This is a genomic window from Mesorhizobium sp. WSM4836 (assembly GCF_055811815.1).
In genome coordinates, this window is record NZ_JBVVQF010000004.1 from 277,213 (window position 1) to 334,883 (window position 57,671).

Genomic DNA, 57,671 nt, shown 5'->3' on the forward strand with positions numbered 1-57,671 from the left:
CTTGGACTGCTTGCGTGCTCAGCGGTGTTCTGGGGCGCGTTCGCGCTGCGGCTCATGCGCGCGGCCGAACCGCTGATCTCGCTCGAAGTGCTCGGCAATCCGATCGTTCTCGCCGGCACGCTCTCGATGTTCCTGCTGCAGGCCGCCAATGTCGGCTTGTCCGTCTATCTGCCGGTCTACCTGCAATCGGTCGTCGGCCTGTCGGTCAGCGAATCGGGCACCGCGTTGCTTGGGCTGATGCTCGGCACGGTGGCCGGTGCGACATTCAGCGGGCGAATGATCCCGCGCTTTTTTCACTATAAGCGTATTGCCATGATCGGCACAATTTTCTCGATCCTGTGCCTCGCCGTGCTCAGTCTTGTCGCCGGGAATGCCTCGTTATCGTTTGTTGAGGTGTTGACGACCTGCGTAGGCCTGGGCACAGGCACGACCTTTCCGGTTGCCACCGTCTCGGTCCAGAACGCAGTCGATCGCATGCACCTTGGCGTGGCGACCGGCGTTCTAACCTTCCTGCGCTCACTGGGCAGTGCGCTTGGCGTCGCCATGCTCGGTCCCGTCGCCCTTGGCTACGGACTGCCGCTGGCCAGCGAAGGCACACAGCCGGCCGGCCATATCGCCTCGGCCATGCCGTTCGTGATGATCTTCCTCGTCGCTGCCGCCACCTTGCTGCTGTCGTTCATCACGCTCTGGCTGATGCCGGAAAAACCGCTTCGCGGCCATGCCGACGCTGTCGCCCCAGCCTTGGCGGAGTAGACCGGCCCGACGAAATACCGCGAGGTTCAGTCGACCACGCCGAGCTTCTTCTGCAGACTGGTCGACGAGGTCGTATACTGGAACACGATGCGCTCGCCGGGGCTGACGATGTGCTTGGCTGCCTGCGCCATTAGAGCGACCTCATGGAAGCCCGACAGGATCAGCTTCAGCTTGCCGGGGTACCAGTTGATGTCGCCGACGGCAAAGATACCCGGCACCGACGTCTGGAATTTTTCGGTGTCGACCGGGATCAGGTTCTCGTGGAGATTGAGGCCCCATTCGGCGATTGGGCCGAGCTTCATTGTCAGGCCGAAGAACGGCAGCATCCGCGTACACGGCACTTCGATATTGCCTTCCGGTCCCTTGATGGTGGCGGAGGCGAGCTGGCCGTCGCTGCCGGCCAGTCCGGTTACCTGTCCGACCTGGAAATCCAGCTGCTTCATCTCGTGCATGGCATACATCTTGTTGACGCTGTCGGGCGCTGCCCGGAATTCGGGCCGCCGGTGCACCAGTGTCACGCTCTTGGCCACCGGCTGCAGGTTCAGCGTCCAGTCGAGCGCCGAATCGCCGCCGCCGACGATAACGAGCTCATGGCCGCGAAAGTCCTCCATCCGGCGCACCGAGTAGAACACGCTCTTGCCTTCATAGGGTTCGATTCCCGGAATCGGGGGCCGCTTCGGCTGGAAAGAGCCGCCGCCGGCGGCGATCACCACAATTTTGGCTTCGAACACCTCGTTTTCGTCGGTAGTGACGCGGAAGCTGCCGTCCGCCAGCCTTTCCAGGCTCGAAACCATGCGGTTATAGGTGAATTCGGGCTTGAACGGCGCTATCTGCTCAAGCAGCTTGTCGACCAGACCTTGCGCCGAAATCGAGGGCCAGCCCGGAATGTCGTAGATCGGTTTTTCCGGGTAGAGTTCGGCGCACTGCCCGCCGGGCCGGTCGAGTATATCGATCAGATGGCACTTCATGTCGAAGAGGCCGAGCTCGAATACGGCAAACAGGCCGACAGGCCCTGCCCCGACAATGAGTACGTCCGTCTTGGTGATAGCGGTCATGAAGCATGCGCCTTTATGGGAAAACGGCGCGACACTGCATGACCATTGGCCCGCTGCCAAGCGGCAGCGGCAAAAATCGGCGTCAGCCCTGGCGAGCCGGCACCCGCACGACCAGCCCATCGAGCGCGTCGCGCACCTTGATCTGGCATGACAGCCGCGAGTTCGGCTGGACCTCGTAGGCGAAATCCAGCATGTCCTCTTCCATGGCTTCCGGCTCGCCGACCTCAGCCGTCCAGGCTTCATCGACATAAACATGGCAGGTCGCGCAGGCGCAGGCGCCACCGCATTCCGCTTCTATTCCCGGCACCGCATTGCGGATCGCATTTTCCATGACGGTCGAGCCGTTTTCGGCATCCACGTCAAAATGCGTGCCGTCATGGGCGATGAAGGTCAGCTTGGTCATTTGTCACCTGAAGGGAGTCTGAGCCGACATAATCACTCTGCCGACAAGTCAACTGCGGCGCGAAAGCGCCGCTGTGTGGCGTTTTGGGAATAAGTTCTATTGGCTGATGGCGGCGACGAAGTCCCGTACTTCTTCGATTAGCGAGCCAAGCCGCTTCAGCCTGCTGGCGTCTTCGGGCCGGCATTCGATCGCACTGGCGCAATCGGCGATGGCGAAGGCGCCGACCCCGCGCGCCGAGCCTTTGAGCCCGTGTGCCAATAGCAGCCGCTGCCTGACATCCGCATCGACGATCTTGTCGCGCACCGATAGCGCCTGCTGCACGAATAATGCCAGCACCTCCTGCTCGAGGCTCCGATCGCCCATCGTCTGGCGCGCAAGATGCGCCAGGTCGATCGGCCGCGCCCCGGCTGTCCCCGACACGTCGCCGCCAAGCATCGAGAAGGCAATGCCGTTTTCGCCACGTATCACTTTGAGACTCCGTTCTTCGACCGCCCCAAAAACTAGGCCTATCCGGTGGACAACGGGTTAATGATTGGCCTGGAAAAATGTCGCGATGACGGCGCCGAAATCACGGCCGTGTTAACCTTATATTTAAAGTTTTACGTATCGGGCGGAATGCATGTTTTCTTTACCCGGCTGTGTCATTACGATACGACAGGTCCATTTTCAGCCTCCTGCGCGGGACACGCTAGGCAGAATCAATAAGCAGAACCATAAGTCCCGCGGCAGCTTGTACAGGGTAGCGAAGGCATGGCGAAGAAACCAACGACGACAAGAACGCTCGACAGCGACGTAGCCAGGGAACTCGAAAAGGCACTTGATATCGATCTGAGCGGAGATGCCGGAGGTGACTTCGACATGGCGGCATCCATGGAAGACCTGGAAGCGCAAATATCGCAAGCCGCCGACGAACTGGCGCGCGAAGGTCGCAGCCAGAACGAAGCACCTGCCTCCGACCAGGCCCAGAACGCGCCACCCGCCGCCAATCAAAGCCAGAACGCAAATCCCGCGCCAAAAGCCAAGCCGGCTGAGTTGCGTCCTGTCGCAACGCGCAATGGCTCGCAGCCGGCAGCTTTCTCGCCGGCCAACGACGATCGCCAAAAGGACTATAAGACCCTCCTGCACACCCTCAACCGGCGCGCATCGAACACGATCTATTGGGTCGTGGCTTTCGTTTCGCTGGCCTGGATCGCCGGCGCCGGCGGCCTTGCCAATCTTTTGTTCGGCCCAGGCATCTGGAATATCCGCACCTTCGATCAATTCTTCGCCCGTCCCGAGCTGATCGGCCTGGCGGTCGCGGCAATCGTGCCCGTCATCCTTTTCTGGGCATTCGCCGTGATGATTCGCCGCGCTCAGGAGATGCGCCTTGCCGCGCAGTCGATGACCGAGGTGGCCTTCCGTCTGGCCGAGCCGGAAAATCTTGCCCAGGATCGCGTCATGATGATCGGCCAGGCGGTTCGGCGCGAGGTGGCGGCCATGGGCGAAGGTATCGAACGCACGCTGGCGCGTGCCGTCGAGCTCGAAACGCTGGTTCACAGCGAGGTGAACCAGATCGAGCGCTCCTATTCCGAGAACGAGTCCCGCATCCGCTCGTTGGTCGACGGGCTGGGCAGCGAGCGCGAAGCGGTCGTCACCCATGCCGAGCGCGTGCGCGCCTCGATCACCGGCGCCCACGAGACGCTGAAGGACGAGATCAACGCCGCCAGCGATATCATTCGCGACAGCATTCTCAACGCCTCGACCAAGCTGTCGATGACGATCAACGAATCCGGCGACACGCTGATCGACAGGATCAACGGGAGCTCGATGTCGATCTTCGATTCGGTGGAAGGCCGGCTCGAATCGATCACCGACCGGCTGTCGACGTCGGGCGAGGCCTTTGCCAGCCTGCTCGACACCCGCATCGCCAAGTTGACGGACACCACCGATGGCCTGACGCGGTCGCTGACCGACCTGCTCGACGATCGCACGACCGGCATGGTGTCGCTGCTCGGCGGCGCCGCGCGCACGCTCAATTCCGAATTCGAAGCCAGCCTCAACGGGATCGAGCGGACGCTTGCCGAACGTGGCCAGGCGCTTATCAGCGAGTTCCAGACCCGCGCTGAGGCGCTCGACACCGGTACGCAGAAGCTCAACGCCGCGCTGGAAGCTCGCGCACGCCAGATCAACGAGACGCTGGTCGAGCGCGCGCGCGAAATCGCCCACACTTTCCAGGATAGCAAGGAGACGCTGTCGGCGATGATCGATCAGGGCAAGACCCAGATCGGCACCGACATGGCCGACATCATTTCATCGACCTCGACCATGCTTGAAGCCCGCGCCGGCGATTTCGCCGGGCGCATGGAAGCGGCGCGCCATGTCGTATCACGTTCGTTCGATACGGACATCCAGCGGCTTGCCGATGCTCGCGCCGGGATCGAGGAAGCCGTCGAAAACCACAGCCGCAAGCTTTCCGAAAGCCGCGACCGAATGGCGGCCGCAATGCAGGCCGATCTGGCGAAGTTCGCCGAAGGTCGCGCCGAAATCGACGCAGCGGTGGCCAACCAGGTGCAGAAGCTTGCCGAGGGCCGCGGCTTGATCTCGCGCGCTCTTGAAGAGGATCTGCGCAAGGTCAACGAATCGCGCGCAGCGATCGACGCTTCGCTGGGCAGCCATCTCGAAAGCCTTGAAGAGGGTCGCAACAGGCTTGCCCAGGCCTTGAACGAAGACTCTGGAAAACTCGTGCAAGCCCGCACGATAATTGATGAAATGGTTGCCGGACACGTCGGCAAGCTCGCTGAAGGCCGCAGCATTCTTTCGCGCGCGCTCGAGGCCGACCTCGGCAAGCTGGCAGAGAGTCGCGCTAGCATCGACGGCCTCGTTGCCGGTCAAGTCGAAAAGATCGCCGAGGGCCGCGCAATACTCGCCAGTGCGCTGGAAGCCGATATCGCCGGCATCAATGGCCTCATCGAGGCCCATTCGGCGAAATTGGCGCAAGACCGCAGCGGGCTTTCCCAGTCGCTCGATAACGACCTGTCCGACATCAGGAGCCTGATCGCCGATCATTCTGGCCGGCTCGCCGAGGATCGCAGCCTGCTTTCGAAGACGCTTGGAGACGATCTTGCCAAGCTGGCCGAAAGCCGGTCGAGCATCGATGGGCTGGTTGCCGGCCAGGTCGAAAAGCTGGCCGAAGGCCGCGACATCCTCAAGCGCGCGCTTGAATCGGACCTGAACGCGATCAAGGGCGTCATCGCCAGCCAGTCCGAAAAGCTGGCGGAAGACCGTGGCCAGTTGTCACGGGCACTGGAGAGCGACCTGGAGGCTGTGCGGGGCGTTGTCTCCGATCACATGAACAAGCTCGCCGAAGACCGTTCGACCCTTTCGAAGGCGCTCGAAGACGATCTCGCCAAGGTGGCCGAAAGCCGCTCGAGCATCGATGTGATGGTTGCCGGCCAGGTCGAGAAGCTGGCAGAAGGCCGCGACATCCTCAAGCGTGCACTCGAAGCCGATCTGAGCACCGTCAAGGGTGTCATCGCCAGCCAGTCCGAGAAGCTGGCGGAGGATCGCGGTCAGCTGTCGCGGGCACTGGAGACCGATCTCGAGACCGTGCGGGGCGTCGTCTCCGAACATATGAACAAACTCGCCGAGGACCGTTCGGCCCTGTCGAAGGCGCTCGAGGACGACCTCGCCAGGTTGGCAGAAAGCCGGTCGAGCATCGACGGGCTGGTCGCCGGCCAGGTCGAGAAGCTGGCCGAGGGTCGCGGTATCCTCAAGCGCGCGCTGGAGGACGATCTTGCCAAGCTGGCCGAAAGCCGCTCGAGCATCGACGGATTGGTTTCCGGCCAGGTCGAGAAACTGGCCGAAGGCCGTGACATTCTCAAGCGCGCTTTGGAGGCCGATCTCAACACCATCAAGGATGTTATTGCGGCCCAGTCCGAGAAACTGGCGGAAGATCGCTCAAGCTTGACCAAGGCGCTCGAAGACGACCTTGCCAAGCTCGCCGAAAGCCGCTCGAGCATCGACGGGCTGGTTTCCGGCCAGGTGGAGAAACTGGCCGAAGGCCGCGACATCCTCAAGCGTGCCTTGGAGACCGATCTCAGCACGATCAGGGGCGCTATCGCCGATCAGTCGCAGCTATTGACCGACAATCGCGCACAGTTTTCGCGTGCATTGGAAGCCGATCTCGGCAACGTCAACAGCCTGGTCGCAACCCACGCAGAGAAGCTCGTCCAGGACCGCTCGACCCTGTCCAAGGCGCTCGAGGACGATCTCGCCAAGTTGGCCGAAAGCCGCTCGAGCATCGATGGGCTGGTTGCCGGCCAGGTCGAGAAACTGGCGGAAGGCCGCGATATCCTCAGGCGCGCGTTGGAAGCCGATCTGGAGAGGCTTGCAACGAGCCGCAGCGAGGTCGACGAGATCGTCGCCGGTCATGTCGGCAAGCTGAGCGAGGGCCGCGACCTGCTGACCCGCGCATTGCAGGATGATCTCTCCAGGCTCGCCGAAACGCGCAAGGATGTCGACCGTTCGCTGTCCGGCCATATCGAGCAGATCGCCGCCAGGAGCACCGACATCTCCGATGCTATCGCTGCCGACGTAGAAAAGATCGAGCAGGCGTTCAGCCGGCAGACAGGCGTCATCGAGGAGCGCGCCAGCACCATGGAGCGGGCGCTGTCGACGGGTGTCGACAACGTTCGCAGTGTGCTCGAAAGAAGCGCGGTCTTCGTCGCCGGGGCGCTGCGCGAAAAGGTCATGGAAGTCACCAGTGCGCTGCATGAGCAGGCGGGCGCAGCATTCAGCGATGCCGACCGCAAGATCGCCGAGCGCGCCGAGCAGACCTCGGCTGCCCTGCTCGCCAGGGCGGAGGACATCGCCCGCACCTTTGAAGAGGCGGATCAGCGCCTTGCCGCGCGCGCCGAGGATACGTCGAGCGCGCTGATTGCCCGGGTCGACGACACTTCGAACACCTTGCTCGCGCGTGCCCAGGAGACGGCCGATCAGCTGGCAGCCAGAGCAAGTGAGATTGCCGGCACCTTCGATGCGGCGGACCACAGGCTGGTCTCTCGCGCCATCGAAACGGCCCAGTCGCTGGCGGCACGTGCCGGCGACATCCTGCGCAATTTCGAAACGGCCGACGAGCGGCTGGGCGTGCGCATCGGCGAGTCCGCCGAAGCGCTCGCGGCACGCGCGTCGGATCTGGGTCGCATTTTCGATGCCGCCGACCAGCAACTTATTTCGCGCATTGCCGAAGGCTTCGAAGCACTTTCGGCCCGTGCGTCCGAGATCGGCCGCATCTTCGAGGAGGCGGATCATCGTCTGGTGTCCCGCATTGCCGACAGCAGCACCGCCATCGGCGAACATGCCGACACCATTGTCGGTGCCTTCACCAGCACCGAGCAGCGGGTTGCCGAGCGCGCCAGGCAGACTGGCCAGGAACTCGCCGTCCATGCCCGTGAAATCGAGCAAGTGCTTGCCGGTGCCGACGAACGCCTGGCATCGAGTGCCGCCGCCACCGCGGCCCGCGTCGAGGAGCAGGTCGCGAGCGTCGAGAACCGCCTCGCCTACTCCGCCGAGACAATGGGCCAAAGGCTCAACGAGCAGGTCTCGAACGCCGAGGCGCAGTTGGTCTCGCGTGCCAACATGATCGCCGAAACCTTCACTGCGGTCGGCCAGCATATCGGCCAGAGCACTAACGACGCTGCAAAGACCATCGGTGCCAATACTCGCGATCTCAACACGATGCTTGCGGCACGTTCGGCCGAAATATCGAAAATCCTGGACGAGACGGCACGGCCTCTGGTCGAGCGCTTTGCCCAGGGCGGCTCCGAGCTGCAAAAGAGCATGGAAGAGGTTACCGAACGTGCGACTGAGAAGCTGCGCAATCAAAACGCCGCCCTCGTCGACGCCCTCGCCAGCCGCACGGCCGAAACCCTGTCGGCGGTCGAAGGCGCGCGCTCGACGCTTGCCGACAGCGTTGCCGACCTCATCGGCCGCATGACCACGTCCAGCTCGCAGCTCGGTCAGTTGATCGAGCAGGCGGCGACCAATCTCGGCCAGGTCGACGAACGCCTGACCGGGAGCACGCAAAGCTTCGCGGCGACCACGGAAAAGACCGCGCAGACCTTCGCCAGCTCGGCGCGCCTGGTTGATTCGAACACGACGCGGCTCACCGAGCTGTCGTCCTCGACCTTGCGTGAGGTTGCCTCCATCGCCACCAAGTTCGACGAGCACAGCCGGTTGCTTTCCAGTGCCTCGGACCTGTTGAGCTCGGCCCAGAGCAATCTCGAGCACACGCTCGAAAGGCAATCGTCGCTGGAGGACCTTGCGGTCGGTCTTGTCAAGAAATCGGAAGATCTCGAAAGGGTCATGCGCTCGTTCGAGAATCTGGTCGGCCAGACGCTGCAGAACGCCGAAGGCAAGACGCTGGAATCCGCCGACAAGATCCGAACCGCGATTTCCGAAGTGGTCGATTCGGCCACCAAGCGCTTTGCCGATGCGACCGAGGAGATGCGGCGCACTGCCGGCTCGATCAAGAGCGAGCTCGACCTCACCCGGGCCGAGCTCAAGAAAGGCGTCATCGAGATGCCAGAAGAAGCAAAAGAATCGACCACGGCTATCCGCCGTGCGGTTTCCGAGCAGATCAACGCGCTGAAGGAACTTTCTGAAATCGTTGCGAAATCTGGCCGCACCGGCGACAGTTCGGAACAGCGCAACCTGCGTCCGGCGCCGCAAGCGCCCGCCCCGCGCGCCACCGAACCGCCTCGTCGCCCGGCTCCGGCTCCGGAACAGCGTCGTGCGCCGCAGGCGCCTTCGGGCGAGACGGCGCTGCGCGGCACGCTCGACCTCGAACGTCCCACAGACCAAGCGCCGCGCCAGCGCGACCCCAACGGCCGCACGCCGCAAGGCGGCTGGGTGCGTGACCTCCTGACTGGTGCATCGCGCGAAGACGACGCCAAGCCGGCGGCGCCCTCCGAAGCGCCGCGCCCGGCTCCCGCTGCGCGTTCGCCGCTTCATGTCGTGGAATCGCTGAACTCGCTCTCCGTCGATATCGCCCGCGCTATCGATCACGATGCCTCGATCGAGCTGTGGAACCGCTACCGGCGCGGCGAGCGCGACGTCTTCACGCGTCGACTTTACACGCTGAAAGGCCAGCAGACGTTCGACGAAATCCGCCGCAAATATCAATCGGAGGCGGAGTTCCGCGCTGCTGTCGATCGTTACTGCGACGATTTCGAAAAGCTGCTCAAGGACGTGTCGCGCAACGACCGCGACAACATCATGGCACAGACCTACCTGACGTCGGATACCGGCAAGGTTTATACCATGCTGGCCCACGCCAGCGGCCGCCTGCACTAAGCGAGCGATAGAGAACAAACGAAAAGGCGGGATTTTCCCGCCTTTTTATCTCGTACCGAATTCCATTGGCGCTGCAGAGCGCCGCGCCGGCAGTTCCGGCTGCGTCAGATCACAGTGTCGGTCCAGCGGACGATTTGCCCGGCCGCATCGCCGAACGCGGCATCGAGCGCGCCGACATAGGCCTGGTTGCCATTGCCCGAAACGGGTGCGATGGCGCTAAACGTCTTCGAAGCGCGCACTTCACCATTGCGGTCGTTCAACAGGCGCACAAACAGCTCGACCTCGGCATGTTCGCCGCCATCGACACGCACCTCGAACGAGCGGATCTCGACGATCACCTGATAGTCGATCGCCAGGCCCTCGCCCGGCTTGCCCACGCCGGTGAAGCTGCCCGAGCGCTGGAACGTCTCTGCCAGCCGCGCCTGTACGATCATCGGCAGCCGGTCGGCCCATTGCGCGCCCTTCAGATACTGGATCGATCGCGGCGATGGCTTGATGACGATGTTCTGGCTGTCCAGCGCCTTGAGCGCCGATGGCTGGGCGATGAGTATCTGGCGACGGCTGTGGGCACGCGCTTCCAGCGACGGCGCCGAAAGCTCGAACGTATCCAGCGGCGCCGGTCTGCCGCCCGGCAAAGCCGCGCAGCTTGCAAGCGAAAGCGCCAGCAACACCGCCCCAACCTTAGACCCACCCGATGTGATGCTGCCTGAACTGATCGACTTCAAACGCGATCCCCCCCGGATCGTGAAAACAACGCGCATCTGCAAGCTATGTTCTTGCGGTGGTCGGGGATCGAAGTCAACGGCGCACCCTGCCGTCGAACTGCCGGACCTCGCCCTCTCCGCCGGACAGGATCCGCTGCGGGTTGCGGCTGAGATCGGTCACCGCCTCTTCGATACGGTTGATCGAACGGCGGCTGTCCTGGACCAGCGCTTCGACGTTTTGCAGCCCCTGCCCCGAGAATCGCGCCAGATTGTCGGTGATGGTACCGAGACGGGCGTTCAGCGTGTCAGCGACCTGCTTGAACGATTTCAGCGTCGCTCTGGCGTCGGCCATGATGCCGTCGGCCTGGCCGGAGCCGAGCAGTTTGTCGACCTTGGCAAGGATGCCGTCGACTCGCACCGAGGCATCGTTGAGACGTCCTGCGAGTTGGTGCGCGTCTTTGATGGTTTCATCGATGTCGTCGGCTCGGTTGGCGAACTTGTTGGTCACCTTGGCGATGTCGGCGGCAGCCTCGTTTGCGTTTTCGCTGGCCTTCTGGATATTGGCCAACGCTGTGCGAACCTCAGCCGGATCGATGCCGTCGAGAACGCCGTCGACCTTGGCCAGCGTGCCTTGCGTCTTCTGGGCGAAGTCGTTGATCGAGCCGACCGCAGTGTCGACGTTCTTGATGACCGTGTCGAACTGCTTGGTGGTTTCCTTGAGGTTCGAAGTGACCGTATCGACGTTGGCGACGATGCTCTTGATCTGGTCCTTGTCGACCGCGTTGAGCAGCCCTTCCGCCGCTTTCAGGGTGCTGTCGAGCTTGCCTGAAACACCTTTCAGTTCGTCCGCCAGCGAGCTGACGCTGGCCAGGAACTTGTCGACGCCGTCCGAATTCCTGGCTAGCGCATCGGAGAAGGTCTGGACATTGTTGACGGTCTGCGTCAGCGGCCCGCGAACGTCCTTGGTGAAGCCTTCGAGCTCCGAAAGGACCTTGTCGGCGCGGGTGAAGATGTCCTGCGCCGTCTGCAGCAGATTGGTCACCGCCGATGGGTTGGCAACGATCTCGGCGACACGGCCTTCCTTTTCCGCCTCGTCGAGGAGTTTTGGCTCCTTAGGGTCGGCACCCTTGAGCTCGATACTGGCCTGGCCGGCGAGGCTGACGATGCCGATATCGGCCTGCGTCGACTTGGTGATCGGCGTATTCCTGCCGATCTCAGCGTCGGCGATAGCCGCGGTCGGATTGTCAAGGTCGATATAGACACGCTTGACCTCACCAACCCTGACGCCGTTGAACAGCACGAAGCTGCCGCGGCCAAGACCGGAAGCCGAGCCTGGAATGCGCACACGCAGCATCGCCGTCTCACCCCTGTCACCGATCGCGGCCGTCCAATAGACAAACGCGAAGGCCGCCAGGATCGCGGCCAGCGTGAAAATGCCGACAATTACGTAGTTGGCTCTGGTTTCCATTGCCCCACTTATGGCTATGCGCGCGTCGCAAGATCAAGTTGCCGGGCGCGTTTTCCGCGGAAATAGGATTTTACCCAGGGTTCCTCGCTCCTGAGCATGTCGTCAATCGTGCCCTCGACCAGCACTTTCTTGTTGCCGAGCACCGCCACGCGGTCGCACGCGGTAAACAGCGTGTCGAGATCATGCGTGACCATATACACGGTCAAATCCATCGTATCGCGCAGCTTGACGACCAATTCGTCGAACTCGGCAGCGCTGATTGGATCGAGCCCGGACGTCGGTTCGTCGAGGAAGACGATATCCGGATCGAGCGCCAGGGCGCGCGCCAAGGCGGCACGCTTGATCATCCCGCCGGAAAGCTCGGAAGGGAATTTCTGCGCCGCATCCGGCGGCAGCCCGACCAGCTCGACCTTGAGCATGGCAAGTTCGTCCATCAGCTTCTTCGGCAAATCGAGATATTCGCGCATCGGCACCTGGACGTTTTCGAGGACCGTCAGCGCCGAAAAAAGGGCGCCATGCTGGAACAGCACGCCAAGCCGCATGTCGATGCGAAGGCGCTCCCTTTCGGTTGCCTTCTCGACGTCGACGCCGAACAGTTTGATTGTTCCCGATTGCTTTCGCGTCAAGCCAAGGATGGTGCGTAAGAGCACAGATTTGCCCGCACCGGAGGCACCGACGAAGCCGAGAATCTCCCCGCGCCAGATATCGAGCGACAATTTGTCGAGAACGACTTGGTCAGCGAACGATACCGTGACGTCGTGCGCCGACAGCACGATCTCGTCTTCTTTGGCCTTCGCCGCCACCTTGGTCGTGTTTGTGCCCGTCAGCGCCATCTCAGAACTCGATCGCTGCATAGAACATGGCAAAAAGCCCGTCGAGAATGATGACCACAAAGATCGACTTCACCACTGAGGCGGTCACATGCTGGCCAAGCGATTCGGCGCTGCCGCCAACCTTCATGCCCTCGACCGAGGCAATTATGCCGATGATCATCGCCATGAACGGCGCCTTGATCAGGCCGGCAAAGATGGTGCTGAGGTCGATTGCGACACGCAGCCGGTCGATGAACGCTGCCGGTGCAATATCGGAGTAGAGCCATGCAGCCAAAATGCCGCCGCCCAGCGCGGCAAAGTTGGCGATGATCGTCAGGCAAGGCAGCGCGACGACCAGCGCGACCAGCCGCGGAAACACCAGCACGCCGATTGGATTAAGACCGATCACCTTCAGCGCATCGACCTCCTCGCGCATCTTCATCGAGCCGATCTCGGCGGTAATCGCACTACCGGAGCGGCCGGCGATCATGATCGCCGTCATCAGCACACCGAGCTCGCGCAGGATCAGCACCCCGACCAAGTCGACGACGAAGATGTCGGCGCCGAAATAACTGAGCTGGTAGGCGCCTTGCTGGGCGACAATCGCACCGACGATGGCCGACATCAGCACCACGACCGGTATGGCGCCGACGCCCATGCGATCGATCTGATTGAAGATCGCCGCCATGTTGACGGCATGGCCGCGGCCAAGCTTCATCTGCGAGCCGCGTATGGTGGCGCCGAGGATGTTCATTGCGGCCAGGAAATCGTCGCGCATCTCATAGACGCGCCGGCCAACCGCCTCGAGCCCCCGAATGATGAAGTTGGGGGGCTTTGCCGGACCAGATTCGGGCTCGCGTCGAACCGCATCACCGACGGCGCCAAGCAGGATCGAGGCGATCTCGCTTTGCCCCTGCATCGTGATCTCGACGCCCTTCTTTTCGAAGCTGCTGACCAGGCGGTCGATGAGCCAGGCCCCGGCAGTGTCCATCTTCTCGATTTTTGAAAGGTCGAGCGCCAGTGTCTTGAAGCCGCTGCGCTTCTCCATCTTGCGCATCTCGGCATCGACTAGCGCCACGGTGCGTGTCGTCCAGCTTCCCGAGAAAGCGCAGCCGAGAACGCCGCCCTCTTCGCCGATCGCGATGCGCGGCTGGTGGTCGGGCTCCTTGGCAAGGCCGCTTGCGTCGCGTCTGCGGATGGTCAACATGGCGTCCTGTTTAGCCTGACGGGGCCGACCTGTCGATTTGCCGACATCCTCCTTGTTGCACAGCCGGAGCAGAAAAATATGGCGCGTGTCATTTCGGTCGAGGCCGAGCGCTTTCCCATCGCCGGGACATTCACCATTTCGCGCGGCTCGAAGACCGAAGCTGAGGTGATTTCCTGCGCCATCACCGAAAACGGCCATACCGGCCGCGGTGAATGCGTCCCCTACAAACGCTATGGCGAGACCGTGGAGGGTGTGCGCGACGCCATCGAGGCGATGCGCGGTCAGATCGCCGGCTGCATCAGCCGCACCGCCCTGCTCGACGCCATGCCGGCAGGCGCGGCGCGTAACGCCATTGACTGTGCGCTCTGGGACCTGGAAGCGAAGATCAGCGGAACACCGGTCGCGCATACGATACGAGCCGTTCCGTTACGGACGCTCGAGACGGCGTACACATTGTCGCTCGCCGAGCCGGAGGCGATGGCGGCGCAGGCCCGTGCCAACGCCCAGCGCCCGCTGCTCAAGGTCAAGATCGGCGGCGATAACGACATCGCCCGCATCCGTGCAGTGACGACGGCGGCACCTGACAGCCGAATCATTCTTGATGCCAACGAGGGCTGGACGAACGACAACATCGTAGAAAACCTCGCCTTTGCCGCTGCGCAGGGCATCGCTCTTGTCGAACAGCCGCTGCCGGCGGGATACGACGGTATTCTTCGCTACATCGTGCATCCGGTGCCGATCTGCGCCGACGAAAGCGTGCACGAGGCGAAAGACCTAGACGCACTTGTCGGCCTCTACGACGCCATCAACATCAAGCTCGACAAATCGGGTGGCCTGACCGCAGCACTTGTGCTTCGCGACCGTGCCCGCGAACTGGGTCTTGGCGTTATGGTCGGCTGCATGGTCGGCACATCGCTTGCGATGGCGCCGGCCGTGCTGTTGGCGCAGCGTGCCGATTTCATCGATCTCGACGGTCCGTTGCTGCTGGCCCGCGACCGCGTTCCAGGTCTCGTCTACCGAGGTTCGCTGGTGTCACCGCCCGAGCCGGCGCTGTGGGGCTGAACGCGCCGCAAACCCGATCAGCACCAGGCCCGTCAGGGCGATCGGGATCATGGCAAAGAAGCCGTTCGCGCCGAAGCGGTCGTAAAGAGGACCTGAAATCAGCGTCGCCACCGCCATGAAGAAGCGGTTGGAAAAATAGGCTATGCCTTGCGCCGCCCCGGTGCGTTCTTCCGCGACCGTCTCACCGATCATCTTTTGCAGGCCGATCAGCACCAGCGCCACCGAGACGGCATGCAGTGTCTGGATCGCGAAAAACCCGCCAACGCCAAGCCCGAGCGGCCAGATCAGGGGGAAGGCAATCCAGCGCATGATCGCGCCTATCCCGGCGATCAGCATGATCGAGACGACCGACCATGAGGCGAAAGCCCGGGTGAAGACGACGAACATGCATATTTCGGCGACGACCCCCCACCCCCACAGCAGCCCGACAACCGAATCGCTGATGCCGATCGACTTCCAATAGATCGACACGAAACCGTAGAGAAATGCGTGGCTGGCGGTGATGACGCCGACGCCCGTCGAAAAATAGAGGAAGTATGGGTTGAGGAGCTTCGGTCCCGATTGCTGGATATCGGCGGCCGAAAGCGGCGAGGGGCGACGCGGACGGCCGAGGCGCGGCGCAATCAGCCCGGCGGTTAGCGCGGCGCATAACGACACGAAGATGATCACCGGGACAGCCTGAGCACCGCTTGCCGACAGGATGAAACCGCCGGCGAGATTGGCACAGAGATAGGAGATCGAGCCCCATTTGCGCATGGCGGCGTAGTTCGAGCCGAAGCGGCGAACACCTGAAAGGGCTAGCGAATCGGCAATCGGCGAATGCGGGGTCCAGACGACCGTCAGCACCAGGGATACGGCAAGTACCGTTGCGTAGGTCGGCGGCAGAAAGTAACCGGCGGACAGGATCAGCGATGCGGCGACCAGCGCAACATAGACATTGGCGCGGTCGCTCGCTTTGTCTGCCAGCGCGGTAAGAAAAGGCGTCGTCGCCACGCGCAGGAACATCGGTGCGGCGAGGATCACGGCTATCTGCTCGGCGTGGAATCCCTTGGCCTGCAGCCACAGCGGAAAATACGGCACATGCGTCCCGAGCGGAACGAAGAGGGTGAAGAAGATCAAGCTCATGCGCAGTTCGAAATGGCGTGGCCTGACGAGCTGTTCGGGCGAAAGCGGCGGCAGCGAAGACATTTACAGGCGATCCGTCGGCACGGCACCCGGCCGGAGCGGCCAGCAGCGCACGTCGATCCCATAACATGCCAAAAAAAGCGACGAAACCGCTTGGACTGATCGATTAAAGCACGATGAGGTCAGGCAGCCTGGACTGCCCTGCCCTTGATGTCGACCGGCACCAGCACTTCGCCGCCGACCGGGGCCTCCGGCAGAACGTGCGCCCAGTGCAGTATCTCCATCCGGCCGTCGAAATGCTCGACCACCGCCGTGCAACTCTCAACCCAGTCGCCGGTATTGATGTATTGCACGTCTTCGTAGGTTTCGATCGCGGCATGGTGGATGTGCCCGCAGATCACGCCGTCGACATGCGAGCGGCGCGCTTCCTCGGTCAGCATGGTCTGGAACGAGCCGATGAAATTCACCGCCTTTTTGACGTTCACCTTGGCCCAGGACGAAAACGACCAATAAGGCAGGCCAAGCAGTTGGCGAAGCCGCGTGACCACGCGGTTGACGAGCATAGCCGCGTCGTAGGCGTAGTCGCCAAGATAGGCGAGCCAGCGCGCATTGTGGACGACGGTGTCGAACTGGTCGCCATGGATGACCAGCAAGCGCCTGCCATCGGCGGTCTCGTGGATGGTACGATCGGCGACGACAATGCCGCCGAAATGCACACCCTGGAACTGGCGCGCGAACTCGTCATGGTTGCCGGCGATATAAGTGATGCTGGCGCCCTTGCGCGCCTTGCGCAGCAATTTCTGGACCACATCATTGTGGCTCTGCGGCCAATGCCAGCTCCGTCTCAACCGCCAGCCGTCGACGATGTCGCCGACGAGGTAGATGATATCGGCGTCGTGATGGCGCAGGAAATCGATCAGGAACTCGGCCTTGGCCGCCTTCGATCCGAGATGGACGTCGGAGATGAACATGCTGCGGAAAGTGCGGGGCTCTGCGCCGGACATCGTTTGTCACCGTTGCTTTCGCCTGAGGCTATGCCCCGATTCATGCAACAACCGTATGACGGTTGCGATTGGTCCAGCCATACGGCTAGGTTGCCGCGGCAATCAGAGGAGAAATCACCATGGATCTCGGCATTCGCGGCAAGAAGGCCATCGTCTGCGCTTCGAGCAAAGGCTTGGGACGCGGCTGCGCCATGGCACTGGCGGAGGCAGGCTGCGATCTGGTCGTCAACGGCCGCAACGCCGACGTGCTGGCCAAAACCGCCGCTGAACTGCGCGAGAAATTCGGCGTCAGGGTGACCGAGATCGTCGGCGACGTATCCAAGCCCGACGTCCAGAAGGCACTGCTTTCCGCCTGCGCCGATCCCGACATCCTCGTCAACAACAATGGCGGTCCGCCGTTCCGCGATTTCCGCGCGCTCGACCGGGCAAAGATCCTCGAAGGCGTCACCCAGAACATGGTGACCCCTGTCGAGCTGGTTCAGGCCGTGATCGACGGCATGGCGGCGCGCGGCTTCGGCCGTATCGTCAACATCACCTCGCTATCGGTCTATGTACCTATCCCCGGCCTAGACCTGTCGTCCGGCGCCCGCGCCGGCCTCACCTCGTTCCTGGCAGGCGTCGCGCGAACGGTCGTCGACCGCAATGTAACGATCAACAACATGCTGCCGGGAAAACTCGATACCGACCGGCTGCGCGGCCCGCACGAGGCCGGCACACCCGAAGATCCGGCCGCCGCCGCCGCGCGCAAGGCGCAAGCGGCAGCCAACGTCCCGGCCAAGCGGCTGGGCACGCCGGAGGAATTCGGCCAGATCTGCGCTTTCCTGTGCTCGGTTCACGCCGGTTACCTGACCGGACAGAACATACCGGTCGACGGCGGTCTGTATGTCAGCGCGTTCTGAACGGCGGAGAGGACAAGACCTGAGTGGCACGGCAGGATTTTAGCACAACTAACTGAAACAAATCGATTTTACTCGTTTCGCAAAGCAAAATGGCGGTTGCGTCATTTGGCGTCGTGAAAAACCAATGCTGCATGCTAAGAGACTCAAAACACCAAACGGACTGAACCGAGGAGGCGGCCGTCATGACAGGCGAAAGCAAGAAGGCGGCCCGATCCGACCTCGACGAAGCGGCGCTCTATTTCCACAAGCACCCTCGGCCCGGGAAACTTGAAATCCAGGCAACAAAACCGCTCGGCAATCAGCGCGACTTGGCGCTTGCCTACTCTCCGGGTGTCGCCGCCCCCTGCCTTGAAATCCGCGACGATCCGGCAACCGCCGCCGACTATACAGCCCGCGCCAATCTTGTTGGTGTCGTTACCAACGGTTCGGCGGTGCTGGGCCTCGGCAATATCGGTCCGCTCGCCTCCAAGCCGGTGATGGAAGGCAAGGCGGTGCTGTTCAAGAAGTTCGCCGGCATTGATGTCTTCGACATTGAGATCGACGCACCGGGCATCGAGCGCATGGTCGAGACGATCTCGGCGCTGGAACCAACCTTCGGCGGCATCAACCTGGAAGACATCAAGGCGCCCGAATGCTTCGAGGTCGAGGAGCAGTTGAAAGCCCGCATGAGCATACCGGTCTTCCATGACGACCAGCACGGTACCGCCATCATCGTCGCCGCCGCTGTGCTCAATGGGTTGGAATTCGCCGGCAAGTCGATCGCGGACATCAAGATCGTCACGTCGGGCGCCGGCGCTGCCGCTCTTGCCTGCCTCAACCTACTGGTCTCGCTCGGCGCGCGGGTCGAAAACATCTGGGTTACCGACCGGTTCGGCGTCGCCCATAAGGGCCGCGTCGAGGAGATGGACCGCTGGAAAGACCCCTATGTTAAGGAGACCGAGGCGCGCACGCTGGCCGACGTTCTGCCCGGCGCCGACGTGTTTCTCGGCCTGTCCGCCGCCGGCGTGCTGAAGCCGGAATTGCTCCACCACATGGCTCCCAAGCCGCTGATCCTGGCGCTGGCCAACCCCAATCCCGAGATCATGCCGGAAGCGGCACGGGCAGCACGGCCCGATGCGATGATCTGCACCGGCCGCTCCGATTTTCCCAATCAAGTCAATAACGTACTCTGTTTTCCTTACATCTTCCGTGGCGCGCTGGATTGCGGCGCAAGCGCCATCAACGAAGAGATGAAAATGGCCGCCGTGCGAGCGATTGCAGCGCTTGCCCGCGAAGAGCCATCCGACGTTGCCGCGCGTGCCTATTCCGGCGAGACGCCCATCTTCGGTCCAGAGTTCCTGATCCCCTCGCCTTTCGATCCGCGGCTGATCCTGCGCATTGCCCCTGCTGTCGCCAAGGCAGCTTGCGAGACCAGCGTCGCGACCCGGCCGATCACCGATTTCGCCGCCTATATCGACAAGCTGAACCGCTTCGTCTTCCGCTCCGGCCTGGTCATGAAACCGGTGTTCTCGATGGCCAAGACGTCGAGCGCCAAGCGAGTCATCTATGCCGACGGCGAGGACGAGCGCGTGCTTCGCGCTGCGCAGGTCGTGCTCGAGGAAGGCATTGCCGAACCGATCCTGATCGGCCGCCCGCATGTCATCGAGGTTCGCCTGAAGCGCTACGGGCTGCGCATCAAGCCGGGCGTCGATTTCGGCTTGATAAACCCGGAAGACGATCCGCGTTACCGCCACTATGTCGACCTTTTGATCGAGCTTGCCGGCCGCCGTGGCGTGACCACGGAAGCGGCGCGCACCATGGTGCGCACCGACAATACGGTGATCGCCGCCCTTGCCCTGAAGCGCGGCGACGCCGACGCCATGGTCTGCGGCCTCGAAGGCCGTTTCGAGCGCCATTTGCGCAACGTGACGCTGATCATCGGGCCGCGCGCCGGCATTAGGGATCGCGACCTGTCGACACTTTCCATGCTGATCTCGCAGCGCGGCATCATTTTCCTCACCGATACCCATGTCTCAGTCGATCCGACCGCCGAGGAGATTGCTGAGATGACCGTTTTGGCGGCCGAGGAGATTCAGCGTTTCGGCATCGAGCCCAAGGCAGCGCTGCTGTCGCATTCGGATTTCGGCTCCCGCGATTCGCCAAGCGCCATGAAGATGCGGCAGGCGGCGGCGATCCTGGCGCGCATCGCGCCCGACCTGCAATGCGACGGCGAGATGCATGCCGACTCCGCGCTATCGGAGCAGCTGCGCCAACGCGTCTATCCGCATTCGCGGCTAAGGGGCGAAGCCAATCTGCTGGTATTCCCCAACCTCGATTCGGCGAACATCACGCTGACCGCGCTGCGCACGATGATGGACGCCCTGCATGTCGGCCCGATCCTGCTCGGCACCGACAGCCCGGCGCATATATTGACGCCTTCGGTGACGTCGCGCGGCGTCGTCAACATGACGGCGCTGGCCGTGGTCGAAGCCGCGCATAAGGCGCAAGCTATCGCCGATTTGGGCTGAAGACGGAATCGGCGGTATGCTAAACAATCGGTTAACCGCAAGCGCGGTAGCTTTCTGAACGACAGGCAGGTGGAGTTCCGGAGGAATGACGGGCCCATGTTGGAAGCTGACGCGGACGGCCGCGCTGCTCGGCGCCCTGCTACTGTGCGGCATTGCCGTCACTCAGGCGCCGGCCGCTTCGCGCCTCTGCCGCCAGCTCGAAGCTGATCTTGCCGCCGCTTCTGGTAGTGGCGGCGGCAAGCCGGCCTTGCTCAGCAAATATGACGACGCGATCGTCCGGCAGCGCCAGCAGATTTCGAAGGCCGTCAGGCGGTCCAGCAGCGCCGGCTGCGGCTTTTCGCTGTCTCGCCGCAACGCCAATGCATGCGCAGCACTCGACGCCACCATCGATCGCATGGTAGCCAATCTCGACGCCTTGCAGGCCAAGCGCGCCGGTCTTGCCGGCGGTGGTTCGCGACGCGATCGCGCGCGCATATTGGCCTCGCTCGATGCCAATGGCTGCCGCGACGAAGCAGCGCCGCCGACGCTCGCACCGGCTCGCGAAGCCGGCGGTGAAAACGGCAACGGAAACCTGCTCGACCAGCTTTTGGGCAGTGAACCCGGTGCACCCGACCAGGCTGAAGAATTAAGTCAGCCGCGCAACATCCGCACCGTGCTCAACAACGCCGATGAGTTGGGCCAGCCCCGAGGCGAATTCCGCACCATGTGCGTACGGACCTGCGACGGCTATTTCTTCCCGATGTCGAATGTAGCCTGGCTGGGCGATTTCGAGCGCGACCAGAAGAATTGCGAATCGAGCTGCCCCGGCACCGAGATGCAGGTTTTCTACACGCGCGGCATGAACGACGATTCGGCATCGATGACGTCTTTGGTGACCGGCAGGCCTTACATCGAACTACCGACGGCCTACCTCTACAAGCAGTCCGACATGCCGCGGCCGCCAGCCTGCGGCTGCAATGCCGCGCAGAATTTCGAGATCATCGCCGGCAACGGGCGGAGCCCGGAACAACCAGAGACGAACGTGGGCACCGGCCCGTCCATTTCGCTGCCGGTTGCCAGGCCAGATCCGGGTGCCGGCCCGGAGACCTTGGCCAACGCGCAAGGCGGTCTCGACCGCGACGCGATTGGACGGCTTGCCGTCAAACCTGTCCCTTCGCCGACGTCGCTGCCGCCGCCGGAAGAGCGCAAGGTCAGGGTCGTCGGGCCAACGTTCCTTCCCGACCCAGCAGCGGCAACAGATCTGCAAGCTCCGGACCCGAAGACTGTCCCGTAAGCGCCAGCCTGAGCGGCATGAACAGGGCCTTGCCCTTGCGGCCGCTCGCCTCCCGGATCTTGCCCGTCCAGTCCTTCCAGACCGTGCCGTTCCAAGGCTCTTCCGGCAGCAACTCGAATGCCTGGCGAAGAAAGTCGCGGTCCTCGTCGGAAAACTCCGCCGGCTCCTCTGGGCCGTCCCGAAGCATACGCCACCAGATCGCCGCATCGGCCAGCCTGTCGAGATTGCCGCGCACTGCCAGCCAGAAAGGCTCGGCCTGTTCGCCGGAGATGCCGAGCACGATCAGCCTGTCGCGCGCCTCCGAAAACGGCATGTGGTGCAGCAGCGTGCGGTTGAGCACGAAGAGCTCGTCCGGGTCGAATTTGGCGGCGGATTTCGATGTTGCAGCCGGATCGAAGCGCTCGGCTAGCTCGGTCATCGTCGGCACCGCCACGACGTTTTCCGAGGTGCCGACGAGCACCGCCAGCGAAGCGACCGCCATCGGCTCGATGCCGCTCTCACGCAGGCTCTGGATGGACAGCGCGCCGGTGCGCTTGGAAAGTCCCTCGCCTGATGCCGTTGTCAGGAGATTATGGTGACCGAACACCGGCGGCTCCGTGCCAAGGGCTCGGAACAGGGCTATCTGGACGCCGGTATTGGTGACGTGGTCGTCGCCGCGAATGACGTGGCTGACGCCCATGTCTATGTCGTCGATAACCGAAGGCAGTGTATAGAGGTAGGTGCCGTCCTCACGCCGCAGAACCGGGTCTGAAAGCGAGGCGAGGTCGACGGTTTCTTCGCCGCGCACCAGGTCGTTCCAGTGGATTTCCGTGCGCTCCGGCTGCAGCGGATCGCCGGTGAAATTGGGTAGCAGAAAGCGCCAGTGCGGCCGCCGCCCATCGGCCTCATATTCCGCCACCTGCTCAGGTGTCAGCGTCAGCGCCTCGCGGCCATAGACTGGCGGCAGGCCACGCGTGCGGCGCACTTTGCGCCTCAGGTCGAGCTCTTCCGGCGTCTCATAGCAGGCATAGACGAGGCGCGCCTCCTTCAGCCTCTCCAGTGCGGCATCGTAGATTTCCACGCGCCGCGACTGGTACTCCGTGGCGTCAGGGAAGATGCCCAGCCAATGCAGGTCATACAGAATAGCGTCGGAAAACTCCTGCGTCGAACGGGCGACGTCGGTGTCGTCGAAGCGCTGGATGAAGCGGCCTTTGTTCTTGATGGCAAACAGCCAATTGAACAAAGCGGTGCGCGCATTGCCGATGTGGATGCGGCCGGTCGGTGACGGGGCGAAACGGACGGTAACTGTCATGAGCGGGGCGTACCGGATGGTTTTGCTGTTGACAAGACGCGCCCCCGCGCTCGGCGGCAGACATAGAACATGATAAAGCCGAAGAAAAGAGTGCAGCGCCGCACGTCTATCAAGACGCGCGGCACCGCAACCGTCAGATCACCAGGCCTTTTGTCAGCTCAAGCGCTTGGCGTTCGAACAGCCGGCGGTAGATGCCGCCTTGCAGTCGGATCAACTGGTCATGCGAGCCCTCCTCGACGATGCGGCCGCGATCGAACACCAGAAGCCTGTCCAGCGCCCGCACCGTCGACAGCCGGTGGGCGATGACCAGCGTCGTGCGGCCGACCATCAAGCGCTCCATCGCCTGCTGGATCAGCACCTCCGACTCCGAATCGAGGCTCGACGTTGCCTCGTCCAGGATAAGGATGCGCGCATCGGCAAGGAAGGCGCGTGCGATTGCAACGCGCTGACGCTCACCACCCGATAGCTTTACGCCACGCTCGCCGACCAGCGTGCCGTAGCCTTTCGGCAAATTGGCGATGAAGTCATGCGCGCTGGCCAACCGCGCCGCGTGCTCGATCTCGGCCTGCGTGGCGCTCGGCCGGGCATAGGCGATGTTTTCGGCCAGCGACCGGTGGAACAAGATCGGCTCCTGCTGGACAATCGCGATCTGTGCGCGCAGCGACGCCTGCGCCACATTGGCAATATCCTGGCCGTCGATCAGGATCTTTCCGGCAGTCACGTCATACAGGCGCTGGATCAGTTTGACGAACGTCGTCTTGCCGGAGCCCGAATGGCCAACCAGCCCGACCCGTTCGCCCGGCGCAATATTCACCGAAAAGTCGCGATAGAGCGGCAGGCGGTGGCTGCCATAATGGAACGTGACATTGTCAAAGGTGATACGGCCATCGGTGATCCGGATCGGCTTGGCGCCGGGCCGATCCTCGATTCCGAGTGGTTCGGACTGGAAGTCGACCAGTTCCTCCATGTCGTTGATCGAACGCTGCAGATTGCGAATATGCGTGCCGACGTCGCGCAGATAGCCTTGCAGCACGAAGAATGAGGTCAGCACGAAGGCGACGTCGCCGGCGCTCGCCTGCCCCCACGACCACAAAAGCAGCGAGAACCCGATGACCGCTGTTCTCAAAAGCAGCAGCATCGTGCCTTGCGTTGTGCCATTGACGGTGCCGCGCACCCAAGTGCGCCGTGTGCGGCTGCGCCATTTCGCGACGACCTCGGCAAGCCGTGTCTCCTCACGTTCCTCGGCGCCAAAACCCTTGACGACCGCGTTGCAGCTCACCGCATCGGCCAGCGAGCCGCCAAGCCGTGTATCCCACGCATTGGCAAGCCTTGCCGCGGGCGCAACATAGCCAAGCGACAGCATCGTCGTCACCGCGATGAACAGAACCGAACCGGTGGCAACGACAGCACCCATCAGCGGCCAGAACCAGCCAAGCAGCAGCGTGGAGCCGACGAGCATCACGACTGACGGCAGCAGCGCGATCAGAATCGTGTCGTTGAGCAGGTCGAGCGCCCACATGCCGCGCGTTATTTTGCGCACCGTCGATCCGGCGAAGCTGTTGGCGTGCCAATCGGTGGAAAAGCGCTGGACGCGGTGGAAGGCGTCGGCGGCGATGTCAGCCATCATCTTCAACGTCAGCTCGACAATGGCCATGAAGGCGAGGTTGCGCAGCACGACACCGGTGAGCGCCAGGGCCACCAGCATCGAAAAGGCCGCCGTCGCCGCGTTCCATGCGACATCGTCGGCCGCGGCACTACTGGCGACGGCGTCGACCAGCCGGCCGGAATAGAGCGGCGTCAGTACGTCGGCCAGGGTCGACAGCAGGAATGTGCCCATGATCAAGGCAAGCCGCCACGGCTGGCGCCGCCAGTGGCTGAGCGTGAAACCAAGAACGCTGCGAAAGGCGCCAGCGCGCAAATCTATTCGAAAACGAGCCATGATGTCATTCGGGCGCAAACGAGCCCGATCCCACGAAAGTAGAAATTGAAAAAACCGCGTGGCGCCGTTTGGCGCCCGGAGATGCGGAGGTTTGGCGTATTTGGCGGCCCTGTAGAGGGGCGGCGAGCAGCAGCGGCGAAATGCCTGCCCTCGGTTCAGCCTTGCCGCGAGGCTATCTCGCGGCGCACTGACCAAGACCTAGGCTTCGCGGCCTCGCATAACGATGTCAAATCCTGGCATTCGGTCCTCCCCAAGGGGATCGCGGAGAGGCGTTTATAGAGACGCCTCAACGCCGCGCCAAGTCAGAAGACAGCCGAAAGCGCATCTGGTCCAAGCAGTGAGACGATTTTGCAACAATCGCGGGTTGTGCGCTGCCTCTGTTCAGGTTGCCCGGATACGGTCGAAGCGCATATAGCGGCCGTCCGTGGAAGGCCTGAAGCCGAGCTTCTCGTAGATGGAGTGTGCGTCGTTGGTCGACAGGCTCCAGTGGGTGACAGTCTTGCAATCCGGGTGGTCGATGAGCGCCTGGACAAGCCGGGTTCCGATGCCTCGCCCGCGATGCTCGGGCCAGACGATGACATCGGCGAGATAGGCAAATACCGTACGGTCGGTAATCGCCCGGCCAAAGCCGGCCTGATTGCCGGCGACATAGGCGCCGACGCAAAGCGAGTTGGCAAAGGCGCGGCGATGCAATTCGTCGCTGCGGCCACTGCCCCAATAGCTCTCTTTCAACATGTCGGATGTCGCCAGGAAGTCGATCCGCGACAGGTCAAAGCTGATTTCAACGTTGGCCATGGCTAAACCGTTATGCAGGCCAATCGCCTACCCGCGATCCCTGAACCGGTTGGTGATAGGATAACGGCGGTCGCGGCCAAAATTCTTCCTGGTGATCTTCACGCCGGGCGCCGCCTGCCGGCGCTTGTATTCGGCGACGTAAAGCAGGTGCTCGACGCGCGCCACCGTCGCCCGGTCATGGCCGCGGGCAACGATCTCGTCGACGCCCATCTCGTTCTCGACCAGACACTCCAATATGTCATCGAGCACTGGATAGGGCGGCAGCGAATCCTGGTCGGTCTGGTTCTCACGGAGCTCCGCCGAGGGCGCCTTGTCGATGATATTATTCGGGATTACCTCGCCGGACGGACCGAGCGCGCCCGGCGGCACATGCGCGTTGCGCCAGCGCGCCAGCGCATAAACCTGCATCTTGTAAAGATCCTTGATCGGATTGAAGCCGCCATTCATGTCGCCGTAGAGCGTAGCGTAGCCGACCGACATTTCGCTCTTGTTGCCAGTGGTGACGACCATCGAGCCGAACTTATTGGAAATTGCCATCAGGATAGTACCGCGTGCGCGGCTCTGCAGGTTTTCCTCGGTGATACCTTCCTTGGTGCCCTCGAAAAGCTGCGTCAGTGTGTGCAGGAAGCCCTCGACCGGCTCGAAGATCGGCACGATATCGTAGCGGCAGCCGAGTGCGCGGGCGCAGTCCTCGGCATCCTTCAGCGAGTCCTTCGAAGTGTAGCGATAAGGCATCATCACGGCGCGCAGCCGTTCCTCGCCGAGCGCATCGACGGCAAGTGCCGCGCAGATAGCCGAATCGATGCCGCCAGAGAGGCCGAGCACGACATTCTTGAAGCCGTTCTTGTTGACGTAATCGCGCAGGCCCAACATGCAGGCGCGGTAGTCGGCCTCCTCCTTTTCAGGGATTTTCGACATCGGTCCGTTAGAGCAGACCCAACCATCGGGATTATTTCCATTTTGCGCGTCTGCGGCGACGCGGGTTCGCTTCCAGGTGGTGACGTTGACCGTCTCCTCAAACTGGCTCATCTGAAAGGCCAGCGTCTTGTCAGCGCCTATGGCAAACGATGCGCCATCGAAGACCAGCTCGTCCTGGCCGCCAAGCTGGTTGGCGTAGATGATCGGCAATCCGCATTCTATGACCTGGCGGATGACGATCTGGTGGCGGACGTCGACTTTGCCGCGATAATAGGGCGAGCCGTTCGGGACCAGCAGGATTTCCGCGCCGCTTTCGGCCAGCGTCTCGCAGACGGCAACCTCGCCCCAGATATCTTCGCAGATCGGTATTCCCACGCGCACGCCGCGGAAATTGACCGGCCCCTGGATTTCGGGTCCGGCCTGGAAGACGCGCTTCTCGTCGAACTCACCGTAATTCGGCAGGTCGAGCTTGTAGCGTTCGGCAAGGATCTTGCCGCCATCGGCAAAAATGATCGAATTATGCGTGCCGCTCTTGCGCTTTAGCGGCGTGCCGATGATGAAACCCGGACCGCCGTCGGCGGTATCGCCGGCGAAATCCGCTGCCGCCCGCTCGCAGGCCTTCAGGAAGGCGGGCTTCAGCACCAGGTCTTCAGGCGGATAGCCGGAGAGGAAAAGCTCGGTGAACAGTACGAGGTCGGCGCCTTGGCGGGCGGCATCCGCCCTCGCCTCGCGTGCCTTGGCAAGATTGCCGGCGACATCGCCGACCGTCGGATTGAGCTGGGCAACGGCGATGCGCAATATGTCTGGAGCGGTCTGGTCTGTCATGCCCGTGGGTTTAGCGCGGCAAAATTCGTCGGGCAATGGCGTTCGTTTGGACCAAACAGTCGATCCTATTCACCCATATATTCGCGCAAGGCTTCCGGCGAATGGTTTTCACCGATCGACATTGCCAGAATGCGCGAAATGTGTCGGCGCGGCAGTCCGGTCTCCGCCGCCCAGGCGTTGATCTGCGCCTGGATCCTGCCCAAATCCGTCTTCGATGTCGGGCTCTCCGCAATGTCGAGCCCGGCATCGCGCAGCGCTGCCGCCATGTCGGCCGAGACGATGAAGGCGTCCCACTCCAGCCAGCGCAGAAAATACTGGCCGGTATTGCCGCCGAGCCGGCTGCCGTGCTTGCCGAGATAGGCCATCAATCCGACCTGGTCATCCGCCGGCCAATTGGCGAGGAATTTGCCGAAGCCGCTATGGTCCTTCGACACGCGCTCGACGAAGGCTGCGTTGTCGCGTACGGATTTGATCTTCTGCGGATTGCGCACGATGCGCTTGTCGGCGGTGAGATCGTGCCAGAAATCGTCAGGCTGGAACAGCAGCCGCTTCGGCTCGAACCCAAGAAATGCTTCCTCGAAACCCGGCCATTTCTGTTCGATGACGCGCCAGACGAAGCCAGCGGCAAAGACCCGCTCAGCCATGATCGACAGGATCCGGTCATCGGTAATCTTTGCCACCGCGGCATTGTCAGGCATAGGACCCAGCAGCGACGTAAGCGCTGCCTCACCGCCCTTGCGTTTCGCTGCCCGGGCGCGAGTCGTCGCGAAATCAGGCATTTTGGAGCATCCTCACGCCGCGCTTTTGACGCGCTGCATCTTCCTATATGGAAACGGGGCTGCCAAGCCGATGCTTTTCGTATGGAGAATCCATGAACAAGACATTGCCCGAACTGGCCCATCGGTGGCTGAGGCAAACGCCGGAGAGCTTGAGCGAGTTCGAAAGGCGGGTGCTGCAGAGCACAGTCGACCGCAAGCCGTTGTCGGAGAACATCAACGACAGTTTTGCCGGCATTCAGGGCGCCGGCGACCGTATCGCCGATACCATCGCGCGCGTCGGCGGCTCGTGGACGTTCATCCTGTCCTTCATCGCTTTCCTAATTGTCTGGATCGGTGCCAATTGGTGGCTGCTGGGACACGATTCGTTCGACCCCTACCCGTTCATCTTCCTCAATCTCGTCCTGTCGATGATCGCTGCCCTGCAAGCGCCGGTGATCATGATGTCGCAGAACCGACAGGCCGCGCGCGATCGCATCGACGCAGCGCATGACTACGAGGTCAATCTCAAGGCCGAGATCGAGATCATGGCGCTGCACGAGAAGCTGGACGAGTTGCGCCACAGCCAAATCGTCGGCATGCAAAGCGAGATCGAGCAGATGGCCGCACAATTGAGGCGGCTCGACGAATGGCTCACTTCCCAGACCTCGCACTCATGACGGAAGCCATCCATCGTCTCATTGAGCAATATGGGTTGGTCGCGGTTTTTCTGGGCTGCGTCGCCGAAGGCGAAAGCGCCGCCATCCTTGGCGGTTTCTTCGCGCATCAGCATGTTTTCGTCCTGTGGCAGGCTTTCCTCGCCGCAGCGCTCGGCGCCTTCGGTGGCGACACGTTCTTCTTCATCTTGGGACGGAGCTTCGCCGACCATGACTTCGTGATCAGGCTCCGAGCCCGGCCGGGCTTCTGCCACGCTTATCGCCTCGTCACCTCTCATCCCAACATCTTCGTGCTGTCGAACCGCTACATCTATGGCCTGCGCCTGATCGGTGGTATCGCGGCCGGGCTGTCGGGCATCGCCGCGGCGCGCTTCGTCATCCTCAACGCCATCTCATCGGTAGTCTGGGCGGCGCTGTTCTGCACCGTCGGCTATGTGTTCGGGCTGGGCGCCGAGCGTATCGTCGGCCAGGCGCTGGCCCACCACGAGCGGTTGCTGATCGCTCTGGCAATCGGCCTAATCGTGGCCATCCTCGGCTGGTTGGCCTCGCATTTCCTCGCCAAGAAGGAGCTTCGCAAGGGAAGCTGATCGTCAATCAATGCCAAGCGCGCGGTCGCCCTTCTCTAGGATGAGCGGAATGATCAGGTCTTCCTCGTCGGCAAGATGCCGGGTCAACATGGCGATCAGCCGACTGTTCTCGTCGGCATAGGCATCGGCGGCGAAGCGCTGTTTGTCTTCGCTGTCCTGAAGCGCGCGGATGAAGGCATTTGCCGCCTCGGCATTGCGCTCCAGTCCCTCGTGGATTGTGTGGTGATCGGCATCGAGAATCTCGAAGCCGCGGTTCAGACGGGTCTCGGCCCTGGCGAAGACCGGGAAATAATGATGGTCCTCGACATTGTGATGGCCGTCGAGATTGCCGAGGAAATGGTTGAGGCGCGGCGCGAACCAGCGGGCGAATTCCGGCGCGTTCAGCCTACCTTCTCGATAATCGCCAATACCGTTGGTGAGCATGCCGCCAAGTTCGCGAAACATGGCGTGCCGCTGCAGCCACATATTGGCCACGCCGTGGATGTTGGCATGCGCCTGCCAATCCTCGCGCGGATATTTTTCAACCAGCCAGCGCAGATCGTCCGGCAAGCCCTCACGTTCGAGAAGCAGAAATGCGGCGGTATCAGCCATGTCGGTCTCCTCAATTGACCGGCATGTAGTGTCTGAAACCTCAGATCGGTACCCCGACGATCCGCTCGATGACGGCGACGCCCCAGACGCCGGCAGCGATCACCACCGAAATCAGGACCGCCAGCGAACCGCAATCCTTGGCCAGTTGGATATCGATATTGAATTCACGGCTGAACGCGTCGCATGCCGCCTCGATGCCGGTGTTCAGCACCTCGATCATGATCATGAGCAGCACCGCGCCGATTAGCAGTGCATAGCCGCGCCACGATACCGAAAGGAACCAGCCGAGCGGCACGGCAAGCACAAGCAGCGTCAGCTCCAGCTGGAAGGCCTCTTCGCTGGCGGTTAGTTTGCGAAACGCCCGCACCGAATTGTAAAAAGCGTCGATCAGCCGCTGCATGCCAAAACCCTTCGGAATCACCGGCAGGGGATTAGCGCAATGGCTGGACCAAGGGAATAAGGCGACCTCTTCAAAAATCAGTCGCCTGCCACCTTGATCGACGGCGTCGACTTCTCGAACTGCGGCAGCCCGTCATCGATGGCGTAATAGTCGCCCTTGTCGCCGACGAAGATATGGCATTCTCCTTGAAGCCCGGTTGGCGCGTCGAATAGGCCTGCCATGACCGAAACATAGCCGTCATCGTTCGGCTTCCAGAACAGCAGAGAGCCGCATGTCTTGCAGAAGCCGCGTCTGGCGAACGGAGAAGCTTCGTACCAGGTGATGCTCTCCGCGCCGATGATTGTGACGTCGCGGCCGGCAACATTGGTCGCCGCATAAAAATGCCCGCTCTGCTTCCGGCACTGCGAGCAATGGCAGTAGACCACACCGCGTAGCGGTCCTCGTGTCTGGAACCGCACTGCCCCGCACAAGCATGATCCGGTGTGACTGTCAGCCATGTCGGCCTCCCGATGCAATTGCCATCGCTTGGCAGGATTCCAGTTTTGCGCGCGTTAGGCACGAGCAAATGCGACACCGGCGGGATCGAATACAAAATGCGCCCGTTTTTCGCCCGGCGCTTGTTCAATGACATCAAAGTTCAGATCGTATCAGCCGTTGACGGCCTGCTTGTGCTGGACCGGATGGGTCTTCTTGAGCAGATCGGACACCAGGAACGCCAACTCGATCGCCTGGTCGGCGTTGAGGCGCGGATCGCAATGGGTGTGATATCGATCCTGCAGTTCTTCGGCGGTGATGGCGCGGGCACCACCAGTGCATTCGGTGACGTTTTTTCCAGTCATCTCGATGTGGATGCCGCCGGGATGCGTGCCTTCGGCGCGGTGCACCTCGAAGAAGGTCTGCACCTCCTTCAGAATGCGGTCGAACGGCCGTGTCTTGTAGCCGGCGGCCTCGATGGTGTTGCCATGCATCGGATCCGACGACCACACTACGCTGCGACCTTCCTTCTGCACCGCGCGCACCAGCTTCGGCAGGTGGTCGGCGACCTTATCGGAGCCGAAGCGGGCGATAAGCGTCAGCCGCCCGGGCTCGTTCTCCGGATTGAGCAGGTCGATGAGTTGCAACAGGCCGTCCGGCGTCAGCGACGGCCCGCATTTCAGACCGAGCGGGTTCTTGATGCCGCGGCAATATTCGACATGCGCATGATCGGGTTGGCGCGTGCGATCACCGATCCAGATCATGTGGCCAGAGGTGGCGTACCAGTCGCCTGAAGTCGAATCGACGCGGGTCAGCGCCTCTTCATAGCCGAGCAGCAGCGCCTCATGGCTTGTGTAGAAATCGGTCTCGCGCAGCGCGTAATTGGTCTCCGAGGTGATGCCGACGGCCTTCATGAAGTCCATCGTCTCGGTGATTCGGTTGGCGAGAGACTCGTATTTCTCCCCCTGCGGGCTGTCGGAGACGAAGCCAAGCATCCATTGATGCACGTTCTCGAGGCTGGCGTAGCCACCCTGGGCGAAGGCACGCAAAAGGTTGAGCGTCGCCGCCGACTGGCGGTACGCCATCTCCTGTCTCGCAGGATCGGGAATGCGCGACTTGGAATCGAATTCGATGCCATTGATGATGTCGCCGCGATAGCTGGGCAGCGTCACTCCGCCCTTGGTTTCGTTGTCGGACGAGCGCGGCTTGGCGAACTGGCCGGCGACACGGCCGACCTTCACCACCGGCTGCGCCCCGGCGAAGGTCAGCACCACCGACATCTGCAAAAAGACGCGGAAGAAGTCCCGGATATTGTCGGCGCCATGCTCGGCGAAGCTCTCGGCGCAATCGCCGCCCTGCAGAAGGAATGCGTCACCGGCAGCGACGGCTGCAAGCTGCTTCTTCAGCTTGCGTGCCTCACCTGCAAAAACCAGCGGCGGAAAGGTAGCGAGCTGGGTTTCCGTGTTCCTCAGCGCGACAAGGTCCGGATAGGCAGGAACCTGCTGGATCGGCTTAGCTCTCCACGAATTCGGCGACCATTTCGTCATCGAAGCACCCAACGCTCTTTCAGGCGGACGCCATCGGCCGCCAATCCGCCCCATATGGGGATCGCGCTCCATACACGAAGCCGATTTCCTATTCTAGACCGGAATCTCAGCGCTGGCGAATAGCGGCCGGCGGCGAAAGTGCCGGCGCGGTTGTTGTCCGGAGCACCAGCGACACCCTGCTACGCCGCCGCCTTCTCCACCAGCCGCGCCAGCTGCGTCATGACGACGGCTGAGCCCGCCAGCCGCTTTTCGGGCGTCGGCCAGTCACGGCTGAAGACGACGCTCTGGTCGGGCCGGATCTTGGCCAGCGAGCCCTGTTCGCCGATGAGCTTGACCAGCCCGACCGGATTGGGGAATTCCCGTTTGCGGAAATGGATGACGACTCCTTTCGGCCCGGCATCGAGTTTTTCGACATTGGCCTTGCGGCAAAGCGCCTTGATGAAGACGATCTTCAACAGATGTTTTACCTCGTCCGGCAGCGGCCCGAACCGGTCGATCAGCTCGGCGCCGAAAGCATCGATCTCTTCCGTGTTTTCGAGATCGCCAAGACGGCGATAGAGCGCCAGCCTGAGCTGCAGGTCCGGGACATAGCTTTCCGGGATCATCACCGCCGTGCCGACGGCGATCTGCGGCGACCAGCCGCCGTCCTGCACCTCGCCGGAATCCTTCACTTCGGCCACCGCCTCTTCGAGCATCTGCTGGTAGAGTTCGAAGCCGACCTCCTTGATGTGGCCCGACTGCTCTTCGCCAAGCAGATTGCCGGCGCCGCGAATGTCGAGATCGTGGCTGGCCAGCTGGAAACCGGCGCCGAGCGTGTCGAGCGACTGCAGCACCTTCAGCCGGCGCTCGGCCGTATCGGTGAGCTTGCGGTTGGCGGGCAGCGTGAACAGCGCGTAGGCGCGCACCTTAGAACGGCCGACCCGCCCGCGCAGCTGATAGAGCTGCGAAAGGCCAAACATATCGGCCCGGTGCACGATCAGCGTGTTGGCGGTCGGTATATCGAGGCCGGATTCGACGATTGTGGTCGACAAAAGCACATCGTACTGGCCGTCATAGAAGGCGTTCATGATGTCGTCGAGTTCGCCGGGCGGCATCTGGCCGTGGGCAACGGCCACTTTCAGTTCAGGCACGGATTCGCGCAGGAAATCATGAATTTCCGCGAGATCGCTGATGCGCGGTACGACATAGAAAGAATGGCCGCCACGGTAGCGCTCGCGCAGCAGCGTCTCGCGGATGACCAGCGGATCGAAGGGGGAGATGAAGGTACGCACGGCCATGCGATCGACCGGCGGCGTGGCGATCAGCGACAGCTCACGCACCCCGGTCAAGGCAAGCTGCAGAGTTCGCGGGATCGGCGTCGCCGACAGCGTCAGAACGTGCACGTCGGTCTTGAGATCCTTCAGCCGCTCCTTGTGCTTGACGCCGAAATGCTGCTCCTCGTCGATGATCAGCAGGCCGAGATTCTTGAACGAGATCGAGGAGCCGAGCAGTGCGTGCGTGCCGATGACAATGTCGACCTGGCCTTCGGCGACGCCCTTCTTGGTCTCGGCCAGTTCCTTGGCGCCGACCAGACGCGAGGCTTGGGCGACGCGGATCGGCAGGCCGGAGAAGCGCTGCGAGAAGGTCTTGAAATGCTGGCGCGACAACAATGTCGTCGGCACCACCACCGCGACCTGAAAGCCTTCCATCGCCGCGATGAAGGCGGCACGAAGCGCGACTTCGGTCTTGCCGAAGCCGACATCGCCGCAGATCAGCCGGTCCATCGGCTTTCCTGCGCCCAGATCATCCATGACCGAATCGATCGCCGTTTGCTGGTCGTCGGTTTCCTCATAGGGGAAACGCGCCGCAAACTCGCCATAGAGGCCTTCCGCCGGCACCAGCGCCGGTGCGGCCCGCATTTGCCGCTCGGCGGCGATGCGGATCAGCTGTCCGGCCATGTCGAGCAGGCGTTTCTTCAGCCGTGCCTTGCGCGATTGCCAGGCGCCGCCACCAAGCTTGTCGAGCGTCGCCTCTGCCGAATCCGAGCCATAGCGCGACAGCAGTTCTATGTTTTCCACCGGCAGGAACAGCCGATCGTCGCCGGCATAGTGGATTTCGAGGCAATCGTGCGGCGCACCGACCGCCTCGATGGTGCGGAGCCCGATGAAGCGGCCAATGCCGTGATCGGCATGGACGACGATATCGCCTGAGGACAATGCCGAAGCCTCCGCGATGAAGTCGGACGCGCGCTTCTTGCGCTTCGAGCGCCGGATCAGCCGGTCGCCGAGAATGTCCTGCTCGGCGACGACGACCAGTTTCTCGGTCTCGAAACCGGATTCGAGCGGCAGCACGGCCAGTCCCGCCTGCCCTGGCTCAAGCTTTCCGGCTTCGGCAAGCGTCGCCACCGGCTTCAGATTGCCAAGGTGATGCTCGGCCAGGATTTGGCCGAGCCGGTCGAGCGAACCTTCAGTCCAGCCGGCGACGATGACACGGCGGCCTGCAGCGCGCTCGTCGGAAATGTGTTTAACGACGACGTCGAAGACGTTGGCGTTAGGGTCAGCGCGTTCCTCGACGAAGCTGCGACCATGGCGCGAGCCGGCATGGAACACCTTTTTCGCACCGGCATCGGGCGCGTCGAAGGACGTGAAGTCTATCGCTTCGCGCGGGCCAAGCGAGGCAATCAGGTTCTCGGGCGACAGATAAAGCAAATCCGGCGACACCGGCTTGTAGGGCACGGCATCCTTCAAGGCGCCGTCGGCCTGTTTCTTACGCGCCTCATAATGATCGAGGATCAGCGCATGGCGCTCGGCCAGTGCCTCGTGCGCCAGATGATCAAACACCACAGGCGCGTCCGGCAGGTAATCGAACACGGTTTCCAGCCGCTCATAGAAGAACGGCAGCCAGTGCTCCATCCCCGCAAACCGCCTGCCCTCGCTGACCGCCGCATAGAGCCCGTCGTCGCGCGAGGGCGCGCCAAAGGCTTCGATGTAGGCACGGCGGAAGCGGCTGATTGTCTCTGGCGTCAGCGCCACCTCGCTCATCGCCTGTAGCGCCATCGACTTGCGCTGGCCGGTGGTGCGCTGTGTTGCGGTATCGAAGACGCGGATCGATTCCAGCGTATCGCCGAAGAAATCGAGGCGCAGCGCCTCCGCCCATCCGGGCGCGAAGAGATCGAGAATACCGCCGCGCACCGCAAATTCGCCGATGCCGCGCACCGTCGGCACCCGCTCGAAGCCGGAAGTCTCAAGCCGCGACACCAGCGCGTTCATGTCGATCTGGTTACCGGGCTTGGCGTGAAAGGTCTGGGCCTCGACGAGTTCCGCCGGCGGAATGCGCTGAAGCAAGGCATTCGCGGTGGTGAGAATGACAGCGCGGTGCGGCTTCTTCGCCAGCGCGATCATCGCTGCCAGCGCATCGAGCCGCCTTGCGGCGGCGTCGGCGCCGGGCGAGACGCGGTCGTAAGGCAGGCAGTCCCAGGCCGGCAATTCCAGCACAGGCAGGCCCGGCGCGGCAAAGGCAAGCGCATCGACGATCGCCGGCAGACGCTGGCCGTCGCGCGCCACGAACAGCACCGGCTTGTCAGGGGCGATCTCGTGCGCGGCCTGCACCAGCGCAAAGGCTTCGTAGCCGTCGGCGACGCCATCGACGATGAACTGGCCGGCGCGGCCTTTCGGCAGACCGATCGTAGGAATAAGGCTCATGGCTACACGTTGTTCAGAAGGTCATTTCCCGGCGCGAAGCCAGGATTTTTTGCAGGACGGCACAGTCGACATCGGCCGGAACCGGGCTTTCACCAGTGACGAGAGGCAGGAATTCGGTGTCGGGAATGTCGAGGAGCCTCTCATATTGGTCGATTTCGTCGCCGGTCAAGGCGCCAATCTCGGCGTCGGCGAAGCTGCCGAGTATAAGGTCCATCTCGCGCATGCCGCGGTGCCACGAACGAAACAGAAGCTTGCGGCGGCGGGCATCGAGGCCCTCGCTTGATCGTTTCGTTCCGGTCATCTTGCAACATCCTTGCCCAGGCGGCGCATATAGCGTGGATAGAAGGCGGTGTCAGCCTTGCGCTACAGTCGCCGCAACATAAGCTGACATCATGCGTCCCTCCCTCCTCGATCCACTGTTTGTCCCGATTACCTCGCTCGCAGGCGTCGGGCCGAAGGTTGGCGCCCTGATCGAAAAAGTCGTAGCGGCCGACCTCGGCGACCGGGCCGCACGCGCCGGGGACCTCTTGTTCGTGCTGCCGCATACTGTCATCGACCGCCGCAACCGGCCGGGCATCGCCGGTTCGGCCGAAGGCGCCATCGTTACGCTCGACGTACGCATCGACCGCCACCAGCCGCCGCCACGCGGCAACAGGTCGGTACCGTACCGGGTCTACGCCCATGACGACACCGGCGAGATCGCGCTGACCTTCTTCCATGCCCATGCCGCCTATCTCGAAAAAGCAATGCCCGTAGGCGAGCATGTCGTCGTCTCAGGCCGCGTGGAATGGTTCAACGGCCGCCCGACCATGGTTCACCCCGACCATATCGCACTTGCCGGTGACGCGGAAAACCTCCCGTTGGTCGAGCCGGTCTATCCGCTGACCGCCGGGCTCTCGGGCAAGGTGCTGCGCCGGGCCATCGGCCAGGCGCTGGCCCGCCTGCCGGTGCTGCCCGAATGGCAGGATGACGAGTTCCGGCGCCGCCATGCCTTTCCTGCTTTCGGCCATGCGCTCAACCGCATCCACAATCCTGACGACCCGATCGACGTCTCTGTGGACGGCGCAGCGTGGCGGCGCCTTGCCTATGACGAGTTCTTGGCCGGCCAGGTGTCGCTGGCGCTGGTGCGGGCCAAGGTCCGCCGATTATCGGGCCGGCCACTCGTCGGCGACGGCCGCATAGTCGAACAACTGCGCGTGGCACTCCCCTATTCGCTGACCATGTCGCAGGAAATGGCGCTTGCCGAAATCAACGCCGATCTCGGTGACCCCGAACGCATGCTGCGCCTTTTGCAGGGCGACGTCGGCTCCGGCAAGACGGTGGTCGCGCTGCTTGCCATGGCGCGTGCCGTCGAGGCCGGCGGCCAGGCGGCATTGATGGCGCCGACCGAAATCCTGGCGCGCCAGCATCTGGCAACGGTTGCGCCGTTGGCGGAACGGGCCGGCCTGCGTGTCGCCGTCCTCACCGGTCGCGAAAAGGGCCGCGAGCGCGCCGACACGCTGACCGGGCTGGCCAATGGTGACATCGACATCGTCGTCGGCACCCATGCGCTGTTCCAGGAAACGGTGACGTTCCGTGACCTCGTGTTCGCCGTCGTCGACGAGCAGCACCGTTTCGGCGTCCACCAGCGCCTTGCGATCAGCGCCAAGGGCGATGCGCCCGACATGCTGGTGATGACAGCAACGCCGATACCGCGGACGCTGGTGCTGACTGCATTCGGCGACATGGACGTGTCGAAGCTGACGGAAAAGCCGGCCGGCCGCCAGCCGATCCGCACAGTCACCTTACCGCTTGAACGGCTCGACGAACTGATCGGACGCATGCTCGACGCCGTCGCCGATGGCCAGAAAATCTACTGGATCTGTCCGCTGGTCGAGGAATCCGAGGAAATCAAGCTGATGTCGGCCGAGGACCGTTTTTCCTCGCTGAAGCCGCTGTTCGGCGACCGCATCGGCCTGGTGCACGGCCGCATGAAAGGCGCCGACAAGGACGAGGCGATGCGCGCCTTCAAGCAGGGCGACACCCGTATCCTGATCGCCACCACCGTCATCGAGGTCGGCGTCGATGTGCCTGATGCGACAATCATAGTCATCGAGCATGCCGAGCGTTTTGGCCTTGCCCAGTTGCACCAACTGCGCGGCCGGGTCGGGCGTGGCGACAAGCCATCGTCCTGCGTGCTGCTCTACAAGGAACCGCTTGGCGAGACGGCAAAACGCCGGTTGTCGGTAATGCGCGAGACCGAGGACGGCTTCCGCATCGCCGAAGAGGACCTGAAGCTGCGCGGCGAAGGCGAGTTGCTCGGCACCCGCCAGTCCGGCACGCCGGGCTTCCAGGTGGCGCGCATCGAGGCGCATGCCGACCTGCTCGAGGCCGCTCGCGACGATGCGCGGTTGATCCTGTCGCGCGATCCGGAACTGCAGTCCGAACGCGGCACGGCGCTGCGTCTGTTGCTCTATCTATTCGGCCGCGACGAGGCCGTGCGGCTCCTGCGTGCCGGCTGAGGCATCGTGTCGAGCGGAGGATTGGCAAGCGCGGCGTGGATCTGCTCGCCGTTCACTGTCACCATTTTGACAGCCGGCGCCACCAGGCCGGCCGACACGATCAGCTTGGCTCCGTCCTCGATCGTCATGTCGAGCAGCACAATGTCGGATTTCGGCACATACATCAGAAAGCCCGTCGTCGGGTTGGGCGTACACGGCATGAACACGGCAATCAGCGGATCGCCTTGTTGGTCGAGCTTCTGGTTGATCTCGGTTTCCTTCTCGCTGGCGACGAAGACCAGCGCCCAGACGCCCTTGCGCGGATATTCGACCAACCCGACCTGGCGGAACATGTCGCCCTTGTTCGACAGCACGGTCTCGAAAATCTGCTTCAGCGAACCGTAGATGCCGCGCACCAGCGGCATGCGGCCAAGCAGGCGCTCGCCGAAATTGACAATGGCGCGGCCAACGATATTGGCGGTCATAAAGCCGATGAAGGTGATGAGGATCAGGGCAACGATCAGCCCAAAACCCGGCACTGGAAACGGCAGGTAGGTGTCCGGATTGTAGCGTACCGGAATGTAGGGTTTGACCCAGGAATCGACCCAGCCGATCAGCGACCAGGCAATGTAGGCGGTGATCGCGAGCGGCGCGCAAACGACAAAGCCGGTCAGGAAATAATTTCTCAGCCGGGTCATGCCTGAGGTCTTGAGAGCATCCGACATGGTTCACCGCAGCGTGTGTTTGCAGCGCGACACTACTGAACCCGAAGGCGCTTTGGAATGGCGAAGTTTTAAAACGAGACCTATTCCACCGTTACCGATTTCGCCAGGTTGCGAGGCTGGTCGACATCCGTACCCATGAACACGGCGGTGAAGTAGGCGAGCATCTGGATCGGCAGCGCGTAGATGATCGGCGAGATGATTTCCGGCACATCAGGCAAAACGATCGTCTCCATCGTCTTCACCGTAGCGTGTGCCGCGCCCTTGCCGTCGGTGATCAGGATGATCTTGCCGCCGCGCGCCGCCACCTCCTGCATGTTCGACACCGTTTTTTCGAAGATGCGATCATGCGGGGCGATGACGATGACGGGCATGTTCTCGTCGATCAGCGCGATCGGGCCGTGCTTCAACTCGCCGGCGGCATAGCCCTCGGCATGGATATAGGAAATCTCCTTGAGCTTCAGCGCGCCTTCCATGGCCAGCGGAAAATTGGTGTCACGGCCGAGATAGAGAACGTTCTTGTAGTGCGAGAGGTCGCGCGCGATCTTTTCGATCTGCCCGTCGAGCTTTAGCACCTGGTTGGCGTAACGCGGCGCTTCCGACAGCTCGCGTATCAGCGTTTTCTCCTGCTCATGCGAAATCGTTCCGCGCGCCACGCCGGCCCGCACCGCCAGCGAGGCCAGCACGGAAAGCTGGCAGGTGAACGCCTTGGTCGAGGCGACGCCGATCTCCGGGCCGGCCAACGTGGGCAGGATGACGTCGGATTCGCGCGCCATGGTCGATTCGCGCACATTGACGACCGCGCCGATCTTCATGCCGGCCTTGCGGCAGTAGCGCAGCGACGCCAGCGTGTCGGCGGTCTCACCCGATTGCGAGATGAAGAAAGCGGCATCGTTCTTCGACAGCGGCATCTCGCGGTAGCGGAACTCCGAAGCGACATCGATGTCGACCGGCAGCCGCGCATAGCGCTCGAACCAGTATTTGCTGATCAGCCCGGCGAGATAAGCGGTGCCGCAGGCCGAGATCGCCAACCGGTCGATCTTGGCGAAATCGAACGGCAGGTCGAGCGGCTTCGAGACGCCGCCAGCGAAATCAACATAATGTGCCAGCGTGTGCGAGATCACTTCCGGCTGCTCATGGATTTCCTTTTCCATGAAATGGCGGCGGTTGCCTTTGTCGACCATGAAGCTCGTGCTGAGCGACTGCTGGCGTTTGCGGTCGACCTTGTTGCCGTCCATATCGAAGATATCGACCTCGTTGCGGCGCACCACCGCCCAGTCGCCGTCTTCCAGATAGGTGATCGAATTGGTGAAAGGGGCAAGCGCAATGGCGTCGGAACCAAGGAACATCTCGCCCTCGCCATGACCTACGGCGAGTGGCGGGCCGTTGCGGGCGCCGACAATCAAATCCTCGTCGCCCGTGAACATGATGGCCAGCGCAAAGGCACCTTCCAGCCGCTTCAGCGCCTGGTGCGCAGCCTCGACGGGCTTCAGTCCCTTGGCCAGTTCGCGGGCCACCAGATGCGCAACGACCTCGGTGTCGGTTTGCGAGGCGAAGTTGTAGCCGTCGCGGATCAGCTCGTCGCGAAGCGCGGCGAAATTCTCGATGATGCCGTTATGGACGATGGCGAGCCCGTCGGAAAAATGCGGATGCGCATTGGTTTCGTTCGGTACGCCATGCGTGGCCCAGCGTGTGTGGCCGATGCCGATCATGCCGTCGAGCGGCTCGTCCCTCAGCCGGCGCTCGAGATTGACCAGCTTGCCCTCGGCGCGGCGGCGGTCAAGCCTGCCGTGCTCGATCGTGGCGACGCCGGCCGAGTCATAGCCGCGATATTCGAGCCGTTTCAGCGCATCGACGATAAGCGGCGCGACTGGCGAGTTACCGACAATTCCAACGATACCGCACATGGCGCTTGCCCCCGATTCCGACCTGAAACCCGGCGCTATTTAGAGACTGCCGGGCTGCCGCGAAAAATCACATTCCATTTCGTCCGGTATCGGCCGGACTATCCTGCACAGATGCACCATGACAGGGCGCACTTGCAATCCGGTTACTGCAATTGCTCAGTTTCTCCGCGCATGCATCCTATCTCGCTTGAACGGCTCCAGAAATCAGTCAAAGACATGATAGCGCTCGTCGCGCCTACCCTTTTTTGCGGGCCGCCGCGACCGAAGCAAACCGTTCGCGCAACTCCTTGCCCTTGCCGGGCAGGGTCCGCTGGCGGGCACGGCCGAAGGCCAGCGCATCGTCGGGTACGCTTTCGGTGATAACGCTGCCCGAAGCGATGTAGCCGCCCTTGCCGATCGATACCGGCGCCACCAGTGAGGAATTCGAGCCGATGAAGGCGCCCTCGCCGATGTCGGTGAAGAATTTCGAATAGCCGTCATAGTTGCAGGTGATGGTGCCGGCGCCGATATTGGCGCCGGCGCCGATGCGGGCATCGCCGATATAGGTCAGGTGGTTGACCTTGGCGCCCTCCTCGACGATCGCCTGCTTAACCTCGCAGAAATTGCCGACCTTGGCCTTGTTTCTCAAATCCGCCCCTGGTCGCAGTCGCGCGAACGGCCCGACATCGCAATTCGACGCGATGGTCGCGCCTTCGATGTGACTGAAGGCATGGATCTTGCCGCCCGAGGCGATTTTCACGCCCGGCCCGAACCAGACATTCGGTTCGACGATCGTGTCGGCGCCGATCTCGGTATCGTGCGAGAAGAACACGGTTTCGGGCGCAATCAGCGTAACGCCAGAAAGCATCGCCTCGCGCCGCCGGCGCGTCTGCCAGATACCTTCCGCCTGGGCAAGCTCGGCACGGTTGTTGATGCCGAGCGCGTTCTCGAAACTGGCTTCGGTGCCGACGACATCAAGTCCCTGCGCAGCGGCGATCTTGACGATATCGGTGAGATAATACTCGCCCTTGGCGTTCTTGCTGCCGACTCCATCGAGCAGCTTCAGCGCGTGCCTGCCGGCGACCGCCATCAGCCCGCCATTGCAGAAGGTGATTTTCTTCTCCTCGTCCGAGCAGTCCTTTTCCTCGCGGATGGCCACGAGCTTGCCGGCCTTTTCGATAAGCCGGCCGTAGCCCGTAGGATTTTCTGTACGGAAGCCGACCACGACGACGGCCGCACCTTCGGCCAGCTTCAGCCGCGCGGCCGCAAGTGCTTCCGGATCGATCAACGGCGTATCGCCAAACATCACCAGGATGTCGTCATAACCCTTTGATATTGCTGCGCGGGCGGCAAGCACGGCGTGTGCGGTGCCGAGACGTTTTTCCTGGACGAAAGCCTCGGCCTTAGGCGCAAACTTGAGTGCGGCCTTGCGCATCTCGTCGGCGCCATGGCCGATCACCAGCGCCAGATCGCTGGTCCCGGCGGCTTTAGCCGCCTTGACGACATGGGCAACCATCGGCAGGCCTGCGATTGTGTGAAGCACTTTCGGCACCGCACTCTTCATGCGCGTGCCTTCGCCAGCGGCGAGGATGATGGACAGGCAGGATCTCTGGCTCATGGGATGGCAACCGTTGAAAGGAGTCTGAAATCGTTAGTAGCACCGGCGCCATGCTGCACCAATGCGGTTAAATTCCGGTGAGGCGGTGGAACCTCCAACCCGCGGCACGCTCAAGCCGCTCGGCTCAGGCGGCTTCCAGCGATGCGAAGCCGGGAGTTCGGCGGCCATATTGCCGCGGCGAACAGTTCATGACCCGCTTGAAGGCTGTGCTGAAGGCGCTTTCGGATTCGTAGCCGAGCGAAAGTGCGATGACGGATACGGGATCGCTGGAATTCGTCAGCCGGTCGCCGGCCAGCAGCATTCGCCAGCGCGTCAAATAGTCCATCGGCGACGCGCCGACCGTCTCCTTGAATCTGAGCGCAAAGCTCGATCGCGACATGCCGGCCCGTTCCGCCAGTTCCTGTAACGTCCAGCCATGCGCCGGATTGTCATGCATGGCGCTGATCGCCGCGCCGATCTGTTTGTCCGCGAGGGCAAAGAGCCAGCCGATGCCGCCTTTCAATCCTTCCGAAAGATGCAGCCGCAGCGCCTGAACCAGCATCATGTGGGCGAGGTGCTGAATTACCAGAAACCCGCCCGGCCGCGGCTCGCGCAGCTCCTGCATCATCCGCTCCACCGACCAGCGCAGCGCCGACTGGTCCGACTCTTTGCGGATATGCACAATGGCTGGCAGCATCCGCAACAGAATGCCGGCATGATTGCCGCCAAGCGCGAAGCGGCTGCTGACCAGAAAGAAATCACCACCGCCTTTGTGGGTTACGACACCGCCGGCTCGCGCAGGCGGAAAAATCTTGACGGCCTCTACAGGCATTAAGCCCATGTCGCTTGCAAGGCGGAAAGGCCGTCCACTCGGCAGCAAGAAGCAGTCTCCCGTCTCAAGGCGCACTGCGTCGGCAACGCCCTCCACAGATAGCCAGCACCGGCCGGAGACCACCGCTCCGGTCTTGATGCTTTGCTGCTGGTCGGGGAACTGGATCGACCATTCACCACCCGCGTCAAAGCCGGCCGACATATAGTTTCGCGGCTTCAGCAGCGAGAGCACATCTGAAAGGGGATCCACGGGTCATTCCGGACGATTGCGAAGGTAATACGGACTTTACCGCATAGATCGTATTTTCTCAAGCGCCTATCACGACACCATCAGACCGCGAACATGATGATGGTCAGAAATGAACAAGGAGAAGTCGTGATGCGTGTTTTCGTTACCGGAGCGACCGGATTCCTCGGTTCTGCCGTCGTTCAAGAACTCATCGGCGCCGGGTATCAGGTGCTCGGCCTCGCCCGGTCCGAGGCATCGGCCAAGTCACTTGCCGCCGCCGGAGCGGAGGTGCATCGAGGTGATCTCGAAGATCTGGAAAGCCTGCACAGGGGCGCAGCAGCAGCCGACGCGGTGATCCATACCGGCTTTAACCACGACTTCTCTAAGTTCGCGCAAAACTGCGAGATGGACCGGCGCGCCATCGAGGCGATGGGCGGAGCACTCGAAGGCTCCGAGCGCCCCCTGCTCGTCACCTCCGGAACCGCGCTTCAGGCGCGAGGCCGTATCGCGACGGAGGAAGATGCTCCTGTCCCCTCTTCCGCTTCGTATCCCCGCGCCTCCGAAGCGACAGCCGCCGCGCTGGCGGCACGCGGGGTGCGCGCATCGGTTGTGCGCCTTCCGCCGTCGGTCCATGGCCAAGGCGATCACGCCTTTGTTCCTATTCTCATCGACCTTGCTCGCAGGAAGGGCGTATCGGCCTATGTCGGCGAAGGGCTCAATCGCTGGCCCGCCGTGCATCGGTTCGATGCCGCCCGCGTCTACCGGCTTGCACTAGAGCATGGAGCTCGTGGCGAGCGGTATCACGCGATCGCCGAAGAAGGCGTGCCGTTCAAGGACATCGCCAGCGTGATCAGTCGGCGCCTGAACGTGCCTGTCGTCGCCAAGTCCGCCGAAGAAGCCGCCGATCATTTTGGCTGGTTCGCGATGTTCGCGGCGATGGACGTCCCGACCTCGAGCGAACGGACTCGCGCACTGCTGGGGTGGGCGCCGAGCGGACCCGGGCTCATCGCTGATATCGACCAGCCGGGCTATTTCGAAGGTTGAACGGACCACGTAGCTGCGGTGCCTTGCGCCGCAGCTATGGCCTCGCGCTTCGGCCGGGCGGCAACCTATCCCAATTGCCCCAGTACCGGAAAATTCTCGAGCAGCCAGTATGACACCGCCTGCACGCCGCCAGTCAGGAAAAACACGCCGGCGACCACCAGCAACGCGCCGATGGCCTTTTCGACGCGGCCGAGATGGACGCGGAATTTCCCGAGAAAGCGCATGAAGGCGCCGGAAAATAGCGCAGCGATCAGGAACGGTATGCCGAGGCCAAGCGAGTAGGCGGCAAGCAGCAGCGCGCCCTCGCCCACCGTCTCGCGGCCGCCGGCAAGCGTCAGGATCGGCCCCAGTACCGGGCCGATACAGGGCGTCCAGCCAAAGGCGAAGGCCAAGCCCATGACGTAGGCGGCGATCAGGCTGGCCGGCTTGCCTTGCGACTGAAAGCGCGCCTCGCGCGAAAGCAAAGGGATGCGCAGTACGCCGAGGAAATTCAGCCCCATCAGGATGATCAGCACGCCAGCCGCCATTGCCAGCGGCTCCTGCCAGACCCGCAGCAGATGGCCGATGGTCGAGGCGCCAGCGCCGAGCGCGACGAAGACGGTCGAGAAGCCGAGCACGAAGGCGATGGAGGAATTAACCAGCGCGCCTCGCGCACCGGCCTTTGCCGTAATGCCGGCCTCGCCGCGGAAATCGTCGACCGACACGCCGGCCATATAGCACAGGTAAGGCGGCACCAGCGGCAGCACGCAAGGGGACAGGAACGAAATTGCTCCCGCCCCGATCGCGCTGACATAGCCGACGTCCAATGCCATTTCCGTCTCCAAATGACTGCGCAGCCATATAGCCGCGACAACGGCCGTCCGCCAATCACCATCGCGTGGCAAGTCGTCGCCTCCGGCCCCATCCGATTGGGCGTTTTGACAGCATCTGTTCAACCAGGGCTGGCGCGTGATTGATGTTTCTCTTATATCCGCGGGAGAGTTTGTCCCGTTCTCCAGGATCAATTGCCGGGCTTGTCCAGCGCTAGGCTGCCCATTTCCCTTGTCCAGGATTGCGGAAATCGCATGGCGCGCCGTTGGGTTGCGCATTCGGTACAGGGCCGCATTTTGACTGCTTGGCCTTGACCGGATGCAAAAGCGCGGCCATGTGAGCGACACATTGAACGAAATTTCGTCGCGCGCAGCGGAATTCTTCTGCCGCATCACAACTGATATGAGACCGTATGGACGTCGTCGTCGTCGAATCGCCGGCCAAGGCGAAGACAATCAACAAGTACCTCGGCAGGAACTACAAGGTTCTGGCCTCGTTCGGCCATGTCCGCGATCTGCCGGCCAAAGATGGCTCGGTGCGTCCCGATGAGGACTTTGCCATGTCCTGGGCCGTCGACACCGCGTCGGGAAAGCGTCTCGCCGATATCGCCAAGGCGGTCAAGGACGCCGACGGGCTGATCCTCGCCACCGATCCGGACCGCGAGGGCGAAGCGATCTCCTGGCATGTCCTGGAAGTGCTGAAGCAAAAGCGCGCGTTGAAGGACAAGCCGGTCAGCCGCGTCGTCTTCAACGCCATCACCAAGGCGTCGGTGCTGGAGGCAATGGCCAATCCGCGCCAGATCGATGCGCCGCTGGTCGATGCCTATCTCGCCCGCCGCGCGCTCGACTATCTGGTCGGCTTCACGCTGTCGCCCGTGCTGTGGCGCAAGCTGCCCGGCGCCCGCTCCGCCGGCCGTGTCCAGTCGGTGGCGCTACGTCTGGTCTGCGACCGCGAATCCGAGATCGAGCGCTTCATCCGCGAGGAATACTGGCAGGTCGCCGCCATTCTCGGTACGCCGCGCAAGGAAAATTTCGAGGCGCGGCTGACCGCCTTCGAGCGCAAGAAGCTGCAAAAGCTCGACATTTCCAACAAGGCGCAGGCCGACGACATCAAGGCGATGCTCGAAGGCGCCAGCTTCAGGGCGGCGTCGGTCGAAGCCAAGCCGACCAAGCGCAATCCCGGCCCGCCCTTCACCACCTCGACACTGCAGCAGGCAGCCTCATCGGGTCTCGGCTTTTCGGCCAACCGCACCATGCAGGTGGCGCAGCGGCTCTATGAGGGCATGGAGATCGGCGGTGAGACCACCGGCCTGATCACCTATATGCGAACCGACGGCGTGCAGATGGCACCGGAGGCGATCTCTGCCGCACGCGATGCGATTGCCAAGGAATTCGGCCCTAAATACCTGCCTGAAAAGCCGCGCTACTATTCCGCCAAGGCCAAGAATGCCCAGGAGGCGCACGAAGCGATCCGTCCGACCGATTTCATGCGCACGCCGGCTTCCGTCAAGCAGTATCTCGACGCCGACCAGGCGCGGCTTTACGAGATGATCTGGAAACGCGCCATCGCCAGCCAGATGCAGCCGGCCGAGATCGAGCGCACGACGGTCGAGATCGAGGCGGTCAACGGCCCGCGCACCGCCGAGCTTCGCGCCGTCGGCTCGGTTGTTCGCTTCGACGGCTTCCTTGCAGCTTACATCGAGCAGAAGGAAGAAGATTCGGAAGACGAGGAAAGCCGCCGTCTGCCCGAGATCCGTGCCGGCGAGCAGCTCACCCGCCAGGCGATCAACGCTACCCAGCACACCACCGAGCCGCCGCCGCGTTATTCGGAAGCTTCGCTGATCAAGAAACTGGAAGAGCTGGGCATCGGCCGGCCGTCCACCTATACGGCGATCCTGAAGACGCTTGAGGATCGTGACTATGTCACCATCGACAAGCGCAAGCTGGTGCCACAGGCCAAGGGCCGGCTATTGTCGGCCTTCCTCGAAAGCTTCTTCGAGCGTTATGTCGAGTACGACTTCACCGCTTCGCTCGAGGAGAAACTCGACGAGATTTCCGACGGCAAGCTCGCCTGGAAGGACGTGCTGCGCGATTTCTGGAAGGATTTTTCCGGCGCCGTCGCCGACATCAAGGAGCTGCGGGTCACCGACGTCCTCGATGCATTGAACGAGGAACTGGCGCCGCTGGTCTTTCCCGCGCGCGAAGACGGTTCGAACCCGCGTATCTGTCCGAAATGCGGCACCGGCAACCTGTCGCTGAAGCTCGGCAAGTTCGGCGCCTTCGTCGGCTGCTCGAACTATCCCGAATGTTCCTTTACCCGCCAGCTCGGTGACGCCGCCAATCCCAATGGCGAGAACGGCGGTGGCGAAGACGGCACGAAAGTGCTCGGCAAGGATCCCTATACCGCCGAGGAGATCACGTTGCGCAATGGCCGGTTCGGCCCCTATATCCAGCGCGGCGACGGCAAGGATGCCAAGCGCTCCAGCCTGCCCAAGGGCTGGACTGTCGATTCGATCGATCATGAAAAGGCGCTCGCCTTGTTGTCGCTGCCGCGCGACGTCGGCAAGCATCCGGAATCTGGCAAGATGATTTCGGCCGGGCTGGGGCGCTACGGGCCATTCGTGCTGCATGACGGCACCTACGCCAATCTCGACAGCATCGAGGACGTGTTCTCGATCGGCCTCAATCGCGCCGTCTCGGTGATCGCCGAGAAGCAGTTGAAAGGCAAAGGCGGCCGCAATGGTGGCACAGCCGCTGCGCTCAAGGAACTTGGCGAGCATCCCGCCGGCGGCGGCAAGATCGTCGTGCGCGACGGCAAATACGGACCTTATGTGAATTTCGGCAAGGTCAATGCGACGCTGCCGAAGGGCAAGGATCCGCAATCGGTGACGATCGAGGACGCAGTGGCGCTCATTGCTGAAAGGGAAGCCAAGGGCGGCAATGGCGCCAGGAAGCCCTTCCGCAAAGCGGCCGCGCCTGCGAAGAAACCGGCTGCGGCCAAAAAGCCGGCGGCCAGGAAAAAGGGATAGAACGGGTTGGCGCGCAAAGTCTCCGGAAGAAGCCACGGCGATCTGCGCACCGCCGATACCCGCGCCAAGGTCAGGGACAACTACCGGCCCTCGCGTGACGAGATACTGCGTTACATCGCCGAAAACCCGGACCGCGCCGGAAAACGCGACATCGCCAAGGCGTTTGCGCTGCGCGGCGAAGACCGTATCTGGCTGAAGGACGTCTTGCGCGATCTGCAGGACGAAGGCCTGCTGACCAAGGAGCGCAAGCGGCTTGCCCGTGTCGGCGCCCTGCCCCACGTCGCGGTGCTCGACATCTTCGGCCGTGACGCCGACGGTGTGCTGCTGGCGCACCCGACCGAAGCGGTCGGCAATGGCGAACCTCCGGTCATAGCGATCCGCGTGTCGCGCGGCGGCAATGGCCCGACGCCGGGCATCGGCGACCGCGTGCTGGCCAAGACCTTTCCGACCGACGATCCGGCAGGCCCGGCCTATACCGGCCGGGTGATGAAGATATTCGAGAAACGCACCGATGCGGTTCTCGGCGTTTTCCGCGTGCTGAAGGACGGCACGTTCCGCATCGAGCCGGTGGAAAGGCGCCAGCCGGAGCTGGTCGTCGACAAGGAATTCCAGAACGGCGCCAAGAATGGCGACCTGGTCGAGGTCGAGCCGGCGCGGGCCTCCCGCTACGGGCTGCCGGGAGCCAAGGTTCTGGCGGTGCTGGGCTCCCTGACCAGCGAAAAGGCGGTCTCGATGATCGCGATCCACGCACACGACATTCCGCATATTTTTCCCGCCGATGTCATCGCCGAGGCGGAGGCGGTCAAGCCGGCGACGCTTGCCGGCCGCGAGGATTGGCGCGAGTTGCCGCTGCTCACCATCGATCCGGCCGACGCCAAGGATCATGACGACGCGGTGTTCGCCATGCCCGACACCGACGAGAAGAACGCCGGCGGCGTAATTGTCACCGTCGCCATTGCCGATGTCGCTGCATACGTGCGCTATGGCACGGCGCTCGATCGCGAAGCGCTGAAGCGCGGCAATTCGGTCTATTTCCCCGACCGGGTCGTACCAATGCTGCCGGAACGCATCTCGAACGACCTCTGTTCATTGCGTGAAGGCCAGGATCGTCCGGCAATTGCGGTGCGTATGACTTTCTCGGCCGATGGTCACAAACTCAGACACTCCTTCCATCGCGTCATGATGAAGTCGGCGGCGAAACTCGCCTATCAGCAGGCGCAAGCGGCGATCGACGGCGCACCGGATGACACGACTGGCCCGATCCTCGATACGGTGCTAAGGCCGCTATGGGACGCCTACTCAATCCTGAAGCGCGGCCGCGACACGCGCCAGCCGCTCGAACTCGACCTGCCGGAGCGCAAGATCGTGCTCAAGCAGGACGGCACCGTCGACAAGGTCGTCGTGCCGGAGCGGCTCGACGCGCACAAGCTGATCGAAGAGTTCATGATCCAGGCCAATGTCGCCGCCGCCGAGACACTCGAGGCGAAGCGGCAGGCGCTGGTCTACCGCATCCACGATGCGCCCTCGCTCGCCAAGCAGGAATCGCTGCGTGAATTCCTGCAGACGCTCGGCCTGTCGCTGGCGCGCGGCGCGCAGATGCGGCCGAACCAATTCAACGGCATCCTCGCTCGCGTGCGCGGCGCCGACAATGAGGGACTGGTCAACGAAGTGGTGCTGCGCTCGCAAAGCCAGGCCGAATATTCGCCGGCCAATATCGGCCATTTCGGCCTCAATCTTAAGCGCTACGCGCATTTCACCTCGCCGATCCGCCGCTATGCCGACCTGATCGTGCATCGCGGGCTGATTGCCGCACTCGGCCTTGGTCCGGGCGGCCTGACGCAGGACGAGGCGGAACGGCTGGAAGAGGTCTCGGCGCTGATCTCGGCGACCGAGCGGCGTGCGATGGCCGCCGAGCGCGACACGGTCGACCGGCTGATCGCCGCCTATCTTGCCGAGCGCATCGACGACCGTTTCGACGCCCGCATCTCGGGCGTTACCAAATCGGGCCTGTTTGTCCAATTGCCGCAGTATGGCGCGGATGGCTTCATTCCGGTTTCAACCCTGGGCGGCGACTACTATATATACGACGAAACTGCTCGATCGCTTTTCGGAGAACGCACCGGCAAGGGCTATCAGCTTGCCGATCGCGTCGAGGTTCGCCTGATCGAGGTGGCGCCGATGGCCGGCGCGATGCGTTTCGAGATGCTGACCGAGCCAAAGCCGCTGCCCGGCTCCAAACGGTCGTTCCACAAGGCCAAAGGCCGCGCCCGGGCGTCGCAATCGCGTCCAGGCTCGCGCGGCAGGAGACGGTAATGCCAACAGAACTGCAAGTGGAAGAACGGGTTTTCGGCGGCGAACATCACTCGGGCCGGACCGCCCGGCCGCTATGGACGGCAATGAAGCGCGGCGTGCTCGGCCGCTGCCCGCATTGCGGCGAGGGCAAGCTGTTTCGCGCCTTCGTCAAGACGGTCGACAAATGCGATCATTGCGGCGAGGAGCTCCACCACCATCGCGCCGACGACCTGCCGGCCTATCTTGTGGTGGTCATTGTCGGCCACATCGTGCTCGGCGCCTTCATGGGTGTCGAGGCAACCTCGACGCTGTCGACCTGGCAGCACATCGCCATCTGGGTGCCATTGACCATCATTCTCGCCGTCGTCCTGCTGCAGCCGGTCAAGGGCGCTGTCATCGGCCTGCAATGGGCGTTTTATATGCACGGCTTTGGCGGTGAAGAAGATCTGATCGAGTCGCATCCCGAGGCTTGAACCGAGGCTGGCGCAATCGGCATGGCTGGACGCCACTTTCGTATCGGAGAAGATTCCGCTAGGTCGAGCGCATGGACGTTATGACCAAGGTGGAAGTCGACAAGATTGAGCGGGTCGCACTCGAGGCCAAGCCTATACGCCCGCGCGACGCCGCGACGCTGATCCTGCTCGACCGACAAGCAGGCGAGTTGCTGGTGCTGATGGGCCGGCGCCACGCCCGTCATGCCTTCATGCCGGGAAAATTCGTGTTTCCCGGCGGCCGCACCGACCCGGCCGACAGCCGCGTCTCGATAGCCACCGCACTTCATCCCGAGGAAGAAGCGAGATTGACCGCTGGCATCGGCCGCACCAGCCCGGCCCGCGCCCGCGCCATTGCCTTGTCGGCAATCCGCGAAACCTATGAGGAGGCCGGCCTGCTGATCGGCCAGAAAGGCACCTTCGCGACCGCCAGACGCGACTGGCAGGGCTTTGTCGAGCACGGCGTCATCCCATCACTGCAAGCGCTGCGCTTCGTTGCACGCGCCATCACACCGCCCAACCGGGTTCGCCGCTTCGATACGCGCTTTCTCGCCGCATGGCGCGACGATGTCGCCGTGCAACTGCCGGGTGGCGGTCCGACCAATGAGTTGGAGGACGTCGTTTGGCTGCCGCTGGCCAAGGCCAGGCAAGCCGATATTCCAGACATCACGCGCACGGTCCTGGAGGAGTTGGAAACGCGGCTCGCCCAGGATCCGCTGCTGAGCCCCGGCAGTCCCGTACCGTTCTACCGACTTGTCCGTAATCGCTTCGTCCGCGAAATTCTCTAGAGCAGCCAGGCACTTTCATGACAGTCGATACCCAGCCGCAGGGCAAGGAACGCGTACACTGGCTGCCGATGGTCGCGGCGATCTCGTCGATCAGCGTCGTCGGCATCGCCATCGGCCTTGGCATGCCGCTGCTCAGCGTGATCCTGGAAACGCGTGGCCATTCCGCGTCGATGATCGGTCTCAACACCGCGGTCGCCGGCCTCGCCTCGATCGCCGGCGCGCCGCTCGCCACCCCGCTTGCCATGCGGTTCGGGGTCGCCTGGACGATGCTTGCCATGATCGCGGCCGGGGCGCTGGCCTTTGTCGGTTTCCATTTCGCGCCGGCTTTCTGGATGTGGTTTCCGCTGCGCGTGCTGCTGCACATCGCGCTGACGGTGCTGTTCATCCTGTCGGAATTCTGGATCAGCACCTCGGCGCCGCCACACCGGCGCGGACTGGTCCTCGGCATCTATGCCACAGTGCTGTCTCTCGGCTTTGCCGCCGGGCCTTGGCTGTTCGCCCATCTCGGCAGCAGCGGTTTCCTCCCATTCGGCGTCACCATCGCGCTCGTAACGCTGGCCGCCATACCGGTTCTGGCGGCGCGCAACGAGAGCCCGACCATCGTCTCCGACGGCGAAACCAGCAATTTTCTGCGTTATATATGGCTGGTGCCGACGGCGACCGCCGCCGTGCTGGTGTTCGGCGCGGTCGAGACCGGCGGCTTTGCCCTGTTCCCGGTCTACGGTAACCGCATCGGCTACTCAGAGGCGGACGCCGCGCTTTTGCTCACCATGATCGGGCTCGGCAACGTGCTGTTGCAGATCCCTATCGGCATGATCAGCGACCGCGTTAGCGACCGCCGCTATCTGCTGATGGCCTGTGCCACCGTCGGACTTGCCGGCACAATCTTCATGCCGTTCTTCGCGCAGAACTGGCATTTGATGGCAGCGCTTCTGTTCGTCTGGGGCGGTGTGGTCGCTGCTATGTACACAATCGGTCTGGCGCATCTTGGCTCGCAGCTTTCCGGCCACGAACTGGCTTCCGCCAACGCCGCCTTCGTGCTTTGCTATGGTGTCGGCATGGTGCTTGGCCCGCAGGCAATCGGCATCGGCATGGACGCTTTCGGGCCGTCGGGCTTCGGTTGGGCGCTCGGCCTGTTCTTCGCCTGCTACATCGTGCTGGTCGGCACCAGGCTGCTCCGCAAAATCCTCTGAGTCGGCCCAGCTGCCGACATCGCTCCCGCCGCTGACCAACTACTGACACAACCATGTCAGGAGGGCTCGAGTATATGCTCCCTCAAAGTGCACGAGCAGGGAGACCTCGGATGATCGACAGTGGCTTTGAAACGAAATCGCTGCGGATGGAATTGCTGCTGCTGGTGACCTTTCAGGCACCGGCAGCCGATGTCGACCGCATCATGGAAGCGGTGGTCGCGATCGCGCCGCTCGGAATGGGCAAATATGACAGCAATGCGTTTCAGTCGGCGGACGGCATCGAACGTTACCGGCCGCTTGAAGGTGCCGCCTCCGGCGCCGAGACGGAATTGCGCAGGCGGCCAGGGACTGTCAAGGTGTCGTTCGAACTGCCCGATGACCAGAAGCTCGCCGCTCGCGTCGTCGAAGCGATTTACCAGGTTCACAGTTATCAGGAGCCGGTGATCCGCATTCAGCCACTGCTTGCCAGCCGCTCCAAGGGCCTCAACGACCGCGCCAACCCGAACCGCTGGTGGAACACGACAGGAGATTGGAAGAAGGCGATGCGGCCGGAAACTGTCGCGGCGGAGTGACCGGAATTCTCGGTTTGAATTTGGCTGTCAGGAAGCCTCCCAATGACCGATGAAGCAAACCGCAAACCGGCAAGCGATCCCCAGGATCTGGCGCGGCTATTGGTTTCTCGCGAGCAAGCGGGAGACGCGGAAGGAATGGCTGCTCTTTATGAACCCGGTGCCACCCTCGACACCGGCAACGGACAGTTGGCCTGCGGCAGAGACGCCATCCGCCGATTTTACGCCAAGTTGGTGGCAGCGGGACGAAAGTTTGACCTCGGAGATCAGCGTCCGGCTATCATTAACGGGGATTTGGCGCTTACGTCCACGCGCCTTGCAGATGGCACCGTGACTGCGGAAATCGCTCGCCGGCAAAGTGACGGGAACTGGCTTTGGGTGATCGATCAGCCGTCCATCGCTCGATACTCATAGCCAGCATTCAAAGTGAGACGCCACCCGCTTCATCCCAGCCTCATCGGCCGGCAATAAACCCGGACAACTCACGTGCCACCTGATCCGGACAACTCATCTGCTTACGACACAGAACCCGGCAAGGGTTGACTTTCCGAGCGCGTTCTTTATGTGTCGCGGCAAGTTTCCCGCGTCCGGGTGTTTCCCCGTGCTCCAGCGGCCAAAACTCCACGAACATTTAACGGACGAACATCATGGCCAAAGCCGCAAACATCAAGATCAAGCTTCTGTCGACCGCCGACACCGGTTTCTTCTACGTGACCAGCAAGAACAGCCGCACCAAGACGGACAAGCTGTCGTTCCGCAAGTACGACCCGGTCGCCAAGAAGCACGTCGAATTCAAGGAAACCAAGATCAAGTAATCGGGTTTTCTCTCGCAGTACCGAAACGCCGCCTTCCGGGCGGCGTTTTTCGTTTTCGGGGATGCAGGTCTAACCGATGCGACCGCCGCTTGCCGGATCGAACAGATGCAGCGATGCCGGATCAGCCGACAGGCGCACGGCCTCACCCGGCTTCACGCTGGCCCGGCCCATGGCAAACACGCAGACCTGCTGGCCGGCAAGCCTGGTATAGAACTGGGTCGACAGGCCGAGCGGCTCCACCACGCCCACTTCTCCCTTCAACGCGCCACTGTCGGCAAGCCGGATGTGTTCGGGCCGCAAGCCGACGGTGATCGCATCGCCGTCCCTGAGCAGCAGGCCGTCCGGCAGCCTCAGCTTCTGCCCGTCGGCCAGGACGGCATCCGGCTTGGCGCCCTTTTCAACCACGGCCGGCAGAAAATTCATGCCGGGCGAGCCGATGAAGCCGGCGACGAACGTGTTGACCGGCCGGTCGTACAGGTCTAGCGGCGCGCCGACCTGCTGGACGAAGCCGTCATGCATGACAACGATGCGGTCGGCCATTGTCATGGCTTCGGTCTGGTCGTGGGTGACGTAGACCGAAGTGGTCTTCAATTGCTGGTGCAGCGCCTTGATCTCGGCACGCATGTGGACGCGCAGCTTGGCGTCGAGGTTCGAAAGCGGCTCGTCGAAGAGAAAGACCTTCGGGTCGCGCACGATGGCCCGTCCCATGGCGACGCGCTGACGCTGGCCGCCGGACAATTGCCGCGGCAGGCGCTGCAGAAGCGCATCAAGCCCGAGCCGCTTGGCGGCACCGTCCACCCTTGCATCGATCGCCGGCTTGCCGGCCTTCCTCAGCATCAGGCTGAAACCCATGTTCTTAGACACGTCCATGTGCGGATAGAGCGCGTAGGACTGGAACACCATGGCAATATCGCGGTCCTTTGGCGCGATGTCGTTGACCAGGCGCTCGCCAATATGGATTTCGCCGTCGGAGACCTCCTCCAGCCCGGCGATCATGCGGAGCAGAGTCGATTTCCCACAGCCGGAAGGGCCGACCAGGACGACGAACTCGCCGTCGGCGATTTCGAGATCGACCGCGTGCAGGACGCGCACGGCTCCATAGTCTTTACGGACTTTGTCGAGTGTGACGGAGGCCATTGATCTATCCCTTGACGGCGCCGGCGGTCAGGCCGGTGACGAGGTAGCGTTGCAGGAAGGCAAAGAAGACGCAGACCGGGATCAGCGCCAGGATGGAGGCAGCCATCATCTGTCCCCAGTCGACCGCGAATTTGCCGATATATGTGAGCAGGCCGACCGCGAAGGTCTTCTGGTCGTCGCTGGAAATCAGCATCAGCGCAAACAGCAACTCGCTCCACGCGGCGGTAAAGACGAAACCGAGCGTCGCCCCCATGCCGGGCAGCGTCAGCGGCACGATCACCTTGCGCATCGCCTGCAGGCGGGTGCAGCCGTCGATCATCGCCGCTTCTTCCAAGTCCCGCGGGATGCCGTCGAAGAAGGATTGCATCAGGAAGGTCGCAAAGGCCGTGTTGAAGGCGGTGTAGATGACGACGAGGCCGGTCAGGCTGTTGATCAGGCCGATCTGCCCCATGATGCGGTAGATCGGCGGAATGACCATGACCAGCGGAAAAGTCTGGGTGAGCAAAAGCAGGATGGCCAGGGTCGCCTTGCCGCGGAAGGAAAATCGCGACATGGCGTAGCCGGCCAGCGTGGCAATGACCGTTACGAAGGCTGCCGTCGACACAGAAACAATCACGCTGTTCACGAAATAGCGCGGAAAATCGGTGGCTTCGAGCACGGTGATGAAGTTCTGCAGCGTCGTTTCCGACGGCCAGAAAGTGATGCCTTCGGAATAGAGCAGCCGCTCCGGCGTGACCGAGATCTTCAGCGTCCAGAAGATCGGGAACAGCGCGAAGGCCATGTAGGCGCCGATGGCTCCATAAAGGCCGATGCCGCCGAGAACGCGCGAGGAAGCGGAACGTCCGGCAATCATCAGACGTGCCTTACCAGCGAACGGCGGATGCCGATCAGCGCAACCGCATAGACGATGAGCAGCACAAGCAGCAGCACCGCCACCGCGGAGGCATAGCCCTTGTCCAGCGACTTGAACGCGCTGACGTAGATATAGACCGGCACTGTGGCCGTCGAACCGGCAGGCCCGCCTTCGGTCATGACGAAGATCAGGTCGGCGAAGGTGGCGATCCATATCGTGCGCAGCATGACGGTAATGACGATGGTCGGCGCCAGGAACGGCAGCGTCACCTTGGTGAAGCGCTGCCACGGCGAGGCACCGTCGATCGCCGCCGCCTCATGCAATTCCGATGGGATCGACTTCAGCGCCGCCAAAAGCGTGATGGCAAAAAAAGGAATGCCGAACCAGACGTTGGCGACGATCGGCCCCCACATGGCTGTCGAGGGATCGGAGAGCACGTTGGTTGGCTCGGCTTTCAGCCCCAATGCATAGAGCCAGTGGGGCAGCGGTCCGATGATCGGATTGAACAGCCAGGCCCAGGTCAGGCCGGAGAGGAAGGACGGCACCGCCCAAGGCAGGAAGACCACCGCCTGCACGATCTTTCTGCCCCGGAACGGCGTGTCGAGCAGCAGCGCCAGGCCAAGTCCAAGGAAGAACTGGAAGAACAGGCTGGCTGCCGTCCACCACAGCGTGTTGACGAGCGCCTGCCCGAGCACGGGATCCGACAGCATCGCCTGATACTGCCCAAGCCCGACATATTCGGATTTGAAAGCGGAGAATTTGCGGAACGAGTAGCCGATGCCGATAACCAGCGGCACCAGCAGCACGATGACCAGCAGCACGA

General features: G+C 62.6%; 46 protein-coding genes (2 of these 46 only partly in view). 18 read left to right on the plus strand and 28 right to left on the minus strand.

What is annotated here, in order from left to right; genetic code table 11:
- Positions 1-753, plus strand: partial view of an MDR family MFS transporter gene (locus tag AC0L2P_RS07495; protein ID WP_473500567.1) — the 3' portion only. The gene continues 729 nt to the left of window position 1, outside the view; 753 of the gene's 1,482 nt are visible here — the last part of the coding sequence; the start codon falls outside the window, past its left edge; its stop codon occupies positions 751-753.
- A gap of 26 nt (positions 754-779) precedes the next feature.
- Here the strand turns inward: AC0L2P_RS07495 and AC0L2P_RS07500 are convergent, their stop codons facing one another.
- The 3 genes from AC0L2P_RS07500 to AC0L2P_RS07510 form a co-directional block, all read right to left on the minus strand.
- Positions 780-1,808, minus strand: coding sequence for an NAD(P)/FAD-dependent oxidoreductase (locus tag AC0L2P_RS07500; protein ID WP_473500568.1), 1,029 nt, complete (start codon positions 1,806-1,808; stop codon positions 780-782).
- An 82-nt stretch (positions 1,809-1,890) separates the two neighbouring features.
- Positions 1,891-2,211: a 2Fe-2S iron-sulfur cluster-binding protein gene (locus AC0L2P_RS07505; protein ID WP_023674833.1), complete on the minus strand. Its 321-nt coding sequence runs from the start codon at positions 2,209-2,211 to the stop codon at positions 1,891-1,893.
- Positions 2,212-2,307: 96 nt separating this feature from the next.
- On the minus strand, positions 2,308-2,676 hold the full coding sequence (locus tag AC0L2P_RS07510; RefSeq protein ID WP_473500634.1) for an Hpt domain-containing protein: 369 nt from the start codon (positions 2,674-2,676) through the stop codon (positions 2,308-2,310).
- Between the two features lie 285 nt (positions 2,677-2,961).
- On the opposite strand from AC0L2P_RS07510, the gene AC0L2P_RS07515 reads away from it, so the two are divergent.
- Positions 2,962-9,543: an apolipoprotein A-IV repeat region-like domain-containing protein gene (locus tag AC0L2P_RS07515; protein ID WP_473500569.1), complete on the plus strand. Its 6,582-nt coding sequence runs from the start codon at positions 2,962-2,964 to the stop codon at positions 9,541-9,543.
- 104 nt (positions 9,544-9,647) lie between these two features.
- Here the strand turns inward: AC0L2P_RS07515 and AC0L2P_RS07520 are convergent, their stop codons facing one another.
- From AC0L2P_RS07520 to AC0L2P_RS07535, 4 genes are read right to left on the minus strand one after another with little or no spacing between them, the layout of a single operon-like run.
- Positions 9,648-10,304 (minus strand): ABC-type transport auxiliary lipoprotein family protein, encoded by a 657-nt coding sequence (locus tag AC0L2P_RS07520; protein WP_473500570.1) that lies wholly within the window; start codon positions 10,302-10,304, stop codon positions 9,648-9,650.
- A gap of 37 nt (positions 10,305-10,341) precedes the next feature.
- Positions 10,342-11,715 (minus strand): MlaD family protein, encoded by a 1,374-nt coding sequence (locus tag AC0L2P_RS07525; RefSeq protein WP_473500571.1) that lies wholly within the window; start codon positions 11,713-11,715, stop codon positions 10,342-10,344.
- A gap of 14 nt (positions 11,716-11,729) precedes the next feature.
- A complete protein-coding gene (locus tag AC0L2P_RS07530; protein WP_473500572.1) occupies positions 11,730-12,548 on the minus strand; it encodes an ABC transporter ATP-binding protein in 819 nt (272 codons plus the stop codon).
- Between the two features lies 1 nt (position 12,549).
- Entirely contained in the window at positions 12,550-13,734 is a 1,185-nt protein-coding gene (locus AC0L2P_RS07535; RefSeq protein WP_473500573.1) for an MlaE family ABC transporter permease, read from the minus strand.
- A gap of 78 nt (positions 13,735-13,812) precedes the next feature.
- Between AC0L2P_RS07535 and dgcA the strand changes: the two genes are divergently transcribed.
- Positions 13,813-14,796 carry an N-acetyl-D-Glu racemase DgcA gene (dgcA, locus tag AC0L2P_RS07540; protein ID WP_473500574.1) on the plus strand — a complete coding sequence of 328 codons (984 nt, stop codon included), beginning with the start codon at positions 13,813-13,815 and terminating at the stop codon, positions 14,794-14,796.
- On the opposite strand, the gene AC0L2P_RS07545 is transcribed toward dgcA, so the two are convergent.
- A complete protein-coding gene (locus AC0L2P_RS07545; protein ID WP_473500575.1) occupies positions 14,767-15,984 on the minus strand; it encodes an MFS transporter in 1,218 nt (405 codons plus the stop codon). The two genes, dgcA and AC0L2P_RS07545, sit on opposite strands and share 30 nt — an antisense overlap.
- A gap of 119 nt (positions 15,985-16,103) precedes the next feature.
- Positions 16,104-16,925: a UDP-2,3-diacylglucosamine diphosphatase gene (locus AC0L2P_RS07550; RefSeq protein ID WP_473500576.1), complete on the minus strand. Its 822-nt coding sequence runs from the start codon at positions 16,923-16,925 to the stop codon at positions 16,104-16,106.
- A gap of 119 nt (positions 16,926-17,044) precedes the next feature.
- On the opposite strand from AC0L2P_RS07550, the gene AC0L2P_RS07555 reads away from it, so the two are divergent.
- The 3 genes from AC0L2P_RS07555 to AC0L2P_RS07565 all read left to right on the plus strand — a co-directional run bounded on the left by AC0L2P_RS07555 (position 17,045) and on the right by AC0L2P_RS07565 (position 21,604).
- Positions 17,045-17,824 (plus strand): SDR family oxidoreductase, encoded by a 780-nt coding sequence (locus tag AC0L2P_RS07555; RefSeq protein ID WP_473500577.1) that lies wholly within the window; start codon positions 17,045-17,047, stop codon positions 17,822-17,824.
- Positions 17,825-18,006: 182 nt separating this feature from the next.
- Positions 18,007-20,331: an NADP-dependent malic enzyme gene (locus AC0L2P_RS07560; RefSeq protein ID WP_473500578.1), complete on the plus strand. Its 2,325-nt coding sequence runs from the start codon at positions 18,007-18,009 to the stop codon at positions 20,329-20,331.
- 85 nt (positions 20,332-20,416) lie between these two features.
- Entirely contained in the window at positions 20,417-21,604 is a 1,188-nt protein-coding gene (locus tag AC0L2P_RS07565) for a DUF2865 domain-containing protein (protein ID WP_473500579.1), read from the plus strand.
- On the opposite strand, the gene gltX is transcribed toward AC0L2P_RS07565, so the two are convergent.
- The 5 genes from gltX to AC0L2P_RS07590 all read right to left on the minus strand — a co-directional run bounded on the left by gltX (position 21,522) and on the right by AC0L2P_RS07590 (position 28,151).
- Positions 21,522-22,895 carry a glutamate--tRNA ligase gene (gltX, locus tag AC0L2P_RS07570; protein ID WP_473500580.1) on the minus strand — a complete coding sequence of 458 codons (1,374 nt, stop codon included), beginning with the start codon at positions 22,893-22,895 and terminating at the stop codon, positions 21,522-21,524. The genes AC0L2P_RS07565 and gltX overlap by 83 nt on opposite strands.
- 133 nt (positions 22,896-23,028) lie before the next feature.
- Entirely contained in the window at positions 23,029-24,834 is a 1,806-nt protein-coding gene (locus tag AC0L2P_RS07575) for an ABC transporter ATP-binding protein (RefSeq protein WP_473500581.1), read from the minus strand.
- A gap of 381 nt (positions 24,835-25,215) precedes the next feature.
- Positions 25,216-25,629, minus strand: a complete 414-nt coding sequence (locus AC0L2P_RS07580; RefSeq protein ID WP_473500582.1) for a GNAT family N-acetyltransferase — start codon at positions 25,627-25,629, stop codon at positions 25,216-25,218.
- A 27-nt stretch (positions 25,630-25,656) separates the two neighbouring features.
- The gene (locus AC0L2P_RS07585; protein WP_473500583.1) at positions 25,657-27,372 is read right to left on the minus strand and encodes an NAD+ synthase; all 1,716 of its coding nucleotides are present in this window, start codon (positions 27,370-27,372) and stop codon (positions 25,657-25,659) included.
- A 65-nt stretch (positions 27,373-27,437) separates the two neighbouring features.
- On the minus strand, positions 27,438-28,151 hold the full coding sequence (locus AC0L2P_RS07590) for a DNA-3-methyladenine glycosylase I (protein ID WP_473500584.1): 714 nt from the start codon (positions 28,149-28,151) through the stop codon (positions 27,438-27,440).
- Between the two features lie 92 nt (positions 28,152-28,243).
- On the opposite strand from AC0L2P_RS07590, the gene AC0L2P_RS07595 reads away from it, so the two are divergent.
- Positions 28,244-28,807, plus strand: a complete 564-nt coding sequence (locus tag AC0L2P_RS07595) for a DUF1003 domain-containing protein (protein WP_473500585.1) — start codon at positions 28,244-28,246, stop codon at positions 28,805-28,807.
- Complete coding sequence (locus AC0L2P_RS07600) at positions 28,804-29,391, plus strand: DedA family protein (RefSeq protein ID WP_473500635.1); 588 nt, start codon at positions 28,804-28,806, stop codon at positions 29,389-29,391. The genes AC0L2P_RS07595 and AC0L2P_RS07600 overlap by 4 nt, the downstream gene beginning before the upstream one ends.
- Positions 29,392-29,394: 3 nt before the next feature.
- Here the strand turns inward: AC0L2P_RS07600 and AC0L2P_RS07605 are convergent, their stop codons facing one another.
- The 6 genes from AC0L2P_RS07605 to AC0L2P_RS07630 form a co-directional block, all read right to left on the minus strand.
- Positions 29,395-29,982: a hemerythrin domain-containing protein gene (locus tag AC0L2P_RS07605; protein WP_473500586.1), complete on the minus strand. Its 588-nt coding sequence runs from the start codon at positions 29,980-29,982 to the stop codon at positions 29,395-29,397.
- A 40-nt stretch (positions 29,983-30,022) separates the two neighbouring features.
- On the minus strand, positions 30,023-30,382 hold the full coding sequence (locus tag AC0L2P_RS07610; protein ID WP_473500587.1) for a diacylglycerol kinase: 360 nt from the start codon (positions 30,380-30,382) through the stop codon (positions 30,023-30,025).
- A 77-nt stretch (positions 30,383-30,459) separates the two neighbouring features.
- The gene (locus AC0L2P_RS07615; protein WP_473500588.1) at positions 30,460-30,879 is read right to left on the minus strand and encodes a GFA family protein; all 420 of its coding nucleotides are present in this window, start codon (positions 30,877-30,879) and stop codon (positions 30,460-30,462) included.
- 150 nt (positions 30,880-31,029) lie between these two features.
- On the minus strand, positions 31,030-32,403 hold the full coding sequence (locus AC0L2P_RS07620) for a class II 3-deoxy-7-phosphoheptulonate synthase (RefSeq protein WP_473500589.1): 1,374 nt from the start codon (positions 32,401-32,403) through the stop codon (positions 31,030-31,032).
- Positions 32,404-32,582: 179 nt separating this feature from the next.
- Positions 32,583-36,083, minus strand: coding sequence for a transcription-repair coupling factor (gene mfd / locus AC0L2P_RS07625; RefSeq protein WP_473500590.1), 3,501 nt, complete (start codon positions 36,081-36,083; stop codon positions 32,583-32,585).
- 13 nt (positions 36,084-36,096) lie between these two features.
- A complete protein-coding gene (locus tag AC0L2P_RS07630) occupies positions 36,097-36,384 on the minus strand; it encodes an FAD assembly factor SdhE (RefSeq protein WP_473500591.1) in 288 nt (95 codons plus the stop codon).
- A 91-nt stretch (positions 36,385-36,475) separates the two neighbouring features.
- On the opposite strand from AC0L2P_RS07630, the gene recG reads away from it, so the two are divergent.
- The gene (recG, locus tag AC0L2P_RS07635; protein ID WP_473500592.1) at positions 36,476-38,584 is read left to right on the plus strand and encodes an ATP-dependent DNA helicase RecG; all 2,109 of its coding nucleotides are present in this window, start codon (positions 36,476-36,478) and stop codon (positions 38,582-38,584) included.
- Here recG and AC0L2P_RS07640 read toward each other — a convergent pair.
- The 4 genes from AC0L2P_RS07640 to AC0L2P_RS07655 form a co-directional block, all read right to left on the minus strand.
- Entirely contained in the window at positions 38,536-39,288 is a 753-nt protein-coding gene (locus AC0L2P_RS07640; RefSeq protein ID WP_473500593.1) for a DUF502 domain-containing protein, read from the minus strand. The two genes, recG and AC0L2P_RS07640, sit on opposite strands and share 49 nt — an antisense overlap.
- A gap of 80 nt (positions 39,289-39,368) precedes the next feature.
- Positions 39,369-41,192: a glutamine--fructose-6-phosphate transaminase (isomerizing) gene (glmS, locus tag AC0L2P_RS07645; protein ID WP_473500594.1), complete on the minus strand. Its 1,824-nt coding sequence runs from the start codon at positions 41,190-41,192 to the stop codon at positions 39,369-39,371.
- A 235-nt stretch (positions 41,193-41,427) separates the two neighbouring features.
- The gene (gene glmU, locus AC0L2P_RS07650) at positions 41,428-42,789 is read right to left on the minus strand and encodes a bifunctional UDP-N-acetylglucosamine diphosphorylase/glucosamine-1-phosphate N-acetyltransferase GlmU (protein ID WP_473500595.1); all 1,362 of its coding nucleotides are present in this window, start codon (positions 42,787-42,789) and stop codon (positions 41,428-41,430) included.
- A 124-nt stretch (positions 42,790-42,913) separates the two neighbouring features.
- Positions 42,914-43,849, minus strand: coding sequence for an AraC family transcriptional regulator (locus tag AC0L2P_RS07655; RefSeq protein WP_473500596.1), 936 nt, complete (start codon positions 43,847-43,849; stop codon positions 42,914-42,916).
- A 129-nt stretch (positions 43,850-43,978) separates the two neighbouring features.
- On the opposite strand from AC0L2P_RS07655, the gene AC0L2P_RS07660 reads away from it, so the two are divergent.
- Positions 43,979-44,872 carry an SDR family oxidoreductase gene (locus AC0L2P_RS07660; RefSeq protein WP_473500636.1) on the plus strand — a complete coding sequence of 298 codons (894 nt, stop codon included), beginning with the start codon at positions 43,979-43,981 and terminating at the stop codon, positions 44,870-44,872.
- Between the two features lie 65 nt (positions 44,873-44,937).
- Here AC0L2P_RS07660 and AC0L2P_RS07665 read toward each other — a convergent pair whose 3' ends face one another.
- The gene (locus AC0L2P_RS07665; protein WP_473500597.1) at positions 44,938-45,684 is read right to left on the minus strand and encodes a cytochrome c biogenesis CcdA family protein; all 747 of its coding nucleotides are present in this window, start codon (positions 45,682-45,684) and stop codon (positions 44,938-44,940) included.
- 410 nt (positions 45,685-46,094) lie between these two features.
- Here AC0L2P_RS07665 and topA point away from each other — a divergent pair, with 410 nt between their 5' ends.
- The 8 genes from topA to rpmG all read left to right on the plus strand — a co-directional run bounded on the left by topA (position 46,095) and on the right by rpmG (position 54,858).
- Complete coding sequence (topA, locus tag AC0L2P_RS07670) at positions 46,095-48,710, plus strand: type I DNA topoisomerase (RefSeq protein WP_473500598.1); 2,616 nt, start codon at positions 46,095-46,097, stop codon at positions 48,708-48,710.
- A 6-nt stretch (positions 48,711-48,716) separates the two neighbouring features.
- On the plus strand, positions 48,717-51,023 hold the full coding sequence (gene rnr, locus AC0L2P_RS07675; protein ID WP_473500599.1) for a ribonuclease R: 2,307 nt from the start codon (positions 48,717-48,719) through the stop codon (positions 51,021-51,023).
- Positions 51,023-51,475 carry a DUF983 domain-containing protein gene (locus AC0L2P_RS07680; RefSeq protein ID WP_473500600.1) on the plus strand — a complete coding sequence of 151 codons (453 nt, stop codon included), beginning with the start codon at positions 51,023-51,025 and terminating at the stop codon, positions 51,473-51,475. Before rnr ends, AC0L2P_RS07680 begins: the two co-directional genes overlap by 1 nt.
- 71 nt (positions 51,476-51,546) lie before the next feature.
- Positions 51,547-52,281 carry an NUDIX hydrolase gene (locus AC0L2P_RS07685; protein ID WP_473500601.1) on the plus strand — a complete coding sequence of 245 codons (735 nt, stop codon included), beginning with the start codon at positions 51,547-51,549 and terminating at the stop codon, positions 52,279-52,281.
- A gap of 17 nt (positions 52,282-52,298) precedes the next feature.
- Positions 52,299-53,474 carry an MFS transporter gene (locus AC0L2P_RS07690; RefSeq protein ID WP_473500602.1) on the plus strand — a complete coding sequence of 392 codons (1,176 nt, stop codon included), beginning with the start codon at positions 52,299-52,301 and terminating at the stop codon, positions 53,472-53,474.
- Positions 53,475-53,584: 110 nt separating this feature from the next.
- Complete coding sequence (locus AC0L2P_RS07695) at positions 53,585-54,046, plus strand: YqfO family protein (RefSeq protein ID WP_473500603.1); 462 nt, start codon at positions 53,585-53,587, stop codon at positions 54,044-54,046.
- A gap of 42 nt (positions 54,047-54,088) precedes the next feature.
- Positions 54,089-54,457, plus strand: coding sequence for a YybH family protein (locus AC0L2P_RS07700; protein WP_473500604.1), 369 nt, complete (start codon positions 54,089-54,091; stop codon positions 54,455-54,457).
- 233 nt (positions 54,458-54,690) lie between these two features.
- Positions 54,691-54,858 (plus strand): 50S ribosomal protein L33, encoded by a 168-nt coding sequence (gene rpmG / locus AC0L2P_RS07705; protein ID WP_006201775.1) that lies wholly within the window; start codon positions 54,691-54,693, stop codon positions 54,856-54,858.
- A 69-nt stretch (positions 54,859-54,927) separates the two neighbouring features.
- On the opposite strand, the gene AC0L2P_RS07710 is transcribed toward rpmG, so the two are convergent.
- The 3 genes in view from AC0L2P_RS07710 to AC0L2P_RS07720 are tightly spaced (at most 4 nt apart) and all read right to left on the minus strand, a layout consistent with a single transcriptional unit that may run on beyond the window.
- Positions 54,928-55,995 carry an ABC transporter ATP-binding protein gene (locus tag AC0L2P_RS07710; protein ID WP_473500605.1) on the minus strand — a complete coding sequence of 356 codons (1,068 nt, stop codon included), beginning with the start codon at positions 55,993-55,995 and terminating at the stop codon, positions 54,928-54,930.
- 4 nt (positions 55,996-55,999) lie between these two features.
- Positions 56,000-56,848 carry a carbohydrate ABC transporter permease gene (locus AC0L2P_RS07715; RefSeq protein WP_473500606.1) on the minus strand — a complete coding sequence of 283 codons (849 nt, stop codon included), beginning with the start codon at positions 56,846-56,848 and terminating at the stop codon, positions 56,000-56,002.
- A protein-coding gene (locus AC0L2P_RS07720) for a carbohydrate ABC transporter permease (protein WP_473500607.1) crosses the window boundary here: on the minus strand, positions 56,848-57,671 show its 3' portion. 100 nt of this gene lie beyond the right edge of the window; the window shows 824 of its 924 coding nt (coding positions 101-924); the start codon falls outside the window, past its right edge; the stop codon is at positions 56,848-56,850. Before AC0L2P_RS07720 ends, AC0L2P_RS07715 begins: the two co-directional genes overlap by 1 nt.

Excerpts from the sequence above, each read along its gene's own strand:
- AC0L2P_RS07500 (WP_473500568.1), bottom strand. The coding sequence starts at position 1,808 with ATGACCGCTATCACCAAGACGGACGTACTCATTGTCGGGGCAGGGCCT.
- AC0L2P_RS07505 (WP_023674833.1), bottom strand. The coding sequence starts at position 2,211 with ATGACCAAGCTGACCTTCATCGCCCATGACGGCACGCATTTTGACGTG.
- AC0L2P_RS07515 (WP_473500569.1), top strand. The coding sequence starts at position 2,962 with ATGGCGAAGAAACCAACGACGACAAGAACGCTCGACAGCGACGTAGCC.
- AC0L2P_RS07520 (WP_473500570.1), bottom strand. The coding sequence starts at position 10,304 with ATGCGCGTTGTTTTCACGATCCGGGGGGGATCGCGTTTGAAGTCGATC.
- AC0L2P_RS07525 (WP_473500571.1), bottom strand. The coding sequence starts at position 11,715 with ATGGAAACCAGAGCCAACTACGTAATTGTCGGCATTTTCACGCTGGCC.
- AC0L2P_RS07530 (WP_473500572.1), bottom strand. The coding sequence starts at position 12,548 with ATGGCGCTGACGGGCACAAACACGACCAAGGTGGCGGCGAAGGCCAAA.
- AC0L2P_RS07535 (WP_473500573.1), bottom strand. The coding sequence starts at position 13,734 with ATGTTGACCATCCGCAGACGCGACGCAAGCGGCCTTGCCAAGGAGCCC.
- dgcA (WP_473500574.1), top strand. The coding sequence starts at position 13,813 with ATGGCGCGTGTCATTTCGGTCGAGGCCGAGCGCTTTCCCATCGCCGGG.
- AC0L2P_RS07545 (WP_473500575.1), bottom strand. The coding sequence starts at position 15,984 with ATGTCTTCGCTGCCGCCGCTTTCGCCCGAACAGCTCGTCAGGCCACGC.
- AC0L2P_RS07550 (WP_473500576.1), bottom strand. The coding sequence starts at position 16,925 with ATGTCCGGCGCAGAGCCCCGCACTTTCCGCAGCATGTTCATCTCCGAC.
- AC0L2P_RS07555 (WP_473500577.1), top strand. The coding sequence starts at position 17,045 with ATGGATCTCGGCATTCGCGGCAAGAAGGCCATCGTCTGCGCTTCGAGC.
- AC0L2P_RS07560 (WP_473500578.1), top strand. The coding sequence starts at position 18,007 with ATGACAGGCGAAAGCAAGAAGGCGGCCCGATCCGACCTCGACGAAGCG.
- AC0L2P_RS07565 (WP_473500579.1), top strand. The coding sequence starts at position 20,417 with ATGACGGGCCCATGTTGGAAGCTGACGCGGACGGCCGCGCTGCTCGGC.
- gltX (WP_473500580.1), bottom strand. The coding sequence starts at position 22,895 with ATGACAGTTACCGTCCGTTTCGCCCCGTCACCGACCGGCCGCATCCAC.
- AC0L2P_RS07575 (WP_473500581.1), bottom strand. The coding sequence starts at position 24,834 with ATGGCTCGTTTTCGAATAGATTTGCGCGCTGGCGCCTTTCGCAGCGTT.
- AC0L2P_RS07580 (WP_473500582.1), bottom strand. The coding sequence starts at position 25,629 with ATGGCCAACGTTGAAATCAGCTTTGACCTGTCGCGGATCGACTTCCTG.
- AC0L2P_RS07585 (WP_473500583.1), bottom strand. The coding sequence starts at position 27,372 with ATGACAGACCAGACCGCTCCAGACATATTGCGCATCGCCGTTGCCCAG.
- AC0L2P_RS07590 (WP_473500584.1), bottom strand. The coding sequence starts at position 28,151 with ATGCCTGATTTCGCGACGACTCGCGCCCGGGCAGCGAAACGCAAGGGC.
- AC0L2P_RS07595 (WP_473500585.1), top strand. The coding sequence starts at position 28,244 with ATGAACAAGACATTGCCCGAACTGGCCCATCGGTGGCTGAGGCAAACG.
- AC0L2P_RS07600 (WP_473500635.1), top strand. The coding sequence starts at position 28,804 with ATGACGGAAGCCATCCATCGTCTCATTGAGCAATATGGGTTGGTCGCG.
- AC0L2P_RS07605 (WP_473500586.1), bottom strand. The coding sequence starts at position 29,982 with ATGGCTGATACCGCCGCATTTCTGCTTCTCGAACGTGAGGGCTTGCCG.
- AC0L2P_RS07610 (WP_473500587.1), bottom strand. The coding sequence starts at position 30,382 with ATGCAGCGGCTGATCGACGCTTTTTACAATTCGGTGCGGGCGTTTCGC.
- AC0L2P_RS07615 (WP_473500588.1), bottom strand. The coding sequence starts at position 30,879 with ATGGCTGACAGTCACACCGGATCATGCTTGTGCGGGGCAGTGCGGTTC.
- AC0L2P_RS07620 (WP_473500589.1), bottom strand. The coding sequence starts at position 32,403 with ATGACGAAATGGTCGCCGAATTCGTGGAGAGCTAAGCCGATCCAGCAG.
- mfd (WP_473500590.1), bottom strand. The coding sequence starts at position 36,083 with ATGAGCCTTATTCCTACGATCGGTCTGCCGAAAGGCCGCGCCGGCCAG.
- AC0L2P_RS07630 (WP_473500591.1), bottom strand. The coding sequence starts at position 36,384 with ATGACCGGAACGAAACGATCAAGCGAGGGCCTCGATGCCCGCCGCCGC.
- recG (WP_473500592.1), top strand. The coding sequence starts at position 36,476 with ATGCGTCCCTCCCTCCTCGATCCACTGTTTGTCCCGATTACCTCGCTC.
- AC0L2P_RS07640 (WP_473500593.1), bottom strand. The coding sequence starts at position 39,288 with ATGTCGGATGCTCTCAAGACCTCAGGCATGACCCGGCTGAGAAATTAT.
- glmS (WP_473500594.1), bottom strand. The coding sequence starts at position 41,192 with ATGTGCGGTATCGTTGGAATTGTCGGTAACTCGCCAGTCGCGCCGCTT.
- glmU (WP_473500595.1), bottom strand. The coding sequence starts at position 42,789 with ATGAGCCAGAGATCCTGCCTGTCCATCATCCTCGCCGCTGGCGAAGGC.
- AC0L2P_RS07660 (WP_473500636.1), top strand. The coding sequence starts at position 43,979 with ATGCGTGTTTTCGTTACCGGAGCGACCGGATTCCTCGGTTCTGCCGTC.
- AC0L2P_RS07665 (WP_473500597.1), bottom strand. The coding sequence starts at position 45,684 with ATGGCATTGGACGTCGGCTATGTCAGCGCGATCGGGGCGGGAGCAATT.
- topA (WP_473500598.1), top strand. The coding sequence starts at position 46,095 with ATGGACGTCGTCGTCGTCGAATCGCCGGCCAAGGCGAAGACAATCAAC.
- AC0L2P_RS07680 (WP_473500600.1), top strand. The coding sequence starts at position 51,023 with ATGCCAACAGAACTGCAAGTGGAAGAACGGGTTTTCGGCGGCGAACAT.
- AC0L2P_RS07685 (WP_473500601.1), top strand. The coding sequence starts at position 51,547 with ATGGACGTTATGACCAAGGTGGAAGTCGACAAGATTGAGCGGGTCGCA.
- AC0L2P_RS07690 (WP_473500602.1), top strand. The coding sequence starts at position 52,299 with ATGACAGTCGATACCCAGCCGCAGGGCAAGGAACGCGTACACTGGCTG.
- AC0L2P_RS07695 (WP_473500603.1), top strand. The coding sequence starts at position 53,585 with ATGATCGACAGTGGCTTTGAAACGAAATCGCTGCGGATGGAATTGCTG.
- AC0L2P_RS07700 (WP_473500604.1), top strand. The coding sequence starts at position 54,089 with ATGACCGATGAAGCAAACCGCAAACCGGCAAGCGATCCCCAGGATCTG.
- rpmG (WP_006201775.1), top strand. The coding sequence starts at position 54,691 with ATGGCCAAAGCCGCAAACATCAAGATCAAGCTTCTGTCGACCGCCGAC.
- AC0L2P_RS07710 (WP_473500605.1), bottom strand. The coding sequence starts at position 55,995 with ATGGCCTCCGTCACACTCGACAAAGTCCGTAAAGACTATGGAGCCGTG.
- AC0L2P_RS07715 (WP_473500606.1), bottom strand. The coding sequence starts at position 56,848 with ATGATTGCCGGACGTTCCGCTTCCTCGCGCGTTCTCGGCGGCATCGGC.